The organism is Paenibacillus sp. 01T47 (assembly GCF_056398245.1).
This window is the reverse complement of sequence record NZ_JBFTPA010000017.1, coordinates 115,343-161,016: the sequence shown is the minus strand read 5'-3', so window position 1 is coordinate 161,016 and position 45,674 is coordinate 115,343. Positions and strand designations below refer to the sequence as shown.

At 45.4% G+C, this 45,674-nt stretch carries 31 protein-coding genes and 1 riboswitch (1 of these 32 cut by a window edge); of the genes, 9 read left to right on the top strand and 22 right to left on the bottom strand.

Translation table 11 applies throughout. From position 1 onward, the window contains the following. On the bottom strand, positions 1-726 hold a 726-nt coding region (locus AC1DOV_RS26625; RefSeq protein ID WP_477551446.1), incomplete at its 3' end, for an ABC transporter substrate-binding protein. Positions 727-1,035: 309 nt separating this feature from the next. On the opposite strand from AC1DOV_RS26625, the gene AC1DOV_RS26620 reads away from it, so the two are divergent. Continuing rightward, positions 1,036-3,081: an RICIN domain-containing protein gene (locus AC1DOV_RS26620; RefSeq protein ID WP_441882659.1), complete on the top strand. Its 2,046-nt coding sequence runs from the start codon at positions 1,036-1,038 to the stop codon at positions 3,079-3,081. A gap of 1,134 nt (positions 3,082-4,215) precedes the next feature. Here AC1DOV_RS26620 and AC1DOV_RS26615 read toward each other — a convergent pair. Then, on the bottom strand, positions 4,216-4,968 hold the full coding sequence (locus AC1DOV_RS26615) for an SDR family NAD(P)-dependent oxidoreductase (protein ID WP_441882661.1): 753 nt from the start codon (positions 4,966-4,968) through the stop codon (positions 4,216-4,218). Between the two features lie 162 nt (positions 4,969-5,130). On the opposite strand from AC1DOV_RS26615, the gene AC1DOV_RS26610 reads away from it, so the two are divergent. Both AC1DOV_RS26610 and AC1DOV_RS26605 read left to right on the top strand, forming a co-directional pair. Next, a complete protein-coding gene (locus tag AC1DOV_RS26610; protein WP_477510412.1) occupies positions 5,131-5,814 on the top strand; it encodes an HAD family hydrolase in 684 nt (227 codons plus the stop codon). 315 nt (positions 5,815-6,129) lie between these two features. Further along, the gene (locus AC1DOV_RS26605; RefSeq protein ID WP_477551453.1) at positions 6,130-7,458 is read left to right on the top strand and encodes an FAD-dependent oxidoreductase; all 1,329 of its coding nucleotides are present in this window, start codon (positions 6,130-6,132) and stop codon (positions 7,456-7,458) included. A 103-nt stretch (positions 7,459-7,561) separates the two neighbouring features. Here the strand turns inward: AC1DOV_RS26605 and AC1DOV_RS26600 are convergent, their stop codons facing one another. Continuing rightward, a complete protein-coding gene (locus tag AC1DOV_RS26600; RefSeq protein ID WP_477510411.1) occupies positions 7,562-8,530 on the bottom strand; it encodes a glycoside hydrolase family 43 protein in 969 nt (322 codons plus the stop codon). A gap of 234 nt (positions 8,531-8,764) precedes the next feature. On the opposite strand from AC1DOV_RS26600, the gene AC1DOV_RS26595 reads away from it, so the two are divergent. Then, positions 8,765-9,679, top strand: a complete 915-nt coding sequence (locus AC1DOV_RS26595; RefSeq protein ID WP_441882668.1) for an ArsR/SmtB family transcription factor — start codon at positions 8,765-8,767, stop codon at positions 9,677-9,679. A 37-nt stretch (positions 9,680-9,716) separates the two neighbouring features. Here AC1DOV_RS26595 and AC1DOV_RS26590 read toward each other — a convergent pair whose 3' ends face one another. From AC1DOV_RS26590 to AC1DOV_RS26540, 11 genes are all read right to left on the bottom strand, one after another. Beyond that, a complete protein-coding gene (locus AC1DOV_RS26590; protein WP_477551445.1) occupies positions 9,717-12,704 on the bottom strand; it encodes a LamG-like jellyroll fold domain-containing protein in 2,988 nt (995 codons plus the stop codon). Positions 12,705-12,719: 15 nt separating this feature from the next. After that, complete coding sequence (locus AC1DOV_RS26585) at positions 12,720-13,700, bottom strand: carbohydrate ABC transporter permease (RefSeq protein ID WP_441958946.1); 981 nt, start codon at positions 13,698-13,700, stop codon at positions 12,720-12,722. Between the two features lie 5 nt (positions 13,701-13,705). Further along, the gene (locus tag AC1DOV_RS26580) at positions 13,706-14,584 is read right to left on the bottom strand and encodes a carbohydrate ABC transporter permease (protein WP_076267167.1); all 879 of its coding nucleotides are present in this window, start codon (positions 14,582-14,584) and stop codon (positions 13,706-13,708) included. Positions 14,585-14,586: 2 nt separating this feature from the next. Continuing rightward, positions 14,587-16,959 (bottom strand): DUF5696 domain-containing protein, encoded by a 2,373-nt coding sequence (locus tag AC1DOV_RS26575; RefSeq protein WP_477551444.1) that lies wholly within the window; start codon positions 16,957-16,959, stop codon positions 14,587-14,589. Between the two features lie 9 nt (positions 16,960-16,968). Next, positions 16,969-17,586, bottom strand: coding sequence for a YIP1 family protein (locus AC1DOV_RS26570; protein ID WP_477551443.1), 618 nt, complete (start codon positions 17,584-17,586; stop codon positions 16,969-16,971). Beyond that, entirely contained in the window at positions 17,570-19,069 is a 1,500-nt protein-coding gene (locus AC1DOV_RS26565) for a hypothetical protein (protein WP_477551442.1), read from the bottom strand. Before AC1DOV_RS26565 ends, AC1DOV_RS26570 begins: the two co-directional genes overlap by 17 nt. 13 nt (positions 19,070-19,082) lie before the next feature. After that, positions 19,083-19,943, bottom strand: a complete 861-nt coding sequence (locus AC1DOV_RS26560) for a carbohydrate ABC transporter permease (protein ID WP_256710834.1) — start codon at positions 19,941-19,943, stop codon at positions 19,083-19,085. Between the two features lie 6 nt (positions 19,944-19,949). Further along, positions 19,950-20,909 (bottom strand): carbohydrate ABC transporter permease, encoded by a 960-nt coding sequence (locus AC1DOV_RS26555; RefSeq protein WP_076267399.1) that lies wholly within the window; start codon positions 20,907-20,909, stop codon positions 19,950-19,952. Between the two features lie 2 nt (positions 20,910-20,911). Then, positions 20,912-23,917: an extracellular solute-binding protein gene (locus AC1DOV_RS26550; RefSeq protein ID WP_477551441.1), complete on the bottom strand. Its 3,006-nt coding sequence runs from the start codon at positions 23,915-23,917 to the stop codon at positions 20,912-20,914. 159 nt (positions 23,918-24,076) lie between these two features. Continuing rightward, positions 24,077-25,498: an ABC transporter substrate-binding protein gene (locus AC1DOV_RS26545; protein WP_441882681.1), complete on the bottom strand. Its 1,422-nt coding sequence runs from the start codon at positions 25,496-25,498 to the stop codon at positions 24,077-24,079. A gap of 652 nt (positions 25,499-26,150) precedes the next feature. Beyond that, positions 26,151-27,089 carry a hypothetical protein gene (locus tag AC1DOV_RS26540; RefSeq protein ID WP_477551440.1) on the bottom strand — a complete coding sequence of 313 codons (939 nt, stop codon included), beginning with the start codon at positions 27,087-27,089 and terminating at the stop codon, positions 26,151-26,153. Between the two features lie 189 nt (positions 27,090-27,278). On the opposite strand from AC1DOV_RS26540, the gene AC1DOV_RS26535 reads away from it, so the two are divergent. Next, complete coding sequence (locus AC1DOV_RS26535) at positions 27,279-27,776, top strand: DinB family protein (RefSeq protein ID WP_477551439.1); 498 nt, start codon at positions 27,279-27,281, stop codon at positions 27,774-27,776. 86 nt (positions 27,777-27,862) lie between these two features. Here AC1DOV_RS26535 and AC1DOV_RS26530 read toward each other — a convergent pair whose 3' ends face one another. Together AC1DOV_RS26530 and AC1DOV_RS26525 are read right to left on the bottom strand one after the other, a co-directional pair. Further along, entirely contained in the window at positions 27,863-28,063 is a 201-nt protein-coding gene (locus tag AC1DOV_RS26530; RefSeq protein WP_054023077.1) for a copper ion binding protein, read from the bottom strand. A 23-nt stretch (positions 28,064-28,086) separates the two neighbouring features. Then, positions 28,087-28,440: a metal-sensitive transcriptional regulator gene (locus AC1DOV_RS26525; protein WP_441882687.1), complete on the bottom strand. Its 354-nt coding sequence runs from the start codon at positions 28,438-28,440 to the stop codon at positions 28,087-28,089. A gap of 184 nt (positions 28,441-28,624) precedes the next feature. Between AC1DOV_RS26525 and AC1DOV_RS26520 the strand changes: the two genes are divergently transcribed. From AC1DOV_RS26520 to AC1DOV_RS26510, 3 genes are all read left to right on the top strand, one after another. Beyond that, the gene (locus tag AC1DOV_RS26520; RefSeq protein ID WP_477510402.1) at positions 28,625-29,569 is read left to right on the top strand and encodes a hypothetical protein; all 945 of its coding nucleotides are present in this window, start codon (positions 28,625-28,627) and stop codon (positions 29,567-29,569) included. 111 nt (positions 29,570-29,680) lie between these two features. Further along, entirely contained in the window at positions 29,681-30,418 is a 738-nt protein-coding gene (locus AC1DOV_RS26515; RefSeq protein WP_477510422.1) for a glycerophosphodiester phosphodiesterase, read from the top strand. Positions 30,419-30,423: 5 nt separating this feature from the next. Then, the gene (locus AC1DOV_RS26510; RefSeq protein WP_477551438.1) at positions 30,424-31,626 is read left to right on the top strand and encodes an SLC45 family MFS transporter; all 1,203 of its coding nucleotides are present in this window, start codon (positions 30,424-30,426) and stop codon (positions 31,624-31,626) included. A 58-nt stretch (positions 31,627-31,684) separates the two neighbouring features. Here AC1DOV_RS26510 and AC1DOV_RS26505 read toward each other — a convergent pair whose 3' ends face one another. The 4 genes from AC1DOV_RS26505 to AC1DOV_RS26490 all read right to left on the bottom strand — a co-directional run bounded on the left by AC1DOV_RS26505 (position 31,685) and on the right by AC1DOV_RS26490 (position 36,624). Next, positions 31,685-32,551: a YitT family protein gene (locus AC1DOV_RS26505; RefSeq protein WP_339204879.1), complete on the bottom strand. Its 867-nt coding sequence runs from the start codon at positions 32,549-32,551 to the stop codon at positions 31,685-31,687. A 254-nt stretch (positions 32,552-32,805) separates the two neighbouring features. Next, entirely contained in the window at positions 32,806-33,084 is a 279-nt protein-coding gene (locus tag AC1DOV_RS26500; protein ID WP_076267180.1) for a hypothetical protein, read from the bottom strand. 72 nt (positions 33,085-33,156) lie between these two features. Beyond that, entirely contained in the window at positions 33,157-34,896 is a 1,740-nt protein-coding gene (locus tag AC1DOV_RS26495; protein WP_477510400.1) for an ABC transporter ATP-binding protein, read from the bottom strand. Positions 34,897-34,899: 3 nt separating this feature from the next. Next, entirely contained in the window at positions 34,900-36,624 is a 1,725-nt protein-coding gene (locus tag AC1DOV_RS26490) for an ABC transporter ATP-binding protein (RefSeq protein WP_477510399.1), read from the bottom strand. Positions 36,625-36,805: 181 nt separating this feature from the next. Further along, a riboswitch (ZMP/ZTP riboswitch) is annotated at positions 36,806-36,884 on the top strand. Positions 36,885-36,949: 65 nt separating this feature from the next. On the opposite strand from AC1DOV_RS26490, the gene AC1DOV_RS26485 reads away from it, so the two are divergent. After that, positions 36,950-37,795, top strand: coding sequence for a bifunctional 5,10-methylenetetrahydrofolate dehydrogenase/5,10-methenyltetrahydrofolate cyclohydrolase (locus AC1DOV_RS26485; protein WP_477527826.1), 846 nt, complete (start codon positions 36,950-36,952; stop codon positions 37,793-37,795). Between the two features lie 77 nt (positions 37,796-37,872). On the opposite strand, the gene AC1DOV_RS26480 is transcribed toward AC1DOV_RS26485, so the two are convergent. Together AC1DOV_RS26480 and AC1DOV_RS26475 are read right to left on the bottom strand one after the other, a co-directional pair. Further along, complete coding sequence (locus AC1DOV_RS26480) at positions 37,873-38,829, bottom strand: sugar-binding transcriptional regulator (RefSeq protein WP_477510397.1); 957 nt, start codon at positions 38,827-38,829, stop codon at positions 37,873-37,875. 170 nt (positions 38,830-38,999) lie between these two features. Beyond that, positions 39,000-45,674, bottom strand: partial view of a 5'-nucleotidase C-terminal domain-containing protein gene (locus AC1DOV_RS26475; RefSeq protein ID WP_477551437.1) — the 3' portion only. 567 nt of this gene lie beyond the right edge of the window; 6,675 of the gene's 7,242 nt are visible here — the last part of the coding sequence; the start codon falls outside the window, past its right edge; its stop codon occupies positions 39,000-39,002.

The window sequence follows — 45,674 nt, the reverse complement described above, 5'->3', positions numbered from 1 at the left end:
GCCTCCGCTTGCCCATACCGCGCCTTCCAGCGTAAAGTTGGCTCCGCCATAAATGTCGACTTTGCCATCGCCATTCTCATCCTTCGTCAGCTTCTTCGCTGCATCTAACCAGTTGTCCCATGTCCATTTGCCAACCTCTGCCGGCGGCAATTCAAGCCCAGCTTCAGTAAACATCGTTTTGTTGTAGGCCATTGCCCATGGACCTACGTCCTTCGGCAATCCGTACAAATCCCCTTGCCCCAGCTGCTTGCCATCAAAACGATATCGATCAAGCGCTTGCTTCCATACGTTATCGGCTTGGAACAGCTCTGTCGTATCTAGAAACGGCTGTAGACTTTGAATCGTGCCTGCTTCGGCAAACTTGTAAAACTGCGGGCCTGATACATAGAATACGTCCGGTGTTTTGCCCGATGCAACCAGCGTAGACAGCTTCTGGTTGTATTCAGCAGGCGGCACGCTTGTGTACTCTACCTTTACGTTCGGATATTTCGTTTCGTACGATTTGATCAGCTTCGTAAATATATCTTTCTCCTGCGGACTGCCATGACCCATAAACGAAATCTTTACTTTTTCTTGCGGTGCGTTTGTTGCTGCATCACCTTTATTCCCCGTGTTTCCATTTGTAGCAGAGCTGTTGCCATTTCCACCTGATGAACAAGCCGATAGCAGCATTCCAAAGCATAATAGCATTACAAGTCCAAGCTTCGCGGATAATTTTCTATTCATTTCGTTTGACGCCTCCCTTTTTTTGCAAGCGCTTCCTTGATGAACTCATTCTAGATTATATTGTTATACTTTTAAATACTCTATTTAGTATAAAAAATAAGAAATTATGTTCTTTCAACTAATGCTTCACCTTAAAAATCAGTCTATAACCCCATTTTCAAACGAATACTTCTACATTTTCATTCAACTTCTATCATTCCAGCGTTTTTAAAGCACAGGATATACTAACTTTAGTATATATTTAAATACTAATATATTCTATAATCCATTTTGAAGCGCTTACAAAACAATAAGAGGAGATGGTTTCACATGTTTGTCCAAAGCAAGGTTAGAATAACCGCTTTATGGATTGGCTTGCTTCTTATAATCAGTATTCTGCTCCCTGGTTTTCAAGCTTTTGCAGCTCCTGGATTAGCTTGGCCCTCAAATACCGCAACCGTATTCACCCCTCAAAATGGCGGAGTATGGTATCCACGGCTGCTAAAGCTGAGCAATAACGATATTTTAGCCTCTTTCGATACGAATGCAGGCGGGGGCAATACAAGAGTCATGCTTTCTCGCAGCACGGACGGCGGTCATACCTGGTCTCCTGCCATACAAGCTGCAGCTGATTCCAGCGGTAATGTAGGTAATGGCCAAATGCTTCAGTTGCCGAATGGCGAGATTTGGCTATCGTACCGCCTTGTTGTGCAATCGGGTTCGATTTATAACACTTACCTAAAAACCAAAAAAAGTACCGATGGCGGCAGCACCTGGTCAGATTTAACGAACGGCCAAATCGGCTCTGCGACAGCAAACTCGTTCAAAGGATTATGGGAACCACATCTTCAAATGCTTGGCAATACAATAGCTGTATATTATGCGGATGATAGTCCTGCCACTGTAGGCAATACAGGCCTTCAGAAGCTTATTATGAAAACATGGACCGGTAACGGCTGGAGCGGCGAAATAATTGTCAGCGACGGTGTTGCCGCAGGCTCTAGAGATGGAATGCCAGTTATTACCCAAATGGCTAATGGCCAATACATCCTAGTGTTGGAAGCGACCGACGTCGCAGGTCATCCTTTTGTTATAAAATATAAAATATCGTCGGATGGTTATAACTGGAACGTTCCTCGTCAAACCCTTTATGTTCCTTCCAAAGCCGGAAAAAAAGCTGGTGCGCCTTTTGTTGTTAAGCTTGGAGATGGCCGCTTGCTTGCTTCTTTTCAAACGGACAATGACAGTACGAATACCGGCGACGCTTTCTCCTCCATGTACACGATGATTAGCGCAGACAATGGTGCAACTTGGCAATATCGGACTAATATTTTCCCAGTAAGCGACTCGACCAGCTCCAATTGGAATGCCTTGCTGCCCATAGATTCTACTCACGTCCTTGCAGCGACGAGTGCAGACTATCCAAGCAGCGGAGTGTATATTCGATTTGGTCATGCAGTTACACCATCGAACACAAATCTAGTAACAAATTGGAGTTTTGAAACGGCAAACGTAAGCGGCTGGACGACATTTGGCGACGATTACCCCGCTCGAATTAAAGTACATGGCACAAACGATGGTGTCGGTGTACCCGCCGCCCAGGGCAATTATTTTATCGGACTAGCCGGAACGAGCGGACCTGCATCGGCTTATGTTGGCCAAACAATTAGCGGTCTTGATAATGGCAGCTATACGCTGCGTGCGTATATGCGGAGCAGCGGCGGGCAGAATTCTTGCGTAATGGAAGTAAAAGATTTTGGCGGAACGTCGCGTCAAACCAATTGCCCCGTAACCACAGCTTGGACGCCGGTTACACTCTCGAACATCGCAGTTGTAAACGGGCAAGCAACCATAGGCTTTTTCACATCAAACAGCCAAACGAGCCAATGGGTCGATATTGACCGGGTTGAGTTTACTCGCAACGATGTTTACAATGGTGTCGTTTCAGGCGGTGTATACAAGCTTATCAATACAAATAGCGGCAAAGCGCTTGAGGTGGATGCTTGGGGAACAACGAATGGCTCCAATGTGCAAATTTGGACGGAGGGTGCGAATCAGGCAAATCAGCTCTGGCAAATTACTCATGTCGGGGGCGGAGCATATAAGCTTATTAACACGAACAGCGGCAAAGCGCTTGATGTCAGCGGGGCAGGAACAGCAAACGGCACCAATGTTCAAATCTGGGATTATGCGAACTCAGATAACCTGCATTGGAAGATCATCGATACCGGGAGCGGTTACTTCAAGCTTATCCACTCACTCAGCAATAGGGCGCTGGATGTCGCTGCTTCTGGCACAGCCAACGGTTCAAACGTTCAAATCTGGGATGATCTCGGAAACGGCGCCCAAAGATGGAAGCTTGTTCGTGTTAGCTGATGGCGTAAACCCTGGTTGATTCATTAGCATAAAAAAGTATTCAATACATGCGTTATCCTAGAAGGTAAAAAGCTTCTCGGACAATTCATTACCGTATTAACGCATCTGTCCTTTTGTGCTCTTTCTGGCAACCACTAGTCTAAAATAGGTCACCTTTCTATCCACGAAGCGTTTGGAAGTTGAGTCCTGTGTAATATGAAGGATTTCATAAAAAGTAAGCCATGAAGTAAATACTCATCTCGCAGAAGCTGCCTAAACCATACTAGAGAGGAGTATTTATTCATGGCTCCATATCAGGTTACACTAGGTCTAGATCACCAATGATGCATCCAGCTGTTTATCGAGGAGTCTCGGGGCGCAGGCGTAACAGTTAAAGATGGGGTTTCACACATAAGCATGGACTTCGCACCTTTGTAAAAATTGATCTAGAAAATAGGCTTATTTTCTCTCTTCACCCTCGATGTAGCACGTTAAGAGTCAATCCAGCAAAAATAAGACTAAAATATAGGCCTATTTTCATCCAACGTGCCCTTCTCACCAAAATAGATCTAGAAAATAGTCTTATTTTCGCTCATCACTCACGATAAAGCACGATAGGAGCCTATTCAGCAAAATAAGACTAAAATATAGTCCTATTTTCATCAAACGTGCCCTTCTCACCAAAATAGAACTAGAAAATAGCCTTATTTTCTCTCATCACCCACGATAAAGCTCAATAGGAAGCATTTCAGCGAAAATAAGACTAAAATATAGAGCTATTTTCATAAAACATGCCCTTTTTACCAAAATAGATCTAGAAAATAGTCTTATTTCGCTCATCACCTTCGATCTAGCACGTTAAGAGTCATTTCAGCAAATATAAGACTAAAATATAGTCCTATTTTCATCAAACATGTACTTTTAACCAAAATAGATCTAGAAAATAGGCTTATTTTCGCTCCCTCATAGTCAGGCTGTTTTATGATAATCACTGCTTTAAATAAAGCAATGGCAGTCTCAAAAGCAGATAAACTGCTTTTGAGACTGCCTCTTTTTATTAAACAAATATACTCCATATGGCGCTGACACACTACGAGATCTGCCCCAACACCTCCGCCCTTATGCCATTACACTCGCTCTACATCCCCCGTCAAATTACTCCTCATAAATCATTTTTCTAGTCATACCGCCATCAATTGTGATGTGGGTTCCGGTTACAAAATCATTTTGAGGGTCTGTTAAATATAGGCATGCCCGTGCAATATCCTCCGGTTTGCCTACCCGCTTAGACGGATGCTGCTCATGATCCTCTGGGCGCAGCTTGCTGTAATCACCCGTTTCGATCCAACCTGGACATATTGCGTTAACCGTAATATGATCTGGGCCGAGCGAAACCGCCATCGCGTGGGTTAGCGATAGGATCCCGCCTTTGGATGCCGCATAGGCTTCTGAATTCGGTTCTGACATCATTGCTCTCGTAGAAGAAATGTTTACGATAGCTCCACCGCCGGTTGTCCGCATCAACTTGGCAGCCTCACGCGAGCAGACAAACGTCCCGCGCAGGTTCGTATTCACAACGCTATCCCATTCATCAATGGATAGGTCGTATGGCGACTTCCATATGCCAAACCCCGCGTTGTTTATGACGATGTCTAATCTCCCGACAATTGTTTCCAAATCACGCAGCATTTTAATAATGGCATCAGGCTCGCTCATATCGGCAGAAAGAGATAAAGAATCATAACCTGCCTCTTGCAGCAGCAAGCCAGTCTGCTCCAGTCCTTCTTCGTTTTTATCCACTAATACAGGCAGTGCTCCTTGTTCCGCATAAGCTAGTGCAAGCGCTCGTCCAATACCAGCCCCAGCGCCTGTTATGAGTACAACCTTATCCTCGTATGCTGCTTTCATTTCGAATACCTCCTTAGCGTGCCCTTTTACCTAAAGAGTTTAAAGCAAATCGAAGCAAAATGAAAATCCAAACCACTTACCTCCATCAAGAGGAAAAATACAGCAGCTTCACGAAATAATAGTCAACGGAACAACGGCAGGATTTTTTAGAAAATCTGAAAAATGGAGCTGATCCCTCTGAACACTAAAGCTGTCTTTTTCGATTTATTTGAAACGTTGATAACTGAATTTACGGATGGCAAGCGCACCATCAATAGATCCACGGACGATGCTGCACTTCTCGGCATGAATCATGGCGATTTCAAGAAAGAATGGCGCAAACGGCAAGAAGCAAGAATGACCGGACAATATGTTAACTTCATTGAAGTGATGAGAGACATTTTGGAGAAGCAGAATTTACCTTACAACGAACAAATAGTGGAGCACTTGTATCGAACAAGAATCGATGAAAAACAGGCTCCATTTTTAACGATTCAGCCAGCTGTTCTTGCCATGCTGAAAGAGCTGCAAAGCAAGCACATAAAAATAGGGCTTATTAGCAATTGTACAGAAGAAGAAATTCGCCAGTGGAAAGCTAGCCAGCTTGCTCCCTACTTTGATGATGTCATTTTCTCGTATGAAGTTGGCTTAGCCAAACCAGACATACGTATATATCAATTAGCCTGTGATAGGTTAGGCGTATTACCCGAAAATGCAGTATTTGTAGGCGATGGCGGTTCTAATGAGCTGGATGGCGCATTCAACGCTGGCTTTAAAGTTTTCCATGCCTTTTGGTTTAATACCTACATAACAAGCCCCTACACAAAGCTGCTCCATCCTGAACATTTGATAGCCCAATTGCCATAAACGAATAAAAACAGATTTGCTACTCTGATGATTCACAACCCCTGCTCTAGTTTATTATCATCCAATCGTATGGATAAATGGTTACTGTGGAAGTTGTGGACAAAACGTGTCAAATAATCTGAAAATTTAATCAATACTGTAAAAACAGCTTGAACACCCCTTGTCAATTTTCTCAAAAGCGAATATGATAAAAGCAATCAAAGGTTGTGAATCTTTTCACACTGTATAGTATATTGTGAATTAATTCACGTTGTAGGGGCGGCTGCCATAGCAGACTACCCTCTACACATCCCATAGGAGGCGTTTTTTATGACGATGAACATTGCTGTGATTGGCTGTACACATGCAGGAACTGCTGCAATTAAACAAATGGCTGCACTTTACCCGGAGGCCAACATTACCGTTTATGAACGGAATGACAATATCTCGTTTCTATCGTGCGGCATCGCACTGCATGTTGGCGGTGTAGTTAAAAATGCTGAGCAGTTATTTTATGCTTCGCCCGAGCAGCTCGCTGAGCTTGGCGTGAAGACGCATATGCGACATGATGTGCTTGCAGTAGATACGGATGCCAAACAAATTCAGGTCCGCAATCTTGTAACTGGCGACGAATTTACTGAAAGCTACGATAAGCTCGTCGTTACAACAGGCTCGTGGCCGATTATTCCACAGATGGACGGCATCGCGCTTGAAAATATCGTTCTTTGCAAAAACTACAACCATTCGAAAGAAATTATCGAGAAAGCAAAAACAGCGAACCGCATTGCAGTTATCGGAGCTGGCTACATCGGTATCGAGCTCGTAGAAGCATTTGAACAGCTTGGCAAACAGGTAACCTTAATCGACAATATGGAACGCATTTTATATAAATACTTGGATCGTGAATTTACAGATATTACAGAGCAGGCGTTGATTGATAAAGGGATAACTATCGCAACTGGCCAGACGGTTACTTCGTTCAAGGGCAGCGAGGGTCATGTAACGACGGTCATCACGACAGCTGGAGAATATGAAGCAGATCTCGTCGTGCTTTGTATCGGCTTCCGTCCTAACACTGAGCTGCTGAAAGGGCAAGTTGACATGCTTCCAAACGGCGCAATTATTGTGGATGATTATATGAGAACGAGCAAAGCTGATGTATTTGCTGCTGGCGACAGCTGTGCCATCCACTATAATCCAACAGGGCAAAACGCCTATATTCCTTTAGCCACAAACGCTGTCCGCATGGGAACGCTCGTTGCCAAAAACCTGATGAAACCAACGGTCAGATATCTTGGAACACAAGGCACGTCGGGTATAAAAATTTACGATTATAACATTGCATCGACTGGTTTAACGGAAACAGGCGCACTTGCTGCGGGAATGAATGTGAAAAATGTCACAATCATTGATAGCTACCGACTTGAGTTCATGCCTACCTTTGAGCAAGTGACTTTAAAGGTCGTATATGAAGCGGATAGCGGCAGAATCGTTGGCGCACAGGTGTTATCGAAGGTTGATCTTACCCAGTCGATTAATACGTTGTCGGTTTGCATCCAAAACGGAATGACGATGGAGGAATTAAGCTACGTCGATTTCTTCTTCCAACCGCATTACAACAAGCCATGGAACATGCTTAACCAAGCTGGTTTGCAAGCTGTATAATTTTATAAAAGCTGCAAGGATGGCACTCTGCCATCCTTGCAGCTTTTTTATTATCAATTAATAAACAAAAGCCGCCCTTTTACAGGCGGCTCTTGCCTATTCACTACAAATTATCAGCCGGCGGCTTCCCGAAATCAGGGGTTCCATCAGCGTTCCACGTAAATATCTTGGCGCGGGCGTGACGATTAGGATCAAATAACGGATCGCCTTCAATATCCTTGTAGCTGCGAGCATGATAGATCAAAATATCCTGTTCACCATCCTCAGACACGGTGAAGCTATTGTGCCCTGGCCCATACTGACTATTTTCCGGGCAGCTTGTAAACACTGGCGTCTGCGTCTTCACCCATGAGAGCGGATCAAGCAGATCACTGTTCTCCTCAGCAGTCAATAAACCCATCGCATAGTTATGATTGGTGGCGCTGCCGGAGTAGGTCATAAATATTTTCCCGCCCCGCTTCAGAACAGCCGCTCCCTCATTTACCATGAAACCAATGACTTCCCAGTCGAGCTCCGGCTTCGTAATCAATACCTGCTTGCTCTTCAGCGTCCAAGGATTGCTCATCGAAGCGATATACAAATTTGTATTGCCTTGAATGGCTGGGTCTTGCTGCGCCCATACTAAATATTGCTCGTCATTATGCAGGAAGCTTGTCGCATCAAGCGAGAAAGAATCCCAATCCGTAATGATCTGGCCCCTCTCCGTCCACTCGCCCTCAAGCGGGTTAGCTGAATCATTTTCAATAACATACATGCGATGCCTGAATGGCGCATCTGCCCTTGCGGCAGCGAAATATACATACCATTTTCCAGCGATAAAATGCAGCTCAGGTGCCCAAATATTGTGGCTCATTGGTCCCGAATCGTGTTTTTCCCATACCACAATCTGCTCAGCATCGGTAAGTCCTTCCAGCGTTTGTGCTCTTCGCAGCTCAATCCGATCATACTCAGGCACAGAACCTGTGAAATAATAATACCCGTCTGTATGCTTCACTACCCACGGATCTGCTCGTTGCTCTATTAACGGATTTCGCAGCTGCTTCTGCGACTGTTCAGATGCTTGTGTGCTCATGTTTCTCTCAGTCCTCCAGCTAATATTTCTATTTTTATAAAATAACTTCATCGATTCATTACTATAAATACGAAGGGTTGCAGTGGTCTAAATATAAATTGTCAAGGTTTCTCTTTGCATATAAAATAGATAAGATATATCAGAATAACATTTTCATTAACGAATTCGACTTCATATTTTCAATCACAAGCTGTAAGGCAAATCCAATGTTAAAAAATTGAGCGGAGTGAACGTATGAAAATTGATATTTCAGATACTCATTTACCCATCTATGAAGCATTAGCCAGCGATGTAAGGCTTAAAATCATACAACTGCTTGCTCTGCAGGAGATGAACATCAAGGATCTCGCACAAGCGCTCGAGCTGAGCAGCCCCATTATGACGATGCATGTGAAGAAGCTCGAAAAAGCCGGTTTAATCAGCTCCGAGATGGTTTCCAGCAGCGGCGGAACCAAAAAAATGTGCAAACTTATCACGGATAGCATTGAGATAGATTTCCCGTCAACACGGCGCCCAGCGCTTCGCACTTATCATGAATCCATCATTTCCATCGGTCACTACACCGACTTTGAAGTGGAGCCTACCTGCGGCCTCGCTACGACTGCTAAAGTCATTGGCATGTTCGATGAGCCGCGTTTTTTTCTCGATCCTGATCGTATCAATGCCAGAATCCTTTGGTTTAGCAGCGGCTTTATTGAATACAAAACAGCCAACTTCTTATTGAAAAGCGAGAAGCCTACTGAGCTCGAAATATCTTTTGAAATTTCCTCCGAGGCTCCTTTTGCCAATGACAATTGGCCTTCGGATATTTCCTTTTACTTAAATGACACCAAAATCGGCCTTTGGACGAGTCCTGGCGACTTCGGCGGTAAACGAGGAAAGTATACCCCCGATTGGTGGTGGGATGAAATTAATCAATACGGCCTGTTGAAGGTGCTGAAGATTACGCAAGCCGGAACCTTCATCGACGGTCAGCAAATATCCGATGTTACCCTTGATGATGTCAACATATTAAGCAAGCAATGGAAATTCCGCATAGCAGTCGAGAAGGACGCCGAAAATGTCGGCGGCGTTACGTTATTCGGCTCTGGGTTTGGCAATTACAATCAAGACATCGTCTTTAAGCTTTATTATGAAAGGAACGAATAAGAGCTAGCGGCGCGAGCTGCTAGCTCTCCATCCCCTTTTACGGTAAACTTTTCAGCCTAAAGATCGTAATGGATTGTTTCGCAAGCTCCAGCGTAAATATGTTAGACAACCCATCAACAGCCTGCTCCTTAGGCAGCACGGCTTCAGGCTCCGCAAACGAATTCTCCACAACCATATCCGCTTGGAGCGACAGCTTCGTTCCTTGCGGGGCTATCGTTTTCCCCTTTATTTCAATAGACGCATTCACTGTATAGTCATTGGCATTTACGATTTTCAGAATGATCTCATCTGTCTTCTCATCTCTGCCCGCTATGAAATAAAACGGCTCCTCTCCTTGTTTACCGCCGCGTCCCGCCTCGTACGATTCGCCGCTGCGCATGTTAATTGAAGCTGGCAGTACCGAGCTCGCAAGATGATTGCTGAACATTTGCTGCACATAATAGTTCGGAGTCCCATATACTTCAGCATTATTGAACCAGATTAAATCCGGCGACCACTGTGTATACCCTTCCTTACCGAACAATGGTGCATAGGAAGCCATAGCTACAACATCAGAATTCCGCTCCAACCCGACCATGAACGCCGCTTCAGCCAGCGCTGAACCGAAGCTGTTGCTGCGTTTGCCGTTATGTGCTGCATATTCGCCTACGAACACTTTCGGCCCGTTCCGATCATACGTATCATAACGATTCGAATTCGCTATAAACCAATCAGGATTCATATAATAATGCTCATCGACGATATCTGTTGGCTTATCCTTCTGCCACCGCCAAGCATCATCAAATATAGGACCAGAAGGCGAAGGACCCGCAGACGCAATAAGTTTAATAGTTGGATACTTCTCTTTAATTGCAGCTGCAAACATTTCGTATCTTATAAAATAGTCCGTACCCCAATGCTCGTTGCCAATCGCAAGGTAATGAAGCCCAAACGGCTCAGGGTGTCCATTCTTCGCCCGCTTCGCTCCCCATTTGCTCGTTGCAGAACCATTTGCATATTCGATCAGATCAAGCGCATCTTGGATATAAGAAGCAAGCTCCTCTATTTGCGCTACGTCTGACTGACGGAATTGATCGCCCATTCCTGCATTTACGACAGGCAGCGGTTCTGCTCCAAGATCCTCGCTTAGCTGGAAATACTCATGGAAGCCAAGCCCGTAGCTTTGATAATAAGGTGTCGTTAAGCCGCCGCCGCCCCACATATTCGTATTTTGCTTTCGTTCGGACGGCTCTCCAATCGAGTCCTTCCAATTGTAGCGATTGCCTATCCCATCTCCGCCTACGATGCTGCCTCCGGGGAACCTTACGAATGACGGCTTCAAATCAGCCAGCATGCGGACAAGGTCTGCACGCAAGCCGCCTGGCCTATTCTTCCATGTGGATTGCGGGAATAACGAGATCATATCAACGTCGATCTGACCGTTACCACTCGCACCCAGCACTAATTTAGCGTTTAGAGCTGTTTCAGAAGCTGTTATTGTCCCCTTCAGCTTCGTCCAATCCGTTCCCATTTTCTCGGCTGTGATTGTCGTTTCGCCAAGCCTTTTGCCGCTATCGTCTTCTAGATAAGCAGTAAGCTTAAGCGCTGCATGGTTGCTGCTTTTTGCATACATCGAGAAATCATATTTCTCACCTTGCTGCAAAGCCATTCCGCCAAAACCACTATTTACGATTGCAAACTCATCTTCTAGAGCTGGAGCCCTCACCTGCATCGATAAATAATGTGGATTGTTTGCGTTCAGCGGCGCTTTATCCGCAACTTCTACTGCTCCGTCTCCAGATCCAGCTTTTCTTACCGCCCAGTTCCAGAATGAATCGCCGAATTCGAAGGAGCGATTCTCAATCAATTCTGCATACACGCCGCCATCACCAGCAAAATTGATATCCTCAAAGAAAATCCCATATAAGGTATCACTTACAAGAGCGCCCGTCTGATCCGCTTGAATGGAAATCGCGTTATCCGCTGCCCCTTCCTCCCATATGCGAAGCGGTATTTTTTTCTCCCCCGCTGCTTTTCCTTTGTTGACCATTGCCGTTAACGTTGCTTCAACATCTCCATGTCCGCTTGCCGGTCTAGTAACTGTGCCATCTGGGGCAACTGTTTCTTCATGATCAGAGGACCAGACAATGCTTGTGCCACCCGGTCCAATGCGCGGCAGCTCTAAAGATTCCATAACACGGCTGCTGCTTGGAAGAGATAACCACTCTACCGCAAAAGCAACGGTATCCTGATCGTTCATCCCTTCAGTCAGTTGATCAGCAATTTCATCAGCGGATAGAGCTTCGCTATAAATCCGCACCTCGTCTACTTGGCCGGATAAATACGGGTCGACGTCAAACTGCGATTTTCCGATATAGTTGCCTGTTGTACCCGCCATATCACTCGGCTTGATCGATAGATCATCATTGCGGGCAATTTCATGCCCATTCAAATAAAGAATGCCCGTGCTGCCAGACCAAGTGAAGGCAACATGCGTCCAGCTGTCCGCCGGAAACTCCGTTTCGGTGCTGATCATTTGCTCCCCGCCGCCATTCTTGATCGCAAGCTTCATCTTGCCTGTTTCTGACATCGGGGTAAGAAACAAATAACGATCCACTCCATTGCCGAAATCGAAGATACGCTGCCACGTCCGCAGATCGTTAATATTAACCCATGCGGATATTGTCAGCTCATCCAAACCATTCAAAATTGCCGTAGGCATCTCCGCATAGGTGCTTGACCCGTCCAGCTGCAAGCTGCTTCCGAACTTGGCCTCTTTCTGCAGCACGCCGCCGCTCAGCGTCCCAGTATTATCATGACCTGATGCGTCCAGCAATTCATTCGGTGAAGCGCTCAGCTCCGACTTCTCCGTATGATCGAAAGTGTAGCGCAGCAGCAAACAATTTTGATAAGCCTGCTGCTCATCTCGCTGGGCTGTTTCCTTTATATTAGGCTCCTGCCGCTGGCTGAAGACAATCCAGATAACAGCTGCCACCAATACCAGCAGCAATATGGCAGCCAGCTTCTTCAGACGTATGTCAATCAAGCTGCATCTCTCCTACTATTCACCTGCGATACCGGAACGCTCGACGCTCTCGACGAAATAACGCTGCGTGAACATATACAAAATAAGCACCGGCAGGATCGTTAGCATAACCCCAGCCATAACTTGGTTTTGCAGCGTCGGCGCCATGCCGAGCGTACCTGAGGATACCGAGCTGGATGCCTGCTGAAGATCCAGATTCGCATTGCCGTTGAAGAAAGCCATATTTTGCGCCAGATTGAAATACTCTGGAACGAGTAAATACATATTCGGCTCAAACAGGTCATTCCAGTGCCACACGACCGAGAACAAGAAGACAACCAGCATGGCAGGTTTCGCGAGCGGGAACATAATCATCCAGTACGTCCGGAACGCACCCGCGCCATCGATTCTTGCCGCTTCCTCCAGCACATTCGGCAGCGTTCGGTAAAATTGAATAAAGATAAGGACGAACAATGAGCCTTTCAGTCCGTGTCCAAGCAGCGCAGGCACAACGAACGGCAGATGCGTATTTACCCAGCCCAAGTCGAGGAAAAAGGTAAACAACGGCACAACGATCGTCTGCGGCGGCACAAGAAATGTAAATACAACCATCGCCAGAAACAACGCTTGACCGGGAAATCGGTAACGCGCAAAGCCATATCCTACAATTGAACAGCTTACGACTTGAAGCATCGCGCTGCCAAATGAAATGATGGAGCTGTTCAGCAGTCCCGGCCAGAAGTTAATTTCCTCCATCGCGATCGAATAATTCGTTAGATTAAACTGCTTCGGAATCCACTGAATCGTAGCATCCGCCACATCCTCCGGCCGCATCAGCGATTTTGATACCATATAAAGCAGCGGATAAACGAAAACAAACGCCAAGCTGAGAATAACGACATAATAGAAAAACGTTCCGATTACGCCGCGTCCACGCTTTATCCAAGTAATCTTCCAGACCTCTTCCGCTTTGCCTTGAAGGTCGGCATATTTTTCGGTCATGCTAGGTGAATTCATGCCATCTACCCCCTACCTTCGGTTGCTGACAAGCTTTTGCGGAAGATAAAGAATACAACCGCTAGCACAACCGAAATCACAATAAAGTAAATCCAGCCCATTGCCGAGCCATAAGCGTAATTATTCGTTTTGAACACATTGTTCATAATGTGATTCATAATTTGGTTATCTGTTTTGGTGAACGAGTTGACGACGCTGTAAAGCGTGTTGACGAACAGCATCGGCATAATCATCGGAAACGTAATCTTCCAGAAGCTTTCCCATTTTGTTGCGCCATCACATTTAGCTGCTTCATATAACGCTGGCGAGATTGTCTGCAAACCCGCGATGAAAATCAATATTTGCACGCCCGAATCCCACATGACGAGGGTTAAAGAATCTGCATATTGAAGCAGCGGGTCCAAGATGCTGTCCGGTATAAATGCATTTAGCTTGCTGTAAAGATCATATTGATAGAAGATCGGGAGCTGAGCAGCACCCTGCTCCAGCAGCTCCCTCAAGATGGCACCGGAAGCGATAATAACCGGCAGAAAAAATATGCCGCGGAACAACGTACGACCGCGAAACGGACGATTAAGCAGCAATGCGCTGAACATCGCAAAGATCAGAATAAGCGGTACCTGCGTCAGCATCGTTGTCAGCGTAGCTTGCAGCAGCGGCACAAAATCGATGTCTGTCGTAAAGGCGGCCCGGTAATGGGTCAAGCCCGTGTAAGATGCCTTTAGCCCTGCCTTCGTAACCTCCAAATTGTTAAGCGAGTAATAAAGTGATTTGCCAAGCGGAATGACCATGAACAGTAAGAAACCGACAACCCATATGGAAATGAACGAGTATCCCTCAAAGATGTGGCGGCCTCTCATCGAGAGTCCAAATTTTTTGCCCATGCTCATTTCCCTCCGTTCTGCATGAGATATCCTGCCGCAGGAATAGATAAGCCGTCAACCGTCGCTGAAGCACTGCCGTAATTGACAATAACCTTTGTTCCATTCGCATACGTTGTTTGATAAACGTTATTGCTCAGCTTCTCATGATCAGCAATCGTCTGATTAGCAATCGCTTTGTAAATAGAATCAAGCTCGTTATATTGCTGAACGGCGTCATCAATCCATGTCCTATATTCGGAGCTCCATAACCGATCCTCCAGCGTTCTTTGAAGCTTCGTCGTAGGCTCATAAGTCAGCTCTAGACTAGGCAGCGCACCATACTCCACCATCCGAAGCAGCTCGTTCTGGGCATCATTTCGCAAATTGATCGGATTCGCCGTATAAGGCACCAGCCCGCGTACCGCAATCTGATAAAAAGGAACTGTCTCGTCATTGTAAATAAAATGGCTGGAATCAAGCGGTGCACCGCTAATGCCATCAATATGCCCAAGCATATAAGCAAATCCATAATCGACTGACGCTCCGCCAGTAGTCTCCCGAATGGCATCCGCAGCTTTCACCCAAGCTGATGCTGTCTCGCCGCGCGTTGTCAGCGACTTCGGATCGATATCGGAGTACAATGTATTTCCCCAAAAGCTAAGATGGACACCAGAAATGCCAAGCTTCGAATAATCCTTCAGCTCTTTGTTCAGATGTTTGCTAATAACACGCTCTGGCTTCATCCAATAATAAAGTCTGCTGTCGTCATTCCATCTGCTTCCAATATAATAGTCCGTACTTGGCGCAACTTCACGATCCATGCCGCGAATGGCGTCCTTTGACTTCTTCATGCCGTCGCTATCCGCGATGGCGCGAGCATAGTTTGCTTCCAAATAAAGCGAAACCCCTTTATTAGCGGCATAGGCGGCAAGATCCTTCAAATCCTTTGCTCCGCCCAGCTTCTTCTCCACTGGAAAGTGATCCGGCTGATCGCCATATAAACCATCATCAGACCATCCGGAAAACGTAAGCTCTAAATTCGCGATTCCTTTTTTCTGAAAAGCATCAATAATTTCACGCGCTTGATCGAATGTCGTCATCGAAATGAACGTATTGCCAAGCACCTCATCACGCAAAATACCGCCAAGCAGCTTCACCTTAAAGGGAACTGCCGTTTGCTCCAAAGGCTTAACTCCTTGCTCTTCTTTCAGAAATTTGCCATATGCCTGTGCCATCCCGACGTAATCAGCTTCCTTGTCTTGAAGCAGTACGTAACGCAGCTGCCGATCGCCTTTGATCCAGTTGCCTTGGAAAAATGGGATTTCACCCGATGTCCCGATGAAAATAACATCGCTCCAGCGGTACACGAATTCCGCCGACGTCCGGTAATAGGAGATCGCGCGGATGCCTGACGGCGTTCCATTAATCTTCGCATCGTATTGACCTTTCGTTACGATACCGAGCGAGCCTACATCGTCGCGGTAATTGCCGAATACCGGCAGCGCAACCATTTCTTTTGGAGCAAGCTTTTGCCGCCACATTTGATCAATATCCGTATGTGATTGCGTAACATAAGCCGGGTCGGCGCCATAGATCATTTCGGAGTAACCCGCAAAATACTGCGGATGCTTCGCGCTGTATTTCATAAGCGCGCCGGAGCCGTCCGGCAGGAAAATCGCTCCTTCCTCCGTATCCGCAGCAGCGTTCCAGAATGGCAGCGGCTCAATACTTACAAACTTTGCTTTGCCCGCTTCCTTAATGGATGCTTCCGGAATCGAAAGTTCGAAGCCTTTCTCATTCAAGCGATATTCAATCGCAAACTCCAGCTTTTCCTTCACGAATTGGAAGGTTACTTTCGCCCCGCCATCAATCGTCTCGATCTTCAGCTTGTTTTCCTTTTCCTTTGCTAAGTACGTTTGTACAGTATCCGAGCCCTCTGTATACTTCACATGAACGGCGGCATCCATAAACTTCTTATTATTAGGCATCGTCGTTCTAGGTAGCTGCGGCGTCCCCAGCCATTCTTTCTTGGTTCGCTTGTCAACGAGGCGAACATTGCCTGTTTTATCGTCGATGTACATCTTGTAGCTGCCGTTCTCCGCAATTTGCTTTGTAGCAGATACAGGATACAGCTTCACTTCGCCTTGGTCAGCTGGCTCCGCGTTCTCTGCAGTGATCTCTGCAGCAGACTCTTCTGCTGGAGCCTCCGAAGCTGCAGTTGAATCCGAAGCCGCTGCGGCATCTTCATCCGTAGTCGTCGCAGTCGCAGTCGCACTATTGCCCGCGTCTTCCTCCGCTTGAACATGGGTTTCGCCTTCCACGCTCCCGAAGTGAGGGAATATGCTGACAACGAGCAGCAATGCCACGATAATAAGCCATTTTCGTTGTTTCCTCATCTCGTCCACCTACCTTCGGAAGTTTATTTCTTTGAACATGTCGATTATAAAGTTAAGGAGTTGATTGATTAAGCCAAACATCAGAATGCCAATAAACCAAATAATTAATATGCCGACGATGCTCAGCACCGTAATCCAGATCATTTTGCCAAGCTCAAAATCATGAACGATTCTTACCTTAAGCAAGAGCAGCCACCCTACCCAGTAAAGAGTAAGATTGATTAAAAACGAATAAATAGAGCTTTCATCCAGCCCCAAAATATTCGTTAGCAGCGTGATTGGGATAATAAAGATCGCATAAGGAACCAGCGCAAATGCACTGCCGACAAACACTTCCTTAAATTTCCCTTCTCCTTCAAGAATCGCACTGACGCCCCAGTTCGATATCGTCCACGTTACCCATGGCACAACGATCCATATCAGCTCATGTACAAACGAGATCTCATACGTTTCTCTCGTCTCGAACGCATACCCCGTAATTAGAATGGCAACCATTCTCGCGATATAAGCCAGCGCGACGATGAACAACGCTTGCCCCCATTTAATGCGGCCCGGCTCCTGAATATCGTGGTAAAAATCGATCGGGTGCACGAGCACCTGCCGCATCATTTTAAACGTTGCGATCATAAGGCACTCCTCCCTTCACCTGAACCACTTTAGCCGACTTGCGGTCTATCAGCATCGCAGAAGCTCTGCGCCAAACAAAAGGTATGATGTAGCGCAAAAGCACGATAAGCACGATAATGGCTAAACATATCCATGCAAAATGCTCTCTAATATATTCCTTTCGATATTCCTTGAAAGCGACCGAGTAATCGTAACGCGATCTTGCCAGCTCAAAATACTCCATAGCTCCCTTATAGTTTTCCGCTTTATAGAGAGACTTGCCGATTGCGAGATAGGCTAGATCAAAGTTTGCATTCAAATGCAAAACCTCGTTCCACATTCCCTCCGACTCTTTGTATCGTCCATCAACGAATAACCGCGATGCGTCATGCACCAGATCTGCAAATGGCGTCGTACGGAACAAATCGATGCGATTGCGTCCTTTATCGACCACATACACCGTGCCGTCTGCTGACTGATCAAGGCTTGATGGCGTTATAAACAAGCCGTTCTGATCGCCGAGCCCTCCAAACACGAACAAGAAATTCCCAAGCTTATCGTACTGATAAACTTTGCTGGACTGAAGGTCAAGTGCGGTGATAACACCGTCCTTATCTACAGCTAGATCAAGAAACGACGGTACTTCGAAAGGGCCAGCATCAAAACGTCCACCGTACCTTTTAGGAACAATATTGAGCGTATCCACACCAACAGGCGATAAACGCTTCAATTGGTTCATTTCTGTTCCAAGTGTGGACGTGTAGACGAAACCTTCCTCATCCTGCACCGCATTGGAGAACTCGAGCGGCTTAACGACTGACAATTTTGCCTTCTGCTCCTCCGTTGCAACGAGCTTAACGAACAATCTGCTCCAGCTGAAGCCTACATGATTCGCACCATAAAACCCTTTAAATTGCCCATTTGGATCAATTTGAATGAGGCCCTGTGTGTTTCCGTCACTCACGACAAACATGTAATTCCGCTTATCCACGAGCAGCTTTGATGGAGAATACGAGAAAGTTGCTCCGAGCAGCGGACTTTCAGGCTTGCCGAACTGCTTCTGGAATTTCCCGTTTTTATCAAAAATAGCGATTCGTTGGTTTTTGGTATCCGCTACATAGATGGTTCCATCCTGCTTCACGTAAACGCCTTTTGGCTCGTTCAGCTTGCCGTCGCCTTCTTCGTCGCCGAAAATGTTCAGCACCTCATGCTTCCCATCCAAATGGACGACCCGGCTATTTCCTGTATCCACGATATAGATCGTTCCATCGTCAGCAAGGAAAATATCTTCTGGCGAGCTAAATGGTCCAGTTGATAGGTTATAACCGTCAATTGAGCTCTCATACATGTACCCGTTGATCGAGTGAACATCTTGGCCCAGCTTATTTCTCGTATACCCTTCATAAGGAGAGGCCGCGAACGTTTGAACAGGTAGAGCTGTAACTAGCATCAGTAAAGCGATAGCTGTACTGACAACGAATCGGAATATCGTAACCTGCTTCATCCCGGTTGTCCTCCTACTCTTTCAGACCTGAATGCGCCATCGTTTGCAGCACTAAGCGCTGCGTTACGATAAAGACGATTATCGTCGGCACAATCATCAATAAACTTGCCGCGGCAAGCGTGCCGACACGCGCAACGACGCCGTATCCACCGCTTAACGTCTGGATTGCCAGCGGCAGCGACTTCATATCCTGATCGGTCGTATAGACCATTGCTGGGTATGGATCATTCCAGGCTGATATAAAGCTGAATAGTGCAAAGGTCGCGATAGCTGGCTTCAGCATCGGCATGACGACAACCCAGAACACCTTCCACTCGGATGCGCCATCCATGCGTGCTGCCTCCAGCAAAGCATCCGGGATTTGGCGCAAAAACTGCGTCATGAGAAACATCCCTATCGGAGCCGCCAAATACGGCAAAATCATCGCCCAATACGTATTGATCAAACCGATTTTGCTAATGAGCAAATATTGCGGAATTTGCACGACCATTGGCGAGAACATAATTGCAAGTACGACCATGTTGAATATAGCGCTGCGAAACGGCATATTGTGCTTCGCCAGCGGATACGCTGCCATGGCCGATACGAGAATGCCAAAGCCAACAATACAGGAGCTGATCAGCAAGCTGTTAAAAATAAACCTGGAGAACGGAACGCTTGTCGTTCCCGTTATGAGCAATAAATCGCGAAAATTGACTAATGTCGGATTGTTCACGAAAAATCGCGGCGGAAACAGGAACAGCTCGCTTGTTGGTTTAAAGGCTGTAGATACCATATAAACCAGAGGGGCAAGCATCAAGAGACCGAACAACGTTAGAAATAGATAAAGGAAAAACCCTCCCCAATCCTTCCTGCCTTTCACTGCGCCAGTCATATCGGTTCAGTCCTTTCCTAGCCATTTGAATATGAGACGGTTTAGTCCGATCATCATGACGAACAACACAACCGCGATCGCCGCAGCGTAACCCATCTCAAACTTGATAAAGGCATAATCGAATAAATGTGTCAAAATCGTATGGCCTGCATAAAGCGGACTCGGCAATCCGACGAGCTGCACGCTCACATCAAACACGGTCAATGAGCTAACAACCTGAAGCACTGCGCCGAACAGCAATTGCGGCTTTACGGATGGAACCGTAATATAAATGAGCTGCTGCCATCTATACTTAATTCCGTCGATTTCCCCAGCCTCATAAAGATCCTTCGGTACGTTCTGAAGTCCGGCTAGGAAAGCCAAGAACCCTACCCCCATCGACATCCATAGCGAGACGATGATGATAACGGGTACGATCGAATTAATATTTTGCAAAAATAAATAAGGCTCATCGATAATGCCCAGCTTCGAAGCAAAATAGTTAAGCAAGCCTTTGCGGTCGCCCGCAAACAGGTAGAGCCATACGACCGACATCGCCGTAGCGCTCGTAATGGACGGCGTGTAATAACAAAGCGTATAGAAGAAGCGGTATTTTTGCGGAATTTGGCTGATGAGCCAAGCCAGCAAGAACGCCATCACATAGCCGACTGGCCCTGTAATGAACGCAAATTTCAACGTAATGCCAATCGCCTTAAGAAAAATATCGTCGTCGACAAACAACAGCTTGTAATTGGAGAGACCAATAAACTTTGGCGCCTCCAGAATGTTGTAATAGGTAAAGCTGAGTACAACCGAAGTGACGACCGGTACGATCGTAAACAAGGTGAACAGGATAAGAAATGGAGCGAGAAACAGGTAGGAAACCCTGTTTCTCTTCATTTCATGCCACAGCAAAGACAATTTGCTCGGTTTGCGGAGGCGTTCCGCTGCCGGAGTGACCACGGTTGCCGCTGAATCAGTGTTCATTTTCACGGGCTGTCGCCTCCTTTGGAAGTTGCTTGACTGGAAGATGCAGGCGCATCATTTAAACCAAATTCCTCGCGCTTCTTGCGCAATTCCTTATCGATTTCCTTAACGCCTTCCTCCACCGCTTCACGCGGTATTTTGCCATTCAATACGATTTGGTTCCAAATATTCGCGATATGCCTGGTCGTGTAGTAACCGCCAATGACAACCTCGCGCTCCTTGAACCATTCCCACTGCTCGAGAATCGCGTTAATATCAGAGGATTGCCAAGGCATCCGCTTCAGCGCCTCGATATTAGCGGTATTCCATCTTGCTTCTACGCCAAGCAGCGCTTCAAGCTCGGAGCCGAATCTTTCCTGCGTATCTGCACTCGTCCACCATTTCAGAAATTCCCATGATTGTTCTTTCATATCGGTATCTTTGAAAATCATGCCCGTTTGCGCGAGGCCGCCGGTTGAACGGTTAATTTGCCCGTCCTCCTGCTCGATGCCCGGCATCGGCTTCATGCCCCACCAGCCTGTAAGCTCCGGCGCTGCAGTAGATAGCAGCACGTAAGTGGAATAGTCCGCCACCCCGATTGGCATTTCGCCGGAACGGAAACGGTTATAGAAATCGGCTTGCTTCGAAATTTTAAAGTTCGTGAACAATCCTGTCCAAAGCTTGAATGCCTTTATCGCCTCTGGCGAATCAAGGTTCGAATATTTACCGTCTTCACGGTAAAACTCGCTGTTTTGCTGGAACAGGAACGGCGCAAACTCATTAATCGCAAGCGCCGGATTATTCGGAGCATGCGGGTAGAAAAAGTCCATTCCGTTTTGCTGCAGGATCGGAATAAGATCCATAACCTCCTGCCAAGTGTCTGGAATTTTAGACTCGGAGATGCCCAGCTGCTGCATAATATCTTTGCGATAGAACAACATGTTGAAGTTTTGATTTTCTGGCAACGCGTAGCTGCCGTTATTATATTTGTAAGGAATAAGTGCACCTGGCCTGAATCGAGCGGCCACTTCATCGTAATCGTCGTATTCCTCCAAGTTGACCAATCCATTGCGCACAGCATAATCAATTGGAATTTCACCCTCTACACCAAGCGCAACATCTGGCGCTAAACCCGCCGTGCTTGCCAGCAAGAGCACCTGCATCTGCTGAGCCGGAATCACGTTGACATTTACTTTGATGCCTGTTTCTGTGGTGAAATCCTCATCAATCATTTGCTTAATAATGTCGACCCAGTCGCGCCCTCTCGCTACCCAAACGTCCAGCACCTTCTCGTCTTCATACACGTTGCCGATACCGCCGTAGTTTTTCGTGAATGAGCTCGTAAAGTCGTAAATCATCGTCCCGGTTCTTGCCAGCCAGCCTGCATCAGGCTTCGGCCATGCCGTATCTGGCGATTTAATGATGAGATAGTCAAGCAGCAAGCTCTGCTTGCTCAGCCCATTCACCCATGTTCCAAGCGATGCCTGCAAATCATTGAATTGCAGCATGCGTCCTGGAATGGAGGTTGTATCGTTAGACATGCTGAGCAGCACGTCGCGCGCTTCGTAAAGCGGACTTACTTCAGAGCTGCCCTTGTCAACGCCCAGCTCATAAAGGCCTTTGATCGTATCATCGAAGCTCTTGGCCATAAGCTGCAGGCGCGGTACGAGGTTTGCGATATTTTGCTCCAAGCGCCAGTCGCCATTCGGATCGGGGTTCGTACCCGTAACTTGAATAACCTCACGGCCGAGCAGTGACATTTTGCGTGTCGTATCTGTAACCGTCTCGAGCATTCGCCCAAGCGCACCAACCTGAACCTCCATTCGAATCGTATGCTTGCCCTTTTCTAGATAATAGAGATAGGGCTCATTGCTCTCGCTGTCGCCGCCAAACTTAGCAACTTGGAACTCCGCCTTATAAGGAAAAGAAATTTCATTCATTTCTTTAAATGGCAGCTTGCCGTCAATCGTTACCGTCCGCTGTGTTGGCATTCCGTTAAGAAACCATTGCCCATAACGTGCTCCGATTTCGTACAGACCGCTTTCAGGCACCTCAATTTCCCATTCCGCCCACTGTCCGCCCGTTCGCCAGCTAGCGCCGCCGAACGTGTTAAGTACAATAGAATCTTTTTTGAATGGCTCTGTTAACGGCTCGCGATCCTCGATACGCTTCAGCGTCGGATCGGATTTTAAGGTCGACAGCTCGGCCTGCGCCTTAATAAGCTGTCCCGCTGTTTTCTTGTAGCCCTTCTGTTCATATGTGCTGGCAACCTCGGCGTAAGTTGGTAGCTTTACCGGCGAGTAAATGTCAATTTTCCCAATTGCCGCAGGCTCCCTAACCGCCTGAAGGCGCAGCGTATGCTTGCCCTTTGTCAGATAGAAACGAAACGGCTCGTACGTTTTGCCTTCTGCATCACGGAATTCCCGGTATTGCCAACCGAATGTCTCTTCCCTGCGTGGATTGAATTCATTATTCTGATTGTCAAACCATGTTTTTCCGGCTTCCTTCCACATCCTTTGGAATTCCAGCTTCTTCGCTTGGAAAAACGGATATTTTCCGTCAATTTGCAAGCTGCGAACGACGGATGAGCGCTTGCCCTCCATCGCGTAATAGCTCATTCCCATTTGATAATAGCCATCCTGCGGCACTTCAAAGGAATAATCCGCCCAGCTGTCCTCATCTATAAGAGCCAAGGCTTGACCTGACTGGTCACCTAAGCCCGAAACGATTTGTGTTCCTGACTCGCTGATTCCCTCATAATCTGTAGAAGACAGCGTGATGCTGAAATCCGTCATATCTGACGCTCCTTGTTCACTCCAGCTGTCTACATATTTATTAAAAGACGGCTCCAGCTTGCTGCTGGCGTCTTCACCTTCCAAAATTGACGATTGATCGATTCCAGCATCCAGCGCAATTCCAGCCATCGCATCATCGTTGTAGCCCCTTGAATTATTCCACCATAAAAAGAAGCAGACTAATGCGGCAATGACAACCAATGTTACCTTATACTTGCTTAGCCAATGAATCACCAAGGAGCACCCCCTTGCCATACTAGCGTAAACGGCTTGCGTCATTTTAAGGCGGCGCAGCTATCGTTTCGCGATAAATGTTAAAACGTATCGTTGTGTTATCATGCCGAATCATCCTTCAATGAAGGATGATTCGGTTTTCTGATAAAGGAAGCAAAATTATTGGGCGAGCTCTTTAATCAGTTTTTCCTTTTCGGCCTTCAGCTTGTTCTCAATGTTTTCTTGCGTTTGCTGAATGGCTGTTTTTGAATCAACGTTTTTATCAAGTGCGGCTAATACACCTTCAACCCATAAAGGCCATGCTAAACCGTCAAGACGAGTAAAACGTCTAATTGGAATGAGGCTGGCAAGCTCATTGTAGAACTTGTAATCCTCTTGGTCGCCGAGGTAAGGATTTGTATGTGACAGGTACCATTCTTGGCTTGTAATATGCTTGTAATCCGGTTGAACCGATTGTTCAATCCATAGTTTCCAAGCTGCTTCGGACGTTGTAATAAATTCTACGAATGCCCATGCTGCATCTTTATTGCTGCTTTGTGAAGGAATGACGAATGTCGATCCGCCCATACCTACGTTAAGTCCAAAAGGCATTGTTGTAGCTTTCCATTTGCCTTTTTGATCCGGGAAGTTGATTTCTAGATCACGTGCGCCGTAAGTTCCCGCTACGTACATCGGGGACTCGCCTTTTTTTACGCGCTGCTTGCCTTTATCACTGTAGATGCCGTCATGCGGAGCAATTTTCAATTGGTTAACTTGTTTTGAAATATCGAGGAATTTTACGAACTCATCCGTGTTGCGAACCCAGTTCATTTCGCTGTCGTAGTATCCAAGTGAATCGCCTAACCAGTGAACGGGTGAATCACGCCATTCCATGGAATACTTTCCGTTTGCTTTCAACGTTTGAGCTAATGTGAAGAAGTTGTCTGGATCTTGAATGTATTCGCCAAGCTCGGCTGGATCAGATGGCAAGCCCAGCTCTTCAAAGATGTCTGCACGGTAGTAAGTTACAGCAGGTGTAACATCCCACGGCATACCTAACAATTTGCTGCCGTCAATGGACGACCAGCGGTTCCAGTTATACTCCGATACAAGGCTTTGATATTTGCCAGCATCATATTGCGGTTGAAGCAAATCCTCCAGCACATTTCCTGTGCTATAGCGTGTAAATTGGCCTTGCTCAACAAGTGCAACATCCGGCGCTCCTTTGCCAGCTGCCAAAGTCGTTTGCAGCTTATCGTGCAAATCTCCGAACGGTACAAAAATCGTTTTCAGCTTGATATTCGGATAAACTTCATTAAACGCCTTTTGAAGCGCAGCATCCTTCTCTTTGTTGTCAAGGAACGTCCAGAACGTTACTTCACCTGCAATCGACGGATCAATGGAGGACTTGGCAGCCCCGCCATCAGGCTCAGAATTATTAGCAGCCGGCTCATTTGTAGACGCTTCCTTATTGCCTTCCGTATTCGCAGGCGTATTCTCTTTACCATTATTAACCGAGTTTTTACCTGCACCGCTGGAGCATGCCGTTACGAGCATAATAAGAGCCAACATAAAAATGAAAGTGCTTGTTAACTTTTTCATTTAAAAAAGCCTCCTCCGTAATTTTGAATAAAGCGTTTACATTTTAACCCTTAAAGGATATAGTCATTAATGCCTTGCTTGATTATGGTTCATAGATGAGTAAACAGTGTTTAACACATTTGTTAATCAGAAGCATTTTTTTGCAGGCATCAAAAACGATTTCTATTTTTTTGTTTCTCTTGCTGCTATGACTCCCTCTAGTTATCAGCATTGTAAAGCTTAAACAATTCCAGCTTGCTCTCACTGCTCAGCTTCTGTTTTGAATCAAACATAAGCAGTTCTTGACTTAACAGCCCAGTTTGCTTATATTCTAGTTAATTTATTAACCGTATAGCGCGAACCTATATTCATGCATTAAAACATATGTAAACTTGTTCAGCTCAAGCTTCACCCCCATGAGAAATAACCATTATGTTAATCGATTAATGATTATGTTACATGATTTAGTTTAACACGTATTTTTACGTTTTCAAGTACTAAAATTCAATTCAAGCAAAATTTTCGTTCAACTTTTTCAATGCTGATTTGCATTTTTAGTTACAATCTGCTTAACACCCGCTGGATTGCCTCGTTTTTCATGTTTAAGCACAAAAAAAATCACCCATTTCTGAGTGATTAGCATTTATATAAATATTTAATGTTGATCATTTTTTCACTCTGCCTCAATGATAAATGGAACAATAAATGTTTTTCCTCCACGCTGAAATTGCCCCCACATTTTATATAAACCCGGTTCAGGGAAACGAGTGGAGAATTCAGCGGTCGGCCCACTTCTGTTGTCATCCTTCGGATGGACATGCAGGTAACGGCTCCTATCCTCGCTCAAAATAACAACATGTCCGATAGCCCCTAAGTAAGGCTGTAAATCACTAATCGGTTCTTTCGTTTTTTCATCGCTTAACGTGAATATCAAATCTGTCTCTTGATCGGCTTTGAATGAGGAAATCTTCAAGGAGACAGCAATACCATCAACGATTTTTGTTAGGTTTTTATCCTTCTTCAGCGGCTCCTGAGCTTGTTTTGCTCCTGACACCTGTAGATGGGACGCAACCGTCATCTGCGGAGAACCTGTCGGAATAAAATCTGCGTACAGCTTATAGTTTCCACTCTTGTTGAAGGATGCAGCTACCTCGAACTTACCTTTCCCTTTATACTCAGGATGAATATGCATGAAGTCCTTCAAATCCTCGCTTACGAGAATGAGGTGCATGAGCTTCTCATGATTGACTTCATATTTTTCAATCGCCTTTCCCGCATGATCATAAAGAAACAACTCGATATTTGTTTCCTTCCCAGGACCAGGACGCACCGGCGAATAACGCCATTCCAGCTTAATATCGGCCGCTGACATTTGTTCTAAGCGGTTGTGGCCGCTATGATTTTCCGAAGTATCATGTTCCATCTCATCGCCTTGTGCATTAGCCGTATGACCACGATGTTCATCAGTGACAGCAACATTGCTCACAGCATGCTGGGAATGATCACTGACTGCCGGGCTTCCGCAGCCCGCCGCAAGCAAGCTAAGAATTATGATTCCCGCAGTTACTGTCCGCTTCCGATACTTTTTTGCATGCAAAGCCGATTTATTCATAACCATTCACCTCATGCTTTAAAATCTAATCTCATCCATTATTGCCCATCGACCTCAGCCTCAATCCTGCTAACGGACGATAGTATGCGTTATCCCAGTGCTTAGAATATTGTAATAAATAGTACCAAGTCATAGTACCTTGTTATATGATTATAGTAGATATTACCATCCGCTTAAGGAGAGGATCAGATGGATGATTTTAATGAGTATTTATTTACAACTAGAGAGAAATTGTTAAATGAAATATCATGCCTAGATGACGATGAATTCAATCGTACATTTGAAACTTCAATGTGGAGTATAGCTCAGGTTTGCCATCATTTATTGAAAACGGAAAACTTGTTTAGAAAGGCCATTATGTTCGGGCTTAAGCAAAAGATTTTAACCAAAACCGAACGTCAGCCTATTGAAATTGTGTTGGATAAGTCGGTGAAGTATCAAGCTCCCCAAATTTCAGAACCTGATTCAGGACCATTTCAAGTATCACATATCATTCAATTATTAAGCGAATCAAGAATTAAATTAATGGATGTTCTTGGTAAGATTGAGGATAAATCTATTGTGGAGGAAATAGCAGTGAATCACCCGAGGTTTGGTAACTTACCTTTAGATCAATGGATCGAACTGCTATATTTGCATGAGCAGCGGCACACAGAGCAAATTAAAGATTTAAAAGCACTTCGTTAATATAAACGTATATTTATTGCTTTCATAATAAACGAAATCAGAACCAAAAAAAAGAGGGGCTGTATTCAGCCCCTACCTGCTTTATTTTATACGATGTCGTATCCTTGATCCTCGATCGCTGCTTTTACTGCCTCTATCGTAACCTTCGATTCGTCGAAATCGACTGTTACTTTCTTGTTTGCCAAATCTACCTTGCCTACCGCTCCTACATTTGCAACGGCCTTCTCAACCGAACTGACACAATGACCGCATGTCATGCCCTCTACCTTCAATACTGCGTTTGCCATCATTAAAATCCCCTCTCCGTCTATTATTTCATTAGTTTGTTAACGGTAATGAGCAATTCATCGATAACTTCACTTTCGCCTGCTTGAATACGTTCAATTACGCAGCTTCGCATATGTCCTTCAAGCAGCAGCTTGCCGACACTGTTCAAAGCGGATTGTGCTGCGGCAATCTGATTAAGCACGTCATCACAATACGTATCCTTCTCTATCATCGCCTTAATGCCCCTAATTTGTCCTTCAATTCGGTTCAAGCGCTTTGTTAAATTGTCCTTCATTTGTGAGGAGTGATGACTCTTACGCGGACCGTTTGGGTCGCAGCAGTCATCCGGTGGATGGGAATGCTCATGACTCCCATCGATTATTGCTTCATTGTCCATTTCGCATACCTCCATGGGGTATTACTTGATAAATTCATCATATCATACCCCTAAGGGGTATGTAAATACTCTTTTTAATAATGTAAATTTATCCCTTATATTACACTTTTATTCTTTTCTCTATTATGCTACGATCATCCTCGTGTTCATCCTAAACCACATCGAATCGGAGGAATATCAGTTAATGGATTATTATGCACATGTCAAATGGTTTACAGACATCATCGCGGAGAAACAACCGCTTGCCGCCATTCTTTCTCCTTTTTTTATGAAGCTGGCAATGATTATTACCGTTCTGCTCGCTGTGCTAACCAAGTTCCTTCCTGAGTTATCGAGCTCAAATTTGTCTACAAAAGTGGATCGTCAGCTCGTTAAGCTCCGGCGATATTCCTTACCCATCCTAAAGTACGGCACAGCTGCTGCTCTTCTCATTCAAGCAGCTTCCGGAACACGCTTCGCACTGGAATTTAAGCTTACAGACGGCTGGCAAACGATCCTAATGTGGACTGCAATCATATTACTGCTTATTCCGCGGCATTATGCAACAAAAATTGGTGCGCTTGTGATGCTCGTTCTATTCATTGAATCAGGCATTGAAGCAGGAATATTTCATATGCTTGATTATGGTTTTTATTTGGCCATTATCGGCGCCCTGCTGCTCGAGCGAACTAAACTATCCGAATGGGGATTCCCCCTTCTCTATTTGGGAACAGGCTTATCGCTTTGCTGGGTCGCCGTAGAAAAATGGATTTACCCGACAATGGCAGAAGATATTATTATTAAACATCACGTACCCACGTTTGGTTTTGATATCTCGCTATTTATCATCATGGCTGGTTTTATTGAGTTCGTCGTCGGTTATTTACTCGTAATCGGTATTTTGAACCGAATGTTGTCTGTGGTGCTAACCTTTATTTTCATTTCAGCAACGATGCTTTTTGGCATGAAAGAGCTGATTGGTCATTTTATGATTCACATCGTACTGCTTTTGTTTATTATCGAAGGCGCTTGCATCTATAAGAAACCGCTCTCCGTTTATCGCACGACCTTCACGCAAATGGTGTTTGTTCCGCTTAATTTTATTTTCGTACTAGCTACCTACCTCCTCCTGTATTACCGCTTCGCTTAACTCTTATTGGAATCATTCCGGAGCCCACTTTTTATTCGTGTTTGACACAGCCATAATATTACTTCTATATAGTTAGTAATAGACTCTATTGTGCAGAAAGGATGAATCGTTATTAAAACTATTATTAATTTCGCCCATCGCGGAGCAAGCGGTTATTGTCCCGAAAATACGCTCGCTGCATTCAAGAAAGCCATTGAGCTAGGTGCTACTGGCATCGAAATTGATGTTCAACTAACGAAGGACGACCAAATCGTTATCATTCATGATGAATCACTAATGCGGACAACCGGCTTGAACAGGCTTGTAAAGGATACAGCATACGAGGAGCTTATGTCACTCGATGCTGGCAGCTGGTTTGACCCCGCCTTCCAAGCCGAACGAGTCCCACTTTTAGAGCAGCTTCTTGAGCTTCTCCGTCATACGGATATCATTTTAAATATCGAGCTTAAAAACGGTATCATCCAGTATCCAGGTTTGGAGCAAAAGGTAATTGACATGGTCCGAGCCTTCGGAATGACTGATCGCATCATTCTATCCAGCTTCAATCATTATTCGCTCTTGCTCTGCAAGCAGCTGGCACCTGAAATTCGTACCGGCGTTCTGTATATGGAAGGGCTTTATCGTCCTTGGGAATATGCGGCGACGCTTCAGGCTGATGCACTGCATCCTTTCAAATACGCTGTAACGCCAGAATGGACAGCTACCGCCGCTGCACATGGCATTGCCTACCATCCGTTTACGGTTAACGATGCGGAAGAGATGGAGCGACTCCTTAACGCAGGTGTAGACGGAATCATTACGGATTATCCTGATCGATTGGCTGAGGTGCTATTAAGGAGAGGGGCATAAGCGGTATGAAAAAAACATGGCTGCTCGGGTTCGGTTTTTTTAGCATCAGCATTACATGGGCGCTTTACAACGCATTCGTCCCCTTTTTTCTCGATAAGTTTTTGACGAGTACGGCGCTGATTGGATTCATGATGACGATCGATAATTACTTTGCTCTTTTTTTGCAGCCATGGATTGGAAGCCGCAGTGATCGCACAAACACGCGCCTTGGCCGAAGAATGCCCTATTTGCTCATCGGCATGCCACTTGCAGCCTTGTTCGGTGCGCTCATCCCTTGGCACACAAGCTTGCTCACGCTCGTATTGTTTATGGTGCTTATGAATCTGTCGATGAGCCTGTACCGCTCCCCGACTGTCGCGCTTATGCCCGATATCACTCATGACAGCAAGCGTACAAAAGCAAATGGCATTATTAACTTCATGGGCGGGATCGGCTCCATTATCGCTTTCGCAGGAGGCTCGTTTCTATATGAGAAACATCACTCACTCCCTTTTCTAGTTGCATCCATTTTAACGCTCATTTGTTTAGTCATTCTCTTGAATAACATAAAAGAAAAACGTGATGCGCTCTCTTACTCGCCTGCTGAGAAGACAACAAAAATATCGTTCAAAGAACAATGGAACCGTCCTACGATCTTTTTACTTGGTGCAATTTTCTTCTGGTTTCTTTCCTATCAAGGGGTTGAAGCCTTCTTTACTCTGTACGGCACAAAGCACTTACAGCTGACCGAAGGCCAATCATCATTCTCGCTCGCCTTCTTCTCACTCGCTTTTGTAGCTGCCGCCATTCCAAGCGGACTGCTTGGCAACCGCTTCGGCAAAAAGCTTATTATCACGTTAGGGGTTATTGGCCTCATCGTAATTTTTGCAGCGATCTCTTTCGCAGACGCGCTGCTCCCGCTTCGTACCTTGCTTATTGTCGGAGGCATCTGCTGGGCGATGATCAATATCAATTCCTATCCGTTTATCGTTTCGCTCGGCAAAGAGCAAAGCATCGGTACACGGACAGGCATCTATTACTTAATCTCTTCACTTGCTGCTATCGCTTCACCGCCGCTCATGGGCGGATTGATTGATCTGCTTGGTTATTCCGTGCTGTTCTATTTCTCATCAGGAGGCATGGTTATTGCGCTCTTGTTCCTGCTATGTGTAAAAGACAAGGGTCTCGCTAGGCCTGTGAATGATCCATCTATTTCGACAAGCTTATAATATAAAAAAATCCGGCTGCGCGACTTCTGACGTCGCAGCCGGATTTTATTGTTATACCTTAGTGGATGCTGCCTTTGCTGAATCCGCCGCCCATGACGTCGGATACATGCTCGATAGCAATAAAGGCATTCTCATCGATGGATTGCACGATAGCTTTGAGCTTCGCAAGCTCAAGTCGGGATACGACGCAATAGATCATTTGCGTTTCATCCTTCGAATAGCCGCCGCGCGCTTGGATCAATGTCGTTGTACGACCTAAACGGTCAATAATCGCTTGCGATACCTCATCATATTCAGAAGAAATAATCGTTACCGATTTCGACTCATCGAGACCTTCCACAACGATATCAATTAATTTAATCGCTATATAATATGTAAACATCGAGTACATGGCTGAATCCCATTCAAACACAAATCCCGCAATTACAAAAATAATAACGTTAAATATCATGATAATTTGTCCGACTGGCATACGCATTTTCTTCGAAATCAGGATCGATACAATTTCTACGCCATCCAGCGAGCCGCCGAAACGTATCGCAAGACCAACTCCTGCACCGAGAATAAGACCACCGAACAAAACAGCAAGCAGCTTTTCTTCTGTAAATGCTTCAACGTGATGGAGCAATGATGTCGTGATCGACATGACGATAATGCCATAAAGGGTTGAGATCGCAAACGTTTTCCCAATTTGTTTGTATCCAAGAATTAGGAATGGTACGTTCACTGCGAACAAGAACACGCCGAGTGGAAGCGATGTGAGGTGCGCCAACATAATCGATATACCGGCAATGCCACCATCGATTACATTATTCGGAACGAGAAACAATTCGAGTGCGACGCCCATTAAAATCGAACCAATCGAGATAAAAATAAACCGCTTAAAAATTTCTAAAGATGATAACCCCTTATGCGTTTTTGCCAACTGCCCATCCTCCGTTTTCCCGATTTCATCCTATAACTTTAGCATAAAAAAGCATTTTTTTCAAAAACGCATGTACCTCGTTTAGAACATATGCTGTACTATCCTGTCCTTATTCCGTCGCAATAACCGTGCAAAACATCTATTTTCAGCTAGTGTTTACAAAAATATTGTAAACTTTCCAACAAAAGAAGAACTGCTTCAGCCAACATGCGCTTGGAAGCAGTCCTTCATAGTCTTACATTTATGCTCACAAATTAGTCTACGTAACCTGCAAGGCCTTTGTCCATCAAATAATCCATTTCAGCGTCCAAGATTGATTCCACGACCAGCTCATTGGACTTTACATCAGGACGGCTCAGTACATAATCTACGAGCTCGTCGCCGTCAATATCTACCTCGCCATTTTTATCTTCCTTCGCGCTGCCGATGAACGCTTGCTCATGCTTTAATACAAGCTTAATCAGCTTCTCATCCGCGTTTGTTTCGTTTGCTATATACTGCAAAAGTTCTTGCTCGTTCAGTTGTTCTGTCATCGTTAGTCATCTCCTAATTGTATCGCTCGTCTCATTGTACCACATTCATATGACCTTTATGAGACAGTACGTCTATACTTGTTGTAAAAATTGACTGCCATGCAGTTGATCATACAACCCTTTTTTCGCAAGCAGCTCATCATGTGTACCGCGCTCCGCAATTTCACCATCTTTAATAAATAGAATGGTATCCGCATTTCGAATGGTACTGAGTCGGTGCGCAATAACGAAGCTCGTTCTGCCGCTAAGCAGCTTCTTCATCGCTTCTTGAATTTGGAGCTCAGCCAGCGTATCTACACTGCTCGTTGCTTCATCGAGTATAAGCAGCGCAGGATCTCCAAGAATGGCCCGAGCAATCGTGATAAGCTGGCGCTGCCCGTGGCTTATGTTCCCGCCTTCCGCTGTCAATTCGGTCTCATAGCCTAGCGGAAGCTTCGTGATGAAACTATTCGCATTCGCTTGGGCAGCCGCCTCCTCCACCTCTTCATCGGTAGCATCCAGCTTGCCATAGCGGATATTCTCACGAATGGTACCCGAGAACAAATGGGCATCCTGCAGCACGATTCCTAGCTGTTTGCGCAAGCTGTTTTTGTCTATCGTGCAGATGTCTTCGTCATCAATCAGTATTTGACCGTCCTTGATCTCATAGAATCGCCCAATCAGATTAATGATCGTAGTCTTGCCCGCTCCAGTTGGACCCACTAGCGCAACGGTTTCTCCCGGCTTAGCAATAAAGGAGATGTTATTAAGCGCTGCGGTTCCGTCGTTATATTCAAACCGCACATCGCGAAACTCTACCTTGCCGCCAATCGATTCCAGCTCTTTCACGGACTCGGGTTCTTCATATTCTGATGGAATATCCATCATCTCAAACACCCGCTCCGCGCCTGCTACCCCCGACTGAATCATATTGTATTGATTGGCGACCTCATTCAAAGGGCCTGAGAATTGCTTCGAGTAACCGAGGAAGCTTATGATGACGCCCACTGTTGCATGGTCATGAATTGCCAGCCAGCCGCCGACTCCTGCAATGATTAAATAGCTGATATGACCAAACATGTTCATGAACGGGCCCATCGTACCCGAATAAATTTGAGCTTTAGTTCCTACCTTCTTCAGCTTGGCATTAGCGGCGCTGAATTGCTCGGCCATTCGCTCCTCTTGATGAAACAGAGCCACAACCTTCTGGCCGGATACCGTTTCCTCTATAAAACCGTTCAGTCCGCCAAGTACCTGCTGCTGCCCTTTGAACTGCCGCTGTGTAATCTTTGCTATTCGCTTCGTAACGAAAACGATGAGCGGGATGATGACGAGTGTAACGAGTGTGAGCCACACATTTAAGAAAAGCATCATCGCGAACGAACCCACAAGCATAATGACGCTTGATATAATTTGTATCAGGCTTTGGTTCAGCGTATTCGTTACATTATCAATATCATTGGTTGTGCGGCTCATGAGCTCACCGTGATTTTTACTCGCGAAAAATGGAATAGGCAGCTTTTGCAAATGATTGAATAGTTCCTTGCGAAGGCTCCACACAGTTCGCTGCGATACTTCAGCTAAGTAAATGGCCTGAAGCCAACTAACTAAGCTGCCAGCCGCATAGATGCCGAGCATAAGCAGGCAGATTTGGAGCAAACCGTTATATTGTTTCGCAATAATATAATCATCCAAAGCCTTGCCAAGAAAATAAGGACCTGCAAGCGTAAGTCCTGCTGCAGCTATCGTGAGTGCAATAACCGCTAGCAGTCTAGCCCGCCCATGAAGTAAATAAGTGCCGATTCTTCTTAATGTCGTTAGCGTATGATTCATCTATCAAGCTCCTTGCTGGGAAAAGGCCATTTTCTGGTATAGCTTGCTTTGTTCAAGAAGCTCCTGATGCGTGCCAATGGCTGTAATTCGACCATTCTCAAGCACGATAATCCGATTTGCCTGCTGTACGGATGCAATTCGCTGACCAATGATAAGACAAGTGCTGCTCTTCATAATCTCTTGCAACGATTTGCGTATGAGTAAATCCGTTCTCAAATCAACCGCGCTTGTACAATCATCAAGGATCACAATTTTGGGTTTCAGCAGCAACGTCCTAGCAATGGACAACCGCTGCTTTTGGCCGCCGGACAGATTGACCCCGCGCTGGCCAAGCAGCGTATCATAGCCATTCTCCAGCTTCATAATGAATGCATGAGCCTCAGCTGCCTTGGCTGCTGCCTCTATTTCATCCTGACTCGCATCCGGCTTGCCATAGCTGATATTGTCACGAATGGTTCCACTGAACAGATGCGCCTGCTGGAGCACCATTCCGATTTGGCCATGCAGCTCTGCAGAAGCGATCTCGTTAATCGGATAGGAATCAATGCGGATCATTCCCTCTGTCGCTTCATAAAACCTTGGAATGAGGCTGACCAGCGTTGATTTTCCTGAGCCGTTTATCCCTACGATCCCAATCGTCTCGCCCGGCTCTATATTCAGATCTATGTCGTGAAGTATGTTTTTCTCCGAGCCTTCATAGCCGAAGCTCACATGGTCAAAAGTTATTCTGCCAGCTTGAATTTTTTTGGACTGCTCGTTAGCTTTTCGTTCAGCTGTCCATTTATCTGCCGGAACCTCCAGTATCTCATTGATGCGATCAGCAGAAGCCTTGGCCCGAGAGATTGCAATCAATTGATTTCCTAGTCCTAGAGTAGAAAAGAGAAGCTGTGTAATATAAGTTAAAAAGGCGGCGAGACTTCCCACTGACAGCGCCCCGTGCTCAGAGAGCATTCCCCCATACCATAATGCAGCTACAATACTAAAATTAAGAATGATCGACACAAGCGGCGTATTAAGCGCAACGATCTTAGCTGCTTTTAGACTGGCATGCAGTAGATTTGAGTTTGTTTCATTAAAACGTTCTTCCTCGTAATCGGACCGAACAAATGCTTTCACAACGCGGATACCGGACAAATTTTCTTGCATAACGGTATTCACTTGATCAAGCCGATGCTGCATCATTGAAAACAAAGGGACGGTAATCCGAGTTGTAATGATGAGGAAGAGAGCTAATAAGGGTATCATTGCGAGCAAAATAATAGACAGGCGCGGGCTGATGACAAAAGCCATGATCAGACTGCCGATAATAATGAATGAACTGCGTGCAAATACGCGGAGCAGCAGCAATACTAAGTTCTGAATTTGTGTGACATCACCCGTCAGTCTCGTCACGATGGAGCCTGAACCAAAACGGTCAAGCGATCGAAGCGACAGCGACTGTATTTTTTGAAACAGCTCCTGCCTCAGATCAGCCCCAAAGTTTTGCGATGCTATCGTCGAGAACACCGTGCAGCCGACACCTGCGATTAGTCCGATCAATGCGGCGATCAGCATTTTGGGCGCGGTGCTCGCGATTGCTGTGAGATCACCTGCTATAATGCCCTCATTCACAATGCTCGCCATGAATCGCGGCTGCAGCAAATCCATGACCACCTCTAGCAGCATAAACAGCGGTGCCAGCACAGCGCTCAGCCAATATTTCCTCAAAAATCTAGTGAGCTTTAACAACTTACCACCTCAATCTCCCATCATTTTGCGCAAACTGCAATAAAGAGGGCAGCGCGACCCGCTCCCTCTTGATAAAGTAATTATAGCATCCATCCTCTCGTTTCTACACCTAAATAATCATAAAATAATGTTAATGACTCGCTTTTGAACTTTCCACCTGTTAAAATCAAAATACCATTTAAAAGCTGTGCGTAACTGGCGGAACATGGGCAACCATGAGGAAGCGCACAGATCATTAGCCGTACGCCTGGGCAAAGGTAAGGGGACATACCCCTTGCCTTTTTATGTTTTTTTAACATTTATTTATAAGGGGCTGAGGTAGAAGATGACCGAGAAACTGATTTTGGATGGAGCCATTGTGGCCGATGCGATTAAAGAGCAGCTGAAAGAAAGAGTTGAGATTCTTAGCAAGCGGGGAATCATTCCATGCTTAGCGACGATACTGGTGGGCGATGACCCTGCGTCTGAAACCTACGTTCGAATGAAGGGCAATGCATGCAAGCGGCTTGGCATTGATTCCAAACGTATTCATTTGAACAAAAACATTTCAACGGATGATTTAATTGACGTTATTTTGCAGCTTAATGAAGACCCGCTTATTCACGGCATCCTCTTGCAGCACCCTGTACCGCATCAAATTGATGAGCGTGCTGCCTTTGAAGCGATTAGTATCCATAAGGATGTTGATGGTGTAACCGCGTTAGGTTTTGCTCAAAATGCATTTGGTTATGCCCAGTATCCGTCATGTACCCCTGCTGCTATTATGGCTATTCTTGATTACTATGAAATCAAGGTCGAAGGCAAACATGCCGTCGTCGTTGGACGAAGCCCGATTCTAGGCAAACCCGTTTCTCAGATGCTGCTGAACCGCAATGCAACCGTAACAACCTGTCATTCCAAAACAGAAAATTTAGCGGAGCTATTGCGTCTTGCCGATATCGTCGTTGCTGCAGTCGGCAAACCAAGCTTTATTCAAGGCGAATGGATTCGCGATGGCGCTGTAGTACTTGATGCAGGGTACAACAAAGGGAATATTGGGGACGTTGACTACGAGGCATGCCTAGCAAAAGCAAGTGCGATCACCCCTGTGCCTGCAGGCGTAGGTCCTGTTACGATCGCCACGCTTCTGAAGCATACGGTTGACTCCGCTGAGCGATTTGCACTTCAATAAGAGATATAGGAAGAAAAACGAGGGGATCTTATTTGCCGCTTTGCAGCTAAGATCCCCTCGTTTGTTCTATGGGATGTCTACACATCCCGTTCTAATAAATACCTCGCTGTAAACTGATCGGTAATGAGTACATTCGTGTAGCCGCCGCGCAGCGCGCCATAAATGCCATCTACCTTCTTCGCTCCGCCTGCCACAAGTATCGACTGGTCCTTGCGTTTCAGTTCATCGAGACTGATTCCAATCGTGCGCTGGTTCATGAGTGTTGAACAAATATTGCCTGTAATATCGATATAGCGTGAGCATATATCGCCAGCTGCTTTCTCGCGAATAATTTCCAGATCTGAATCTGTGAAATAATTGGCTCTAATTAATACAGAATCATCCGTAGGTGCTCCTACGGTTACAACGGCAATATTAGAAAGCTTCCCTAGCTCCAAAATATTGCGGATATGGCGATCCGATTCAATCGTCCGCTTCACAACCTCATGGTCAACAAGCGCCGGCAGCGGAATAAAGTAAGGTATCGTATGGAAAGCCTTGCCGAATAAATGAACAATTTCATAAGCGTATGTATTGGTTTCCGAATGGCTAACCCCGCCGTTGAGCTGCACGACCTTTACGTCGCGAACCGGCTTATCCTTAAGCTGAGAAGCCATTTGAAAGAGCGTCGTTCCCCACGTTGTCGCAATGATATCGCCATCTTTTACCGTATCGTATAAATAGTTCGCTGCCGCTTCGCCAATATACTTTTTTACGATGCTGTCCTCATACTGAGGCACAGAAACGATAACCGCTTTTTTCAGCCCAAACTTCGCTTCCAATCGATTCGCCAGAACAAAATTGTTTTCGTTCGGGTGTACGATTTTTATTTGAACATACCCCTCATCCTTCGCCTGCTGTAAAAATCTTGATATCGTAGGGCGCGATACCCCCAGCTTCTGAGCGATTTCTTCCTGATTATAATCCAGTTCATAATACAGCCTTGCTACATCAATCATTTTGCTAAGCTTATCATCCAGTCGATCATCAGCCATCCAAGTTTCACTCTTTCTATTTATGTCTAGAAATGCAAACGGTATCTACTCCCTCTAATTTAACATAGGTTTCAAATGAAGTGTCGCCTTCTTTGTATGAAAACAACAAATCTTACTAAAAAAAACGTCCCCCCCACTCATAACAAGTGGAATGGGACGCTTTTGCTTAATTAAATTCCGTTTCTTCCTTCATACTCTAGTGCGGACAAAATCAGTGTAACCACATCTGCTCTTGTTGCATTTTTCTTAGGTGCAAATTTATTGCCGCCCATGCCTGCTACTAGTCCTTCGGCTTGTGCCGCAGCGATATAAGGACGAGCCCATACAGGAATGTCACTCAAATCAGCAAACGTCGGCTTCGCCTTCGGATCAACTTTAATGCCTAGTGCGCGAACAAGAATTACGGTCATTTCCGTTCTTGTTAATTCACTTGATGGTCGAAGCGTATTATCCTCGTAGCCCGCAATGACCTTATCCTCGATAAGCTGTGCAAAGAAGGAGCGTGCCCATGCAGGAACTTGACCCGCATCTGCAAAGTCCAGCTTGCTTGTCGACGATTCAAGCTTCAGCGCTCTGCCAACCATTGTAATAAATTGTGCTCTTGTTGCTGTGTCTCCAGGGTGGAACGTACCGTCTCCATACCCATTAACAAACCCAATTTCCACTGCCTTCGATATAGCATCTGCAGCCCAGTGGCCGCGTACATCACTAAATGTGATGGTTGGCGTCGGTGTTGGTGTCGTCACCGGCGGTGTCGTCGGTGTTGGCGTTGGTGTCGGCGTCGGTGTTGTCACCGGCGGTGTTGTTGGTGTTGGAGTAGGTGTTGGAACTACAACATTCACATCAACAATACGTCCTTCTGTCGTTGCATTAATCGTACCTAATTGATTGATATACTCCAAGAATACCTCGTAGTCAACAATATTCATTTCGTGCTGGCGTCCAGCATCTTTGGCTTGCTTCATCGAACGATAGAAATCGCCGCCATTAGCCATAAATGAGTTTGTTGCTACAAAATAATAAGCATTCAAATCAATTGCACTGTAGCTGCCGTCTGCGTTTTTGATTTCAGCCTTCGTAATGCGTTCGCCAGCCTGCTTAAGCTTTCCGTCTGCATCCAATATTTCAGGGTTCTTATTAGAATCGTAGTAGAAGCGCATGCCCGATACTTGCGGGAAGCGGCCTTCTCCGGTTTTGATTCCACTTACACCGTTCTCAAGCGCAGCAATAATTTCTTGGCCTGTCATACGAAGCGCCGTAAGGTTGTTTCCGAAAGGCATCACCGTAAGCAATTCGCCCATCATGATGTCTCCATCTACTTTACCTTCAGCGGTTTTCTTAATTGATTCGCGAATACCTCCGCCATTCTGAATGCCAACATAACCTTTTACATCCAATTGCTTCAATGCCTCGTTGCTGTTTACAAAGCTTTTTACTTTGGAGACCATTCCGTCTGTGATCAAGTTTCCTAAGTTGGTTTCTTTTGACCGTACAGAATTACGATCACCATCCAGGAACACATTTGTTTTACCGATGACTTGCTTCTGAATATCGGCAACACCCGCACTGTATGGCTTCAACATTTCAACAGCTTCCGGGTCCGCTGCATAGCCGCTAACTGTAAGCAGCTTGCCATTCCATGCGGTCAATATCCCTTTGTTATTGAATTCGAGGTCCAAGCGGCCCAAATAATTTCCATATTGTTCTGCCTGTACAACGAGTGTCGGTTCTCCCGCAGCATGATATACAAGCGGTGCGTCAACCTTCGTGTGGCTATGTCCACCGACGACTACGTCGATGCCCGTAACCTTCTCAGCCAATACTTTATCAAATTCATTTCCTAGATGCGTCAATGCCACAATCTTGTTGATGCCTTCTTTTTGGAGCATTTTAACCGTTTCTTCAGCTTTCTTGATATAATCCTCGAACACAATATTATCTCCTGGCGAAGCAAGGAATTTTGTGTCTTCCGTTGTTAAGCCGAATACGCCGATCTTTTGCCCGCCTTCATCCAATATAATTGCGTCATAAATTTTACCTTTCGCAGCTGGTTTACCGATTGCCTGCTCAGACACAAGTCCGTTCATTGCAGGATCCTTGCTGAAGTCAATATTCGAGCTTACAAACGGGAACTCCGCTTTTTTGATAAAATCAGCAAGTACGGATGGACCTTTATCGAATTCGTGGTTTCCGAATACCATCGCGTCATAACCAATCTTATTCATAAACTCCAAGTCCGCTTGACCAAGATATTTGTTAAAGAACAGCGTTCCTGAGAACACATCCCCTGCATCTAGTAAGATAGAATCTTTTACTTCTGCACGAATTTCTTTAATCGCTGTAAATCGTTTTGCAATCGAATCAAGGTGAGCATGCGTGTCGTTAACATGCATAATCGTTAGCTTGAATGGATCGTTCTCACCTGGAAGAGGCTCGCCTTTTAGATCAACAATCCGGCCTTCAACAGCTGAAGTTGCTGCCGTGATCGTTCCAAGCTTCTGAATGTAGCTCGTAAATACTTCATAGTCCGGCAAATACAATAAGTTTACGCGTCCTTCTTTATAAGCCTTCTCAAGTGAAGCATAGAAATCTCCGCCTTTGGCCGTAAAAGCATTTGTCGCAACTTCATATTTTGCTTTCAAATCAATCGGAACGTAGCTATCTCCGTTTTTCACTTGAATGCGCACTACACGCTCGTTCACTGGTTTAGTCGAGTCATAATCAAAACGCATTCCAGCGATATGCGGGAAGCGACCGTCCTTAGTCGTTGTAATCGTAGACACACCGTTTTCCATTGCGTCCTTGATTTCTTGTCCCGTTAAAGTGATCGTAACCAAATCGTTATTGAATGGAAGAACGGTTAATACTTCCCCTTGAGTGATCGGCCCCTCACTAATCGTTTCACGTATTCCGCCGCCATTTTGCAGCGCAATGACCGCATTTGTTCCTGCCGCTTTCGCTGCTGCCAGCATACCGTCAGCGATCAAATTTCCAAGGTTCGTTTCTTTTGAGCGCACATCAGCACGAAGGCCATTCAATATAACATCCGTATTTCCTACTACCGTTTTTGACATCTCAACAACGCCGGGCTTATACTTCGATTCTAAAATTTGTTTAGCTTCGGTATCCTCAGCAATGTTAAATTCCTTACCCGTCATCGCATCGATGGATATCAGTTGATCATGCCATTTGGTTAGAATACCTTCATCGTTAAAGCTCACTTCAAGCTTGCCAAGGAACTGGCCTTTTTCACCCGTTTGAACGATAAGCTTTGGTGCGCTCGGATCCGAATTGTCGACAACTGCTGCATCTAATTTCGTATGACTGTGTCCTCCGACAATGATATCGATACCTTGCACCGCTTTAGCAAGCTCCACATCTGCCTCATAACCAATGTGAGATAAAACAATGATTTTATTAATGCCTTTTCCTTGAAGCATAGCAACTGTCTCTTTGGCCTTCTCGACTGCATTTTCGAAAGTTACATCGCCCGGTGAAGCGATATTAGCCGTATCTTCCGTGGTAAGACCAATTAAACCAACCCTTGAACCATCCACTACTTTGATAAGTGCTGGATAAATAGAAGCGCCATTGCTTCCATTACCAATTTCATTTTTGAATAATTTGTTTAATACATCGTCTTTCGAAAAATTCACATTAGACGAAACAAAAGGAAACGATGCATTTTTAATAAAATCAGCAAGTACATTCGAATTTTTGTCAAATTCATGATTACCGAAGGTCATCGCATCATATTGAACTAAATTCATAAATGCAAGGTCCGCTTGTCCCAAGTATTTGTTGAAATACAGCGAGCCTGAGAACACATCTCCAGCATCGACCAGAATCGGATTCTTCGAGCTTGCTTTTGCTTCCTTAATCGCCGTTACACGGCGTAAGATATTGTTCGGTACGCTCGTCGTATCTAAATCCAAATTCGCATGCGTATCATTTGTATGCAATATCGTCATATCAAGCGGCTTAATTTTAGATGATAAATCTAGCTGCGCAAGAAGCGGATCATGATCGCTCACTCTGCCCTGCTCTGTAGAGAAATCAGCATTGACATGAACCACGTCAATTTTTGCTGTTGTCCCATTCGCTTCGTCAACGAGAATGTGATCCAGCGTTTGTGAATTACCGTCATAAATATACGAGTAACGTTCTGAAACTGGTAGCGTATCAACAAGATTCGTCAATTCATTGCCTTTAATCTTGTTCAGTGTGCCAGAGAATTGGAAATCGTTAAAGTCGCCTAGCACAACTACACTTGCTTCAGGATCTTTTGTTGTCAATTCTTTCACGAAACTGTTTACCGCTTCGGCTTGCTTAGCTCGCTGTACCTCACTGCTGCGAACAACCGGTTGAATTTCACCCCATGGCTTGCCATCTCCGCCCTTGGAATTCAGATGGTTCGCAATCGCAACAACACGTTTTCCTTGGAAACTAAACTCTGCAACAAGCGGTTTACGAGATGAAGCAAATGTTGATGCATCCGCTGAGAGAATGCGTCCTGGATTTTGCGTCAAACCGCCAACTTCATCTACCTTTATCGCTGTTTTGAAGTCGCCTTTCGTTCCTTTTGCAAGTGTTACTCGATCTGCTTGATACAAGAAACCGACACGGATATTACCGCCAGGAGCGCCGCCATCTTTATTTCTCTCAGGAGCGATGTCTGTATAAGAATACGTAGGTCCGCCTTTTGCTTTAATCGCATCAATCAGCGTTTTGAAGCTTTGGTCAGCATCCGTATTTTCGGTATCCTTTTCACCATCGTTATCTTGTACTTCCATTAAACCGATAATGTCTGGCTGCTTCATATTCGTTACAATAATTGAAGCGATTTTTGCAGCTTTAGCTGTTTGATCTGCGCTGAAGTTTTCCACATTAAATGTAGCAATCGTCAGCTTGTCCGGGTTCGGTACAATATTCGTTACCTTCTGGACGTTTGCGCTGCGTACGATAGTTGGCAAAGCTTGTGTAGGCATCAACTTATACAGATCACCAACATATTGAATTACGCCTACGATATTGCCGTTAAAAGCATCGCCAGTTTTAATTTCTGCACCAGCTGGCTTTGATCCGCCTACATACAGCTTCTGCGGGTTCAAGCTGCTATCAATAGCAGACAAACCATTTCCTTGCAATACAATTCCGCCTACAGCGGTTTTCACTGGATTGTTAGCACCATTATCAAACGTAATTGGAGTTACCGCATTCGCGTAAGGTCCAGTAATCGTTGGATTTTTCACTTCAACGAGCATGCTCTCCAAACTCTCGAAGAAATCAATTGCATCGTTCTCTGGGTTGAACTTGCTAAAGCTGTCGGTATCGATCAGGTTAGGAATGATTCTGCCGCCTGTTCCTACCAATGTAGCTGTAGGAAGCTGGTTATCACTCGATACCTTAGTGATTGTTGCTGCATTGATTTGCGTTACAGTCAAAGATGGACTGTTTCCAAATTCCTCTACAGTACCTGTGACTGATACTCCATCCTTAACAGCTAGACCATGTGCTGGCTTATACACCTGAATAGCCTCAGACGTATTCGGATTCTCATCCTGCTCCCCATCAGGTGCCTGCATGTAGAAGGAATTCGCGCTGACCGAAGTAATAATACCAGTAACATTCGAAACCTTTACATTGGCATAGATCGATTTATGCGTCTCACCCTGAATTGTATGAATGGCAATACCATTCGTATTTTCTAATACTTTATACGTAAATGTCGATACATCGCTTGTCACTCCACCAGCTGTCACTACCGCTTTAATGACCATATCCTCATTTACGACAATGGCTTTCGTGTAAAGCGTTCCTGTAGTGGCTGTCGGAACAGTTCCGTCTGTCGTGTAACGAATCACACCACCCGGAACTAGTGAGCTTAGCGATACAGCTCCTCCTGCGTTAATGCCGCCTGACGGAGTGCTAGCTTGAACAGCCAACTTTTTCTCAACAATGTCGAGTGTATTACGCGGCAATAATTCCAATCCTACACTGGAATGGAACGTCATAACGCCAGTAACCTGCTCGAAAGTTTTACCTGCCACAAACGAAGCATCGGAAGAATAAATAATAACTTTGCCGCCATTCACAGCATCCGTAGCTGTAACAACGCCGCTGGCAACACTTTCAACTTTAATATTTTTGACTTGAACCAAACGTGCTTCGAATTTGTTGCGATTTTCAGTCGTTTTGCCAAAGCTCGAAGAATCAACAACGATCTGATCTGGAACAGGAGCAGAACCCGTTACTTTTGCATTTTCAGCAGATGCCTCCAATTGAAGCAATCCCGAAAATTCAGTCAGCTTGCCAAAAGCCTCAATGACGTCACCCGGCTGTGCGGAGACAGTATTTGGAACTCTAACAATAATGCCTCCGTTTTGATCCTGTACAAAAAGATTTACAAAAGCGCCTGAATCCGCTCGGTGTGTTACAACACCACTAAGCGTTACGCTTGTACCAAGTGCAGCCGCACGTGCTTGTGCGATAGTCACTAGTGTAGAAATCGTATAAGAATATTCACGCAAAGCACTATTTGGAAAACCTTCTTTTTTGGCATAAGTATGAACCGTTGTAGGCGCATTAATTTTGATTTCTGTTACATTTGGTTGATACCATGTAAAGTCCTCTGGAGCGACTTGTGCATCACCTGCTCCATATACACTGTAGTAAACGCTGGCGTCAACCGTAGGCGTCGAGAGCTTAATGATTGTACCTGGAAGTACAGCTCCTTCGTTTACGTCTGGCGTTACTGCTTCAATCTTGTCAGAAACAACGCCGTAAGAGGAGTTTCGAGGGTCAGGTGTACCCACCTCGAAATCCGCTTTATTGTTATCAGTGTC

What these genes read in the sequence shown, in the direction of transcription:
- AC1DOV_RS26520 (WP_477510402.1), top strand. Translation starts at nt 28,625, where the DNA reads ATGGATTATTATGCACATGTCAAATGGTTTACAGACATCATCGCGGAG.
- AC1DOV_RS26595 (WP_441882668.1), top strand. Translation starts at nt 8,765, where the DNA reads ATGAAAATTGATATTTCAGATACTCATTTACCCATCTATGAAGCATTA.
- AC1DOV_RS26585 (WP_441958946.1), bottom strand. Translation starts at nt 13,700, where the DNA reads ATGAATTCACCTAGCATGACCGAAAAATATGCCGACCTTCAAGGCAAA.
- AC1DOV_RS26610 (WP_477510412.1), top strand. Translation starts at nt 5,131, where the DNA reads ATGGAGCTGATCCCTCTGAACACTAAAGCTGTCTTTTTCGATTTATTT.
- AC1DOV_RS26535 (WP_477551439.1), top strand. Translation starts at nt 27,279, where the DNA reads ATGGATGATTTTAATGAGTATTTATTTACAACTAGAGAGAAATTGTTA.
- AC1DOV_RS26510 (WP_477551438.1), top strand. Translation starts at nt 30,424, where the DNA reads ATGAAAAAAACATGGCTGCTCGGGTTCGGTTTTTTTAGCATCAGCATT.
- AC1DOV_RS26495 (WP_477510400.1), bottom strand. Translation starts at nt 34,896, where the DNA reads ATGAATCATACGCTAACGACATTAAGAAGAATCGGCACTTATTTACTT.
- AC1DOV_RS26485 (WP_477527826.1), top strand. Translation starts at nt 36,950, where the DNA reads ATGACCGAGAAACTGATTTTGGATGGAGCCATTGTGGCCGATGCGATT.
- AC1DOV_RS26575 (WP_477551444.1), bottom strand. Translation starts at nt 16,959, where the DNA reads ATGAGGAAACAACGAAAATGGCTTATTATCGTGGCATTGCTGCTCGTT.
- AC1DOV_RS26560 (WP_256710834.1), bottom strand. Translation starts at nt 19,943, where the DNA reads ATGACTGGCGCAGTGAAAGGCAGGAAGGATTGGGGAGGGTTTTTCCTT.
- AC1DOV_RS26555 (WP_076267399.1), bottom strand. Translation starts at nt 20,909, where the DNA reads ATGAACACTGATTCAGCGGCAACCGTGGTCACTCCGGCAGCGGAACGC.
- AC1DOV_RS26530 (WP_054023077.1), bottom strand. Translation starts at nt 28,063, where the DNA reads ATGGCAAACGCAGTATTGAAGGTAGAGGGCATGACATGCGGTCATTGT.
- AC1DOV_RS26570 (WP_477551443.1), bottom strand. Translation starts at nt 17,586, where the DNA reads ATGATCGCAACGTTTAAAATGATGCGGCAGGTGCTCGTGCACCCGATC.
- AC1DOV_RS26580 (WP_076267167.1), bottom strand. Translation starts at nt 14,584, where the DNA reads ATGGGCAAAAAATTTGGACTCTCGATGAGAGGCCGCCACATCTTTGAG.
- AC1DOV_RS26500 (WP_076267180.1), bottom strand. Translation starts at nt 33,084, where the DNA reads ATGACAGAACAACTGAACGAGCAAGAACTTTTGCAGTATATAGCAAAC.
- AC1DOV_RS26605 (WP_477551453.1), top strand. Translation starts at nt 6,130, where the DNA reads ATGAACATTGCTGTGATTGGCTGTACACATGCAGGAACTGCTGCAATT.
- AC1DOV_RS26480 (WP_477510397.1), bottom strand. Translation starts at nt 38,829, where the DNA reads ATGGCTGATGATCGACTGGATGATAAGCTTAGCAAAATGATTGATGTA.
- AC1DOV_RS26540 (WP_477551440.1), bottom strand. Translation starts at nt 27,089, where the DNA reads ATGAATAAATCGGCTTTGCATGCAAAAAAGTATCGGAAGCGGACAGTA.
- AC1DOV_RS26545 (WP_441882681.1), bottom strand. Translation starts at nt 25,498, where the DNA reads ATGAAAAAGTTAACAAGCACTTTCATTTTTATGTTGGCTCTTATTATG.
- AC1DOV_RS26525 (WP_441882687.1), bottom strand. Translation starts at nt 28,440, where the DNA reads ATGGACAATGAAGCAATAATCGATGGGAGTCATGAGCATTCCCATCCA.
- AC1DOV_RS26565 (WP_477551442.1), bottom strand. Translation starts at nt 19,069, where the DNA reads ATGAAGCAGGTTACGATATTCCGATTCGTTGTCAGTACAGCTATCGCT.
- AC1DOV_RS26615 (WP_441882661.1), bottom strand. Translation starts at nt 4,968, where the DNA reads ATGAAAGCAGCATACGAGGATAAGGTTGTACTCATAACAGGCGCTGGG.
- AC1DOV_RS26600 (WP_477510411.1), bottom strand. Translation starts at nt 8,530, where the DNA reads ATGAGCACACAAGCATCTGAACAGTCGCAGAAGCAGCTGCGAAATCCG.
- AC1DOV_RS26620 (WP_441882659.1), top strand. Translation starts at nt 1,036, where the DNA reads ATGTTTGTCCAAAGCAAGGTTAGAATAACCGCTTTATGGATTGGCTTG.